32 protein-coding genes are annotated in these 41,564 nt (G+C 47.2%); 11 read left to right on the plus strand and 21 right to left on the minus strand.

All coding sequences use genetic code 11. From position 1 onward, the window contains the following. Window positions 1-123 precede the first annotated feature (123 nt). Complete coding sequence (locus tag A4R26_RS29130) at window positions 124-1,476, minus strand: alpha-L-fucosidase (RefSeq protein WP_081170060.1); 1,353 nt, start codon at window positions 1,474-1,476, stop codon at window positions 124-126. 467 nt (window positions 1,477-1,943) lie between these two features. Between A4R26_RS29130 and A4R26_RS29135 the strand changes: the two genes are divergently transcribed. Further along, entirely contained in the window at window positions 1,944-2,990 is a 1,047-nt protein-coding gene (locus A4R26_RS29135) for an LLM class flavin-dependent oxidoreductase (RefSeq protein WP_081170061.1), read from the plus strand. Window positions 2,991-3,129: 139 nt separating this feature from the next. Here A4R26_RS29135 and A4R26_RS29140 read toward each other — a convergent pair whose 3' ends face one another. Then, complete coding sequence (locus A4R26_RS29140) at window positions 3,130-3,600, minus strand: inorganic diphosphatase (RefSeq protein WP_081170062.1); 471 nt, start codon at window positions 3,598-3,600, stop codon at window positions 3,130-3,132. Window positions 3,601-3,770: 170 nt separating this feature from the next. Between A4R26_RS29140 and A4R26_RS29145 the strand changes: the two genes are divergently transcribed. Further along, entirely contained in the window at window positions 3,771-4,925 is a 1,155-nt protein-coding gene (locus A4R26_RS29145; protein ID WP_081170063.1) for a PAS domain-containing sensor histidine kinase, read from the plus strand. Window positions 4,926-5,074: 149 nt separating this feature from the next. Here the strand turns inward: A4R26_RS29145 and A4R26_RS29150 are convergent, their stop codons facing one another. Both A4R26_RS29150 and A4R26_RS29155 read right to left on the minus strand, forming a co-directional pair. Further along, window positions 5,075-5,701, minus strand: coding sequence for a YciE/YciF ferroxidase family protein (locus A4R26_RS29150; protein WP_081170064.1), 627 nt, complete (start codon window positions 5,699-5,701; stop codon window positions 5,075-5,077). A gap of 97 nt (window positions 5,702-5,798) precedes the next feature. Then, window positions 5,799-6,944, minus strand: a complete 1,146-nt coding sequence (locus A4R26_RS29155) for a KGG domain-containing protein (RefSeq protein ID WP_081170065.1) — start codon at window positions 6,942-6,944, stop codon at window positions 5,799-5,801. A gap of 1,244 nt (window positions 6,945-8,188) precedes the next feature. On the opposite strand from A4R26_RS29155, the gene A4R26_RS29165 reads away from it, so the two are divergent. Beyond that, on the plus strand, window positions 8,189-8,578 hold the full coding sequence (locus A4R26_RS29165; protein WP_081170067.1) for a response regulator: 390 nt from the start codon (window positions 8,189-8,191) through the stop codon (window positions 8,576-8,578). Here A4R26_RS29165 and A4R26_RS29170 read toward each other — a convergent pair. The 3 genes from A4R26_RS29170 to A4R26_RS29180 all read right to left on the minus strand — a co-directional run bounded on the left by A4R26_RS29170 (window position 8,549) and on the right by A4R26_RS29180 (window position 12,491). Continuing rightward, entirely contained in the window at window positions 8,549-9,604 is a 1,056-nt protein-coding gene (locus tag A4R26_RS29170; protein WP_081170068.1) for a glycosyltransferase family 9 protein, read from the minus strand. The two genes, A4R26_RS29165 and A4R26_RS29170, sit on opposite strands and share 30 nt — an antisense overlap. After that, window positions 9,601-10,581 (minus strand): glycosyltransferase family 2 protein, encoded by a 981-nt coding sequence (locus A4R26_RS29175; RefSeq protein WP_081170069.1) that lies wholly within the window; start codon window positions 10,579-10,581, stop codon window positions 9,601-9,603. The genes A4R26_RS29170 and A4R26_RS29175 overlap by 4 nt, the downstream gene beginning before the upstream one ends. Window positions 10,582-10,790: 209 nt before the next feature. Further along, window positions 10,791-12,491, minus strand: coding sequence for a carbamoyltransferase family protein (locus tag A4R26_RS29180; RefSeq protein WP_081170070.1), 1,701 nt, complete (start codon window positions 12,489-12,491; stop codon window positions 10,791-10,793). 356 nt (window positions 12,492-12,847) lie between these two features. Here A4R26_RS29180 and A4R26_RS29185 point away from each other — a divergent pair, with 356 nt between their 5' ends. From A4R26_RS29185 to A4R26_RS29205, 5 genes are all read left to right on the plus strand, one after another. Continuing rightward, entirely contained in the window at window positions 12,848-13,798 is a 951-nt protein-coding gene (locus A4R26_RS29185; protein WP_081170071.1) for a glycosyltransferase, read from the plus strand. Continuing rightward, window positions 13,795-15,132: a glycosyltransferase family 4 protein gene (locus A4R26_RS29190; protein ID WP_081170072.1), complete on the plus strand. Its 1,338-nt coding sequence runs from the start codon at window positions 13,795-13,797 to the stop codon at window positions 15,130-15,132. The genes A4R26_RS29185 and A4R26_RS29190 overlap by 4 nt, the downstream gene beginning before the upstream one ends. Next, window positions 15,129-15,683, plus strand: a complete 555-nt coding sequence (locus A4R26_RS29195; RefSeq protein ID WP_081170073.1) for a D-glycero-alpha-D-manno-heptose-1,7-bisphosphate 7-phosphatase — start codon at window positions 15,129-15,131, stop codon at window positions 15,681-15,683. The genes A4R26_RS29190 and A4R26_RS29195 overlap by 4 nt, the downstream gene beginning before the upstream one ends. Before the next feature lie 101 nt (window positions 15,684-15,784). Continuing rightward, on the plus strand, window positions 15,785-16,894 hold the full coding sequence (locus A4R26_RS29200; RefSeq protein WP_242675049.1) for a glycosyltransferase family 9 protein: 1,110 nt from the start codon (window positions 15,785-15,787) through the stop codon (window positions 16,892-16,894). Between the two features lie 116 nt (window positions 16,895-17,010). Further along, entirely contained in the window at window positions 17,011-18,513 is a 1,503-nt protein-coding gene (locus A4R26_RS29205) for an MFS transporter (protein WP_081170075.1), read from the plus strand. A gap of 134 nt (window positions 18,514-18,647) precedes the next feature. Here the strand turns inward: A4R26_RS29205 and A4R26_RS29210 are convergent, their stop codons facing one another. The 9 genes from A4R26_RS29210 to A4R26_RS29250 all read right to left on the minus strand — a co-directional run bounded on the left by A4R26_RS29210 (window position 18,648) and on the right by A4R26_RS29250 (window position 27,814). Further along, window positions 18,648-19,514: an STM4011 family radical SAM protein gene (locus tag A4R26_RS29210; RefSeq protein WP_081170076.1), complete on the minus strand. Its 867-nt coding sequence runs from the start codon at window positions 19,512-19,514 to the stop codon at window positions 18,648-18,650. After that, window positions 19,511-20,812, minus strand: a complete 1,302-nt coding sequence (locus A4R26_RS29215) for an STM4012 family radical SAM protein (RefSeq protein WP_081170077.1) — start codon at window positions 20,810-20,812, stop codon at window positions 19,511-19,513. The genes A4R26_RS29210 and A4R26_RS29215 overlap by 4 nt, the downstream gene beginning before the upstream one ends. Beyond that, window positions 20,805-21,623 (minus strand): STM4013/SEN3800 family hydrolase, encoded by an 819-nt coding sequence (locus A4R26_RS29220; protein WP_207625848.1) that lies wholly within the window; start codon window positions 21,621-21,623, stop codon window positions 20,805-20,807. The genes A4R26_RS29215 and A4R26_RS29220 overlap by 8 nt, the downstream gene beginning before the upstream one ends. Continuing rightward, complete coding sequence (locus A4R26_RS29225) at window positions 21,602-22,282, minus strand: HAD family hydrolase (protein ID WP_081170079.1); 681 nt, start codon at window positions 22,280-22,282, stop codon at window positions 21,602-21,604. The genes A4R26_RS29220 and A4R26_RS29225 overlap by 22 nt, the downstream gene beginning before the upstream one ends. After that, a complete protein-coding gene (locus A4R26_RS29230) occupies window positions 22,272-23,381 on the minus strand; it encodes an STM4014 family protein (protein ID WP_081170080.1) in 1,110 nt (369 codons plus the stop codon). Before A4R26_RS29230 ends, A4R26_RS29225 begins: the two co-directional genes overlap by 11 nt. A 6-nt stretch (window positions 23,382-23,387) precedes the next feature. Then, the gene (locus A4R26_RS29235; RefSeq protein WP_081170081.1) at window positions 23,388-24,299 is read right to left on the minus strand and encodes an STM4015 family protein; all 912 of its coding nucleotides are present in this window, start codon (window positions 24,297-24,299) and stop codon (window positions 23,388-23,390) included. A 138-nt stretch (window positions 24,300-24,437) separates the two neighbouring features. Then, window positions 24,438-24,653 (minus strand): heavy-metal-associated domain-containing protein, encoded by a 216-nt coding sequence (locus tag A4R26_RS29240; protein ID WP_081170082.1) that lies wholly within the window; start codon window positions 24,651-24,653, stop codon window positions 24,438-24,440. Between the two features lie 10 nt (window positions 24,654-24,663). Beyond that, on the minus strand, window positions 24,664-26,958 hold the full coding sequence (locus A4R26_RS29245) for a heavy metal translocating P-type ATPase (RefSeq protein ID WP_081170083.1): 2,295 nt from the start codon (window positions 26,956-26,958) through the stop codon (window positions 24,664-24,666). A 295-nt stretch (window positions 26,959-27,253) separates the two neighbouring features. Then, complete coding sequence (locus A4R26_RS29250; RefSeq protein ID WP_081170084.1) at window positions 27,254-27,814, minus strand: helix-turn-helix domain-containing protein; 561 nt, start codon at window positions 27,812-27,814, stop codon at window positions 27,254-27,256. A 226-nt stretch (window positions 27,815-28,040) separates the two neighbouring features. Here A4R26_RS29250 and A4R26_RS29255 point away from each other — a divergent pair, with 226 nt between their 5' ends. Together A4R26_RS29255 and A4R26_RS29260 are read left to right on the plus strand one after the other, a co-directional pair. Then, on the plus strand, window positions 28,041-29,354 hold the full coding sequence (locus tag A4R26_RS29255; protein WP_081170085.1) for an ankyrin repeat domain-containing protein: 1,314 nt from the start codon (window positions 28,041-28,043) through the stop codon (window positions 29,352-29,354). 123 nt (window positions 29,355-29,477) lie between these two features. Beyond that, window positions 29,478-31,091, plus strand: a complete 1,614-nt coding sequence (locus A4R26_RS29260) for an ABC-F family ATP-binding cassette domain-containing protein (RefSeq protein WP_242675050.1) — start codon at window positions 29,478-29,480, stop codon at window positions 31,089-31,091. A 438-nt stretch (window positions 31,092-31,529) separates the two neighbouring features. Here the strand turns inward: A4R26_RS29260 and A4R26_RS29265 are convergent, their stop codons facing one another. Further along, complete coding sequence (locus A4R26_RS29265) at window positions 31,530-32,510, minus strand: FecR family protein (protein ID WP_165760462.1); 981 nt, start codon at window positions 32,508-32,510, stop codon at window positions 31,530-31,532. Window positions 32,511-32,671: 161 nt separating this feature from the next. Next, entirely contained in the window at window positions 32,672-33,292 is a 621-nt protein-coding gene (locus tag A4R26_RS29270; protein WP_081170088.1) for an RNA polymerase sigma factor, read from the minus strand. Window positions 33,293-33,522: 230 nt separating this feature from the next. Here A4R26_RS29270 and A4R26_RS29275 point away from each other — a divergent pair, with 230 nt between their 5' ends. Next, complete coding sequence (locus A4R26_RS29275) at window positions 33,523-34,917, plus strand: TlpA family protein disulfide reductase (protein ID WP_081170089.1); 1,395 nt, start codon at window positions 33,523-33,525, stop codon at window positions 34,915-34,917. A gap of 102 nt (window positions 34,918-35,019) precedes the next feature. On the opposite strand, the gene A4R26_RS29280 is transcribed toward A4R26_RS29275, so the two are convergent. The 3 genes from A4R26_RS29280 to A4R26_RS29290 all read right to left on the minus strand — a co-directional run. Next, on the minus strand, window positions 35,020-38,262 hold the full coding sequence (locus A4R26_RS29280) for an AsmA family protein (protein WP_081170090.1): 3,243 nt from the start codon (window positions 38,260-38,262) through the stop codon (window positions 35,020-35,022). 318 nt (window positions 38,263-38,580) lie between these two features. Continuing rightward, window positions 38,581-39,591 carry a PorP/SprF family type IX secretion system membrane protein gene (locus tag A4R26_RS29285; protein WP_081170091.1) on the minus strand — a complete coding sequence of 337 codons (1,011 nt, stop codon included), beginning with the start codon at window positions 39,589-39,591 and terminating at the stop codon, window positions 38,581-38,583. A 12-nt stretch (window positions 39,592-39,603) separates the two neighbouring features. After that, a partial coding sequence (locus A4R26_RS29290) for a T9SS type B sorting domain-containing protein (RefSeq protein WP_133054819.1) occupies window positions 39,604-41,564 on the minus strand: 1,961 nt, incomplete at its 5' end.

Here is a 41,564-nt window from a genome sequence, read left to right on the forward strand (position 1 = left end):
ATTCGCTTACAGCTTACAGCTTGAAGCTTGCCGCTGTAATTGCCTTTCAGCTTTAGCCTGTATTTGTATTCGCTTACAGCTTACAGCTTGCAGCTTGAAGCTTGAAGCTTGCAGCTGTATTCCCTATCCCTGCTCCACTACAATAATAGTATCCGGTCCATCGAAGGTGAGGCCTTCGGTTGAAAGAGTTATTCCTGTTTTTTGTTTGGTGAATTTTACCGGGGTGCTGCTGCCAAGGAGTTTTACCGATTTTATTTTCAGTTTTGCATCGGGCAGTACGATGGCATTGCCTTCGGGCGCTTTGAATACATGCAAATATATCAGTTTACCTTTTTGTGTGGTAACGCCCCAGGGCTGTGGCGCAAGCGGTCCGCCCCGGGTACCATAAACGCTTTCTCCATACTGTTGTAACCACTTCCCTGCCCTGGCGAGGGTATCGGCAAATTCCGATTGTATTAAACCGGTAGGCATGGGCCCTACATTCAGCAGCAGGTTGGCATCGCGGCCGGCTGCGCCTACCAGTAACTGCACCACCTGAGTTACCGTTTTATAATTGCGGTCGGTGATATTATACCCCCATGCGCCGTTGATGGTTTCGCAGGTCTCCAGCGGCATGGCGTCTGATGGTTTTTGAAAACTCAGTCCCGATTTGTTTTCACCGGGCAGGTCTCTTTCGAACATCTGAAAATCTTCGCCTGCAAACGGCGTCATGTGATGGTTGTTGCCGATCATACATTGCGGCTGCAGCTTATGAATAAGCGAATAGATCTCGTCATACTTCCAGTCGATCCGTGAACCGCGGTCGGCATGGCCTTCAGGATTGGTTTGGTCCCAATGCCCATCGAACCAGATACACATGATATCGCCATAATTGGTGAGCAGTTCGGTGAGCTGGTCTTTCATGAACTGCAGGTAAGATGCGTAGTTAGATTTCTCCGTTCTGCCCGTACCCTTTCCGGTGCGGCCGGTTTCCCAGGGATAATCGTTGCGGAACCAGTCGAGCAGTGAGTAATACAGTCCCAACTTCATGCCCTGTTTACGGCATTCTGCCGACAGCATTTTCAGCACATCTTTGCCATAGGGCGTATTGGTGATCTTCCAGTCGGAGTATTGGGTATCCCAGTTTGAAAAGCCATCGTGGTGGCGGGTGATGAAAACCATGTATTTCATGCCGGCGTTCTTTGCCGTGGCCACCCATTGGGCGGCATTGAAATCGGCCGGGTTGAATGCATGCAGCAGGCGGCTGTAATCAACCACTTTGATATTCCGGTTGTTCATTACCCATTCGCCGTCGGCCAGCATGCTCGACAGCCCCCAGTGGATGAACATGCCATATTTATCGGCCTGGAACTGCTGGCGGGCCTGCAAATTTTCTGAGGCGGGTTTGTAACTGCCCGTTTCGGGCGCAGCGGTTTGCGCGGTTATTGCATTAATGGTCAAAAAAAGGCAGGTGACAATCAGTGTGATGGTTTTCATTGGGTGAAAGTAAGGAAAATACAGCTGTAAGCCATAAGCTGTAAGCTATAAGCAATACAAAATACAGGTGAAAGCTGAAAGCCGAAAGCTGAAAGGCGAAAGCAAATACAAAATACAGCTGTAAGCCATAAGCTGTAAGCTATAAGCAATACAAAATACAGGTGAAAGCTTAAAGCTGAAAGGCGAAAGGGAATACAAAATACAGGTGAAAGCCGAAAGCTATAAGCCGAAAGTCGAACGCAAATACAAATACAGGCCTCGCTATACTGCAGGGAAGTGCCTGGCGTTGAACATATTTATTATACTTTTGGTTTTTAGAGGGTGCATTTACTTTAGGCTTTGGGCTTTGGCCTTTCGGCTTAAAACTGTATTTGCTTACAGCTTACAGCTTATAGCTTGTAGCTGTTTTTCGTACGAGATGAAACTCTTCTAAAACAATCACCGTTAAAAACGAGGAACATAACTATATGGAAATAGGAATAAGCACATTCGTTGAACTTACGCCCGATCAGGAATCGGGAAAATGTATTTCACAGCATCAGCGCATGAAAGACCTCATGGAAGAGGTGGCGTTGATGGAACAGGTTGGCCTGGATGTTTTCGCGGTTGGCGAACACCACCGGCCCGATTTTATCGCTTCTTCCCCGGCCGTAATCCTGGCCGCGGCGGCCGCTATTACAAAGAACATAAAACTCTCGAGCGCGGTTACGGTGCTTAGCTCCGATGATCCGGTGCGCGTATTCCAGGATTTTGCTACCGTTGACCTGCTTAGTGATGGCCGGGCCGAAATTATGGCCGGCCGCGGATCGTTTATTGAATCGTTCCCGCTTTTCGGGTACGATCTGAAAGATTACGATTCGCTTTTTGCCGAAAAGCTCGACATGCTGTACCAGTTGAATAAAACTGAAAAAATAAGCTGGAAAGGAAAACACCGCGCCGCAATAGATAACCTTGGCGTTTACCCACGGCCTTTTCAGCCCGAACTGCCCATATGGGTAGCCGTGGGTGGAACACCCAACTCGGTTATCAGGGCCGCCTATTATGGCCTGCCGCTGGCCATGGCCATCATCGGCGGCAGCCCGGAACATTTTGTGCAACTGGCGCAATTGTACAGGGAGAACTATAAAAAATACAACCAGGACGAAAGCAAACTGCAAATGGCCGTGCACTCACACGGTTATATAGCCGAGACCTCGCAGCAGGCCGCGGATGAGTTCTTTCCCTCCTATCAATATGTAATGACGCAATTGGGCCGCGAACGCGGCTGGCAACCCATGAGCCGCCAGCAGTTCGATGCCATGCGTACCAAAAAAGGCGCACTGCTTGTGGGCAGTCCGCAGGAAGTGACCGAAAAGATCCTGTATGAACAGGAACTGCTGGGCTTAACACGTTTCTTACTGCACATCAGCGTTGGCACCATGCCCCATGCTAAAGTGATGAAGGCGATCGAGTTGCTGGGGACTAAAGTGGCACCTGAAGTTAGGAAATATTCGAAGACGAATGTTGGTTCTTAAATCGTGAAACGGCAAACGTGAAACGTGAAAGTCCTATATCCGGGATTCATAATTATTTATCAGCGTTCGACTTAAATTTCAAGCTGCGCAGGGTCGTATATTAATTTCAAAGTGCGCGAGCTATTTCACGTTTGCCGTTTCACGTTTCACCATTCAGTTTCTCCATCGCCAACCTCGCATTCAGGTTCTCTTCCCATTGAATGCTTTTACCCTCCGCCTGAAGATACGTTGTAAAGAATAATTTAATACTGTCAATTAACGTATCGGGCAGTTCTTCCAGCGACATTATTCGGTCGTATTCGCTGCTTTGTTCAAGGATGCCTATATACCGGTCGTTGCGATAGGATCTTTTTCCACCCGTGGTTTGCGTGGCCTGTAAACAGCCAACGATACGCACATCCATTATACAACCGGGAAAACCCTGGTACTCTGAAAGTACCAGTATATCGAGCGGGTCGCCATCTTCTCCTTTTGTGCCCGGGATAAAACCAAAATCGAACGGAAATACCAGTCCAGGCGCCAGTACTTTCTTCAACCTGAACAGTTTGGTTGCCTTATCGAATGCGTATTTCTGGCGGCTTAATTTGGGTGTTTCAATAACGACGTCCATGGCACAAGGTTTGATATAATTCCATCAAATGCTATGCCCTTATAATTAGGTAATAGTGATCATTATATATTCTTTTGTTGATATTAAAATTTATATTTGACGTGCACTAATGAAAGCTGGGGGTGGTATGATTGGTGAATACCTATTAATAACTGTTAAAATACTTCCCTATGCGTAGAGAGACCTTCGAAAACACTACGCTGTCTAATTTGTACGAGATGCTCAACGATTGCAGCATCGACCGGGTAATGGCCATCGATAATAATATGTACGTTATTGCCTGGAATAAGACAGCAGCGAAGGTTACCGGTATCGAAAAAGCAGATATTATCGGCAAACCTTTATTGGAGACATTCCCGCAATTAAACGACGACCCTGAAATGATGGAAGCTATACAATTTGCCTTTCAGGGTAAAAAATCATTTCTTCCCGCCCATGCGGGGTTATTGAACCGGCAGTCATACGAGAATCATTTTATCCCGCTTATCAATGAGAATGGTACTGTGAAAGGGGTTATGAATATCATGCATGATGTGGCTCAACGCGAAAAAGCGGAAAAAAAATTACAGCAGTTAAATGAAGCGCTGGAACAGCAATACCGCCAGCTGGAAACGGCTTCCACTGAAATGGCTACGTTTACTTATATAACCAGTAATGAAATAAAGGAGCCGTTACGGCATGTGTATACGGCCTTTGAACTGCTGGTGAATTCGGAAGGAAAGAACCTGTCGAACGGCGGCAAGGCAAATATCAGGCGGATCCAGGCTTCCCTCAATCGCATCAACCTGTTGCTGGATGACATCTGGGCCCTGAGCCATATCAACAGTTTCAAACAGGTGCGTAATTCAGTTGACCTGAATGATGTCTACCGCGAAGCGCGTAATAAACTGCAAAAGAAGATCAGTGAATCGGATGCCATCATCAATGCCGCCAACCTGCCGGTAATTGCCGGTTACAAAGAAATGCTGGAAACTTTGTTCATAAACATCATTGGCAATGGGCTGAAGTTTCAGCCAGCCGGAAACCAGCCTCGTATCAACATAGAAAGCCACCTCGTGAACAAGGATAATCTGCCGGCAGGTATCCGCAGTAATAAACCCATGTTGCGATTAACGTTTTCCGACAATGGTATTGGCTTCGATCAGGCGCAGGCCCACAGGATCTTTATTATGTTCGAGAAACTGCATCCAAAAGGAGAGTATCCTGGCTCGGGTACAGGCCTCGCCATCGTAAAAAAGATCATGGAGGCGCACGATGGTTTTGTACAGGCCACAGCGCAACCCGGCGAAGGTGCAACAATACAATGTTATTTTCCGGTTGAATAAATCAGGGTCGCCGATTTTGGGGATTGCTGATTTCGGGATTTCTGATTTCGGGATTTAAAGATTTGGGGATTTTGAGATATCATTGGGTTTAAGCCCGCAGCCAAAATCTCAAAATCCCCAAATTCCAAAATCTGAAATTGCATTCCGGGCTATACCACCCAGATCTTTTTGTCCCAATTGTACGCGCCTTCGTGTTCGGCTTCTACATTGATGTAATTTTCTGCGATATCTGTCAACACCTGGTCGGTCATTTCTTCTTCGGCGAGCGTTTTATCGAGGAGATCCGCTGCGCGCTCCATACCCATGGTTAGGGCCAGCGCCACCAGTCCGCCATAAGATGCAATCTCATAGTGTTCTATCTTTTGCGCGGCAATGATCAGCGCTGCATCCCTTGTCATGGTATTTTCTTCTGTTTCGCGAAGGATGGTCTTCAGTTCTTTTACCAGTCCGTCCATGGCTTCGCATCGTTTCCCCTCCGGTTTTTGTCCGATCATTTGAAACACTTTTTCCAAACGTTTAACATGGCGTTGCGTTTGTTTCATATGTTCATCGATGGCGTCTTCCAACTCCTCGGTAGTTGCCGCGTTTTTCATTTCAGGCATTGCTTTCAGCAATTCCTGTTCGGCATAGTACATATCTTTTACCTGGTCAATAAAGAATTTTTGCAGGTAAGAAGGTGTTTCTTCCGGGCCTTGTTGGGTGCCCCCTTTTTTCCTGGTTTCAGTTTCGGGTGTGTTATGCCCGTTTTTTTTTCCTGTTTCTGTTGCGGTGCCCATATGCTGCATTTTTATCGAAATTTATAATTGGTGAAAGAAAGGATAGAGTGTATCCACCCTACCCTTTTAATTAAAGCCCTCTTATGCACACCAGGTGTTACCTGGAACTACTTCTGCTTCGGCTTGAACCTGAACGGCTTTTACGGCCGCTGTTTTCTGAACGGTTGCGTGATGAAGAACCTCTGTTTGAAGAACGTCCCTGGCCGGAGCTGCTGCCGCCCTCATGCGATGCGCGTCCGCCCATACTGGCTATCCGCCGTACCTGGTCTTTCGGCATGCTGGCGAAACCGCGGCGTGAAGTACCGGAACTGCTTCTTCCCGAACGGCCGCTCATGCCGCCCCTGTAATCGTGTTCAAATTCATTGCGGTTCGAACGGCCGCCCTGTTGTTGCCGGCCATACTGATAATCTTCTTCGCCCGACTGCATATTGCCCATGTGGCCCATGCGGCCCTGCTGGCTGCCGCCCATTCCAAAACCGCGGCGCGAACGGCCCTGCATCTGGCTGCCATATCCTTCGTATTCATCTTCATCATAATCTTCGTCTTCTTCTTCTCCGTATTGTCCCTGCATATTATAATCATCATCATCCTGGTCTTCTTCTATATACCATTCATCGTCCTGGTCTTCCTGACTGCCATACCGGCCCTGCATGCCATATTGGTTATAGTCATCGTCGTCTTCATCTTCGTTATACCGCTGGCCATAACTTCTGTTCCTGTTATAGTTGCCGTATTCGTCTTCCTGGCGATTGCCCGACTGGCCATAACCGCCAAAACCGCCTTGTTGACCATAGCCGCCCTGACCGCCTTGTCCCCGGTTACTGCCCTGTTGTCCATAGCCGCCCTGGCTGCCCCAGCCGCCGCCTTGATTTCCGTAACCGCCGCCATAACCGCCATAACCGCTTTGTCCGCCGCGGTGCTGGCCATAATCCTGATTATAATTTTCCTGTTCTCTGTATCCGCCCTGTCCATATCCGCTGTATCCGCCGAAACCACCTTGCTGTCCACGATTTCCGCCGTATTGTCCATATCCGCCATAACCACTCTGTTGCTGACCATATCCGCCTCTGTTTTGTTGACCGTAGTCCTCATTCTGACGTCCTCCCTGCTGCCCCCAGTTACCACTCTGTTGTCCCCGGTATCCTCCCTGTTCATATCCCCCCTGTGAGCCATACTGCCCACGGTTTTCTTCATTGCTGCGGCGGCCGTAATCCTGCCTGCCCTGGCGATCTCTTCTGTTCATAATTAAATGGTTTAATCGTTAGAAAATTAATGATGCATATACTGCAATTTTAATGCTCACTGTATTGATTGTTTTATTGTTGTAAACAATGATGTTGTTTTGAACACGGAGACGTACTGAATAACATATGGTGGTTCGCGTTATACTGTCAATGTTGTTTTAAAAGGCTTAAGCTTTTTGAATGAAATCGAAGTTTACTGTTGTTGTGTATGTACCGAACGGTTCGCTGTAATACGAGCCGTTAGTGAGTTGAAGCTATTTACATTTGGATGAAATATAAAAATAAACCACACAATTAATTTTTGTTGATGATGATGCGTATATAATTCCTCAATATGACCTGCTGTTTGTGGGCCTGCCGTTTAATTTCAATGGCATACAATTTTCAGATATACAGCAAATGTTCTTTACGGGGGTGGTTAAGTAAACAAGCGTTGTTCTGTTTTCGGAACAATGGCATGTAAACTAAACCTGAGATCATACTCCTACAACCTGATCTGGATAATGCCAGCGAAGGGAACGAAGAACAAATGAGGACTCCGGTACAGCCGGAGTCTTTTTATGCTGCCTTTCCCTAACTCCCTCCTGTCCGCTGTTAGTGTTTTTACATCCAGTACCTTACAAACTTATTTTAACGCCATTTCTATGCGTGCAGGGAAAAAGAAACCGGCGAAAGCCAAAAAGCCCCGCCAAAAAAACGGATAATTCTCCAGAATATGAGAGCTACAATTCATCGTCCCATGAAAAAGGTAATGATCATTTGTTTTATCGGCCACGCCGTATTTGCAAAGCCGGCTATCGAAGCCGGCCAATGCGTTCCCTGAAAAACCATTTTCGAACACCGGCCTGTGCAGGTGGCTACTTTGCTTATCGAACGCGGCAAACTGCAGGGACAAAGGAAGGCAGGAGAGCATATATTTTATAAGAATAAATAATAATCGATTAAAAAATTGTACTATTGGCGCCGGTAAATAATTTTTTTTCTCCTTTTGAAGTATCTATCTTTATAGAACCTACGGGTGCTCCTTCCTCCGTTTGATCATACATTTTTTCCTTTAGTGTTATTATATTGACTCCCATTTTAAACGTAAGAGGGAGTGTTCTGTACATCCTTTAACTTACAGTATATTTTTTCGCTTGCCTTTCATTGATTGAAACATTACCCAATACCCAACCGGCCAGGGCTGCAATGATTTGCAGTCATAACCTATTTGCTACATAGAAGATGTAAAAGACCGTCGATTATGCAGAAAACTATCTTACTTATTGATGATGATGAGGAGGAGTTTTATATTTTTAAACTGGCTTTGGAACTTGCTGAAATAAATTACAATTGTGTTTGGGCCAATGGATTTGAGCAGGCTGCCCATGTGGTAAAGGAGCTTCGGCCTGATTTCGTTTTTATCGATATAAACATGCCTCGTTATAATGGCATCAACGTTTTACAAAGGTTGAAGCCAATAGAATCGTTACAACAGTCGACGTTTGTAATGTACTCAACCTATATCAGCGAGGATGACCATGAAAAAGCGATGGAACTAGGGGCTGAGCATTGTATACTCAAACCTGAGAATATTAAGGTGCTGTTGAAACAACTGAACAGTTTATTCAATGATAAAACCCATTCTGCCTGATTGAAAGATGGCATATTTCGCTACCGCGTTCGCTTTTTTCATATCCGTTGCCAGCAGGTTAACAAGACAGTTATACACTTCGGTAAAAGATCGGTTTTTAGTCCAGTCGAATACATGATGCAGCGAACGGTTCATTGGTCCCCACCGGTGCGGCTCGCCGTCCATGCTAATGATCAAGCCGGGCGTTTCAGTAGCCGCTGCAATATGAGATACGCCTGTGCAGTTAGCTATCAGTAAATGGGCGTGTTTTATTAATGCGGCCACAACACCAAGGCTGGTTTTTCCGGCCAGGTTCACAGGGGTATGCTTCATAAGACCGGCGAGGTAACCGGTAATATACATTTCGTCGGGGGTTCCTGTAAGCACAACGTGATAACCGTGTTCGGCGCAATAATCGGCCAGGGCCGCAAAATAAGCGGGCTGCCACTGCCTTGCCTCGCTTCGTGATCCGGGGTGAACCACTACATAGGGTTCATGATGCACAAACGGCGCCACCTGTTGCAGGTCGGTTTCTTCCTGTTCGCTTACGGGAAATTCCATTTGAGCGTCGCCGGCGTCGATGCCCAAATGTTCCATCAGTGCCAGGTGCCGCATTACTTCGTGTGGCGATTCGGGATAGTTTATAAACCATTGCGGGTCCATCATACAATCGTGGCGGTGAAAACCCGCCAGTTGTTTGGCCTGCAGCTGTTGCAGCATGTCGTTCACGATGGTGCCGTTGCCCTGCATTTGCAGTATGCAATCGAACTGCTCCTCCTGCATTTGGGCAACAAACCGGCGCCATGCCTGTTCGTTGCAGGGTTGTTCAGGCAGGCCGGGATAACCGGGAAATACAATATGGCGGTTGAGGTATTTATGGTACCGTTGCACAAAGGAGGCCGCCCAGGGCAAACCTATCAATGCGATATCTGCTTGCGGGTATGCCCGCCGCAAAGCGCGCAGGGCGGGAACGGCGCATAACATATCGCCCAGTTGCAGGGCCCTGAATACGGCGATCTTCGGTTGCTGTGTTTTGAATGACATCATATAAAAAAGGTCTTGAATTTTATAGCGCCATAAATGGTCCAGTATACCGATAACACCGGGATTATGGCTGAAGTAAAGATCATTTCGGTTATATGTGCGGGATCGTGCGAGGTATTGCGCAGCCGTTTCCAGGCAAACCAGGCGGTGAACGAGAGCCAAACGGCGAGGCAGGCTGCTGTCAATACCGGGTTGTTGAAGGCGAAGAACAGGGCCAGCAACAACATCAGTGTAATAATATAATAATATGCCGGCGTTCGTTCCATCCTGCTTTTCCTGTACAGCCATCCGTGTTTTTTATATAACAGGGCATTGAACATGCCTTTCTTTTGTTCTTTGATGCTTACACCCCAGCTGGCTGCGCGTACAGGGTGCACAATAACAGCCGTCGGTACTTTTATAATAGGAATATTTTTTTCGCTCAGGTCGAATTCGAGGGCGGTATCTTCCCGCCAGGCCATGGTAAACTCCTCATCGAGCCCGCCGGTTTGTTCCAGCGCGATGCGGCTGCAGGCGCAATTGGCGGTTACAAAACGCGCCTGTTCCAGCCGCCTGGTATTCATTTCATAATCGGTTGGAATGCCGGGTAAGGGAACTTTTATTTGTCCGCTAAAAGCGATGGCCGTATAACGGTACGGTATATATGCCTGCCAGTATTGTTGCAGGCAGCCGGCTTGCGGTACACAATCATCGTCGGTAAAAACGATGAGTTCGCCCAGCGCTTTGCGCCAGCCGGCATTGCGGGCGGCGGCGGGGCCCTTCTTCACCGGTAACGACATACAGGTTACGGCTAACCGGCCTGGATATGTGTTTAACCAGTACTTCATGTATTTTACCGTTTGGGGGTCGGGCCCGTCGGTAACGATGATGACCTCGAAACGGTTAGCGGTTATATGCTGGTTCATCAATGCCTTCAGGCAGCGGGCCAACAGTTCGGTACGTTGCCAGGTGGCTATTACGATTGAGATGTCGGGTTTCATAGAATGGCTGGTTTTTATTGATTAATTGTACACCTGGGGTTCAGAAGTAAGAAGTATGAAGTAGGAAGTATGAAGTAGGAAGTATGAAGCAGGAAGTATGAAGAACCCGAATTTTGAAGATAAAAAATTATTAGCGAGTTATAAATAATAGCGCTCTTCTTACTTCCTGCTTCTTACTTCGTATTCTTATTTGTAAATAGAATAATTATTCAATCAGGTGCTTTTTCCAACAAGAATGAGTTAATAACCAGCGCATCGAACGGGGATGTATAGAAACAGGCAATGGCATCTTTGGGTGTGCAAACAATAGGTTCGCCCCGGGTATTGAATGAAGTGTTGATCAGTACGGGCACGCCGGTGAGTTTATTGAACTCATGCAGCAGGTCGTAATACAACACATGCTGGTTCCTGTTTATGGTTTGAATACGGGCCGTACCGTCTACATGGCGTACAGCCGGAATTTTGTCTGCTTTATCGGGCTTTACATTATATACGAATAACATAAAGGGCGAAACCGTTGCATTCTCGAACCACTCCCCTGCCACGTCTTCCATTACCACGGGCGCTACCGGACGAAAATCTTCACGGTCTTTTATTTCGTTCAGCTTTTGTTGCATTGCTGCATCGGCCGGTGAAGCCAGGATAGAGCGGCTGCCCAATGCCCGCGGGCCAAACTCCATTCTTCCCTGGAACCACCCGATCACTTTGTTCTGCGCCAGCAGGGAGGCGGTTTCTGCAGCTATGTTATTCAACCGGCGGTAAGGGATCTTCATCCATTGTAATAATGATTCCACATCCGCATCGGAATAAGAGGGTCCCCAGTAGGCATGTTCCATTGTTTGGGCAGGAACACCGGCGTTGAATTTCCTGTCGACCCACATGGCTGCGCCGAGGGCGGTACCTGCATCGCCCGCTGCGGGTTGTACCCAGATATTTTTAAACGGTCCATTGTCGCGGATGACGGCATTCAATACGCAGTTCAATGCAACGCCGCCGGCCAGGCAGAGGTTGCCGGTCTTTGTTTCTTCGTATAACCAGTTAACCAGTTTCAATACGGTTTCTTCCAGCACTTTTTGTAATGAATGGGCAATGTCGAAAAAGCGTTGATCATAGTCGCCGCCTTTTGGGCGTGCCGGCCCAAAAACCGCTGCCGGGTCAAAATCGCCGATCGTATAACAGCCGTTATCATTTACATTGATCAATGACCTGAATTGCTGAAGGTAAACGGGTTTGCCATAAGAAGCGAGCGCCATTACCTTGTATTCATCCGATGAATGCAGGAACCCGAGGTAGGTGGTTATTTTTTCATATAACATGCCGAGGGAGTGCGGCATACAAACTTCGCCGATCTTCCCGAGCGAATTGCCCTCTCCCCTGAAATAACTGGTACTTGCCATTTCACCGCGGCCATCGAGCGTCAAAACCGCCGCTTCTTTAAAAGGCGATGGATAGAAAGCGCTTGCCGCATGCGCAATATGGTGTTCTACAAAATGCCATTTGCCAGAATTGAGCTTCCAGCCGGCAAGGCGTTTTTGCAGGTGGTGTGGATAACCATCGCGCAAATGCTGCGGCGCCTGCCGCATATACGAAAGAAAGAGATCGTTCAACTGGTCTGAAAATACAGCGTGCGGCGCATCGATGTTGTCTGCTGATTGTTTACCGTTACTTTTAAGCAATGAAGGATCAAATGAATATGCGATATGATCCACATCGTTCATTGTTATACCTGCTTCCTGTAAACAATAATCAATTGCATGGAATGGTAATTCGTAAGCGGAAAATGGAACCGGCCGTTTGCCATGTTTTATATGTGTGAACCTTTCGTCTTCGACCGCTGCAATCAATACGCCGTCCTTTATAAGCGCTGCTGCCGAGTCATGGAATGCTGCGTTTATTCCCAATGTATACATTTTGCCTTATTTAGTGATTATTTGAGGTAGTTGTTTTGAACGCTTCAAATATCTTACCTCATCGTAAGATGTGAATTGTCGCGTCATATTGTGGACATAACGCTATATAAAAAATTGAAAAACAGGGAAGCGTTTCTCTATTTCCCCAGAAGCGAACGGCATTCTTTATGCTTAACGCTAAATGCGGAACGCAGGCAGAAAGGCAACGAGGCAGCGAGAGATCAGCCATTACAGCTAAGTACAGAAGTTCAACTTGGGTGTTTCTGATTTAGTTGAGAGACCCGGGATTCGGACGCAGGCGTTCAGCGTTGCGCGTTAAGCAAAAATTAGCGTTTGGCTATTAATCAACAATCAATATGAAGATTTTTACCTGGCATATTCATGGAAGCTATTTGTACTATCTCTCTCAATGTGATCTTGACATTTATATTCCGGTCAATGAAAAAAAGAATGAAGGGTATTATGGCCGCGGGAAAACTTTTCCGTTTGGGGATAATGTTATAGAGGTGCCGGCCGAAGAAGTGAGGGAGCTGAATTTCGACTGCATTCTGTTCCAGTCGGAAAAGAATTTTCGCATCGATCAATATGAGGTATTGTCAGCGGAACAACGATTGTTGCCTGCTGTTTACCTCGAACATAACGCACCGGGGCCGCATCCGGTCGATTCATCGCACCCGCTCTACGATGCTGCGGTGGTGCTGGTACATGTTACTCACTACAATAAGCTGATGTGGAACAACAATGTTCCCATGGTTAAAGTGATACAACATGGTATTCCCGAACCTGAGCATTTATATACGGGGGAAATAAACAAGGGCATCGTTGTTATCAATCATATTAAGGAACGGGGCCGTATTACGGGTTGGGATATTTTCGAACGGGTACGCGCCGAACTGCCCATCGACCTGGCCGGTATGGGCACAGAACATTATGGCGGTTTGGGCGAAGTGTTGTTTCCCCGCCTGAACGCATTCACTTCACGCTATCGTTTTTTATTCAATCCGATCCGGCATACCAGCTTCGGGTTATCGGTATGTGAGGCCATGATGGCCGGTATGCCTGTTGTTTCGCTGGCCACCACTGAATATGCCAATCTTCTGGTCAATGGCGAATGTGCATTTATCAACACCAACGTTGATATTTTAGTAGAGGGAATGAAGAAATTATTAAATGATCTGCCATATGCCACATCGATGGGGCAATGCGCCCGTGCGGTTGCGCTCGAACAATTTAATATGGAACGGTTCAACAGGGAATGGGAAGAGGTTTTTCAATTTGCTATTAACAAAAAAAATGTGAGTGTATGATAAAGAAAAGGATCGCTTTTATTAGTGAGCACGCCTCGCCGCTGGCTATATTGGGCGGTATCGATAATGGCGGACAAAACGTATATGTTGCTGAACTGGCCATGCAACTGGCGCGAAAGGGATATCATATAGATATATATACAAGAAGGGATAGTTCAACGGCGCCGGAGGTGGTTGAATGGAAACCCGGCATCAGGGTGGTATATATTACCGCAGGCCCGCCTGAATACATACCCAAGGAACAGCTGTTGCAGTATATGCAGGAATTCACTTTTCATATGTTATATTTTATGAGCCGGAATGAATTGTGGTATGAGCTCGTTCATGCACATTTCTTCATGTCGGCCCTTGTGGCATCGAACATAAAACAGGCAGCAGGCATTCCGTATGTGGTAACCTTTCATGCATTGGGACTGGTGCGTAAACTGCATCAGCAATCGCAGGACGGGTTTCCGCCTGAAAGAACGGCCATCGAAAAACATATTGTGGAAGATGCTAACCTGCTGATAGCCGAATGTCCGCAGGATAGGGATGACCTCATGGAACATTACGATGCCGATGCCGATCGCATTGCTATTGTGCCCTGCGGCTTCAACCCAAAAGAGTTTCATCCGATTGAAAAAGAGGCAGCACGTGATTTTCTGCGCATTTCACAACGCGATAAAGTGATATTGCAGCTGGGCCGGATGGTGCCGCGCAAAGGTGTCGACAATGTAATAAGGGCTATGGAGTATGCCAACAGCTCCATCGACCGGTTGAAACTGCTGGTGGTGGGTGGTGAATCCGATTCGCCCGATCCCGCGCTAACACCCGAGATTGGCCGCCTGCAGCAGATATCGAGGGATTGTAATATAAGCGACCGCGTTATCTTCACCGGCCGTAAAGCCCGGTCGTTATTGAAATATTATTACGCGGCTGCCGATGTGTTTATTTCTACGCCCTGGTACGAACCGTTTGGAATTACGCCGCTGGAAGCCATGGCCTGCGGTACGCCGGTGATAGGCAGCAACGTAGGTGGTATAAAATACAGTGTCGTTGACCGGCGCACCGGTTTCCTGGTACCGCCGCATGAGCCTGATCTGCTGGCCAACAGGATCATAGAGTTGTTGAACGATACGGCATTGCAACAGAGCATGAGCAAAAACGCCATCAAACATGTTCGCAGTAATTTTACATGGAGTAAAGTGGCCACATCTGTAAGCCAGGTATACAATAAGGTGTTGGCCGGCGTAAAAAAACCGGCAAAGCAACCGGTTAAACAACTGATAACAGATCATGCAGCCCTGCTGAATGTTATCAATCTGCTGCCCGGGTTTAAAAGTTCCGTTGTATGAAGAAGGCGGTTTTTATTGATAAAGACGGCACTCTTATAAAAAACCTTCCCTGGAACGTCAATACACAACTGATACAGTTTGAAGAGAACGCAATCGCTTCCCTGCAGTTATTGCAGGAGAGCGGTTACCAGTTGGTGCTTATAAGCAATCAACCCGGTATTGCATTGGGTTATTTTACAGAAGAAGCGGTGATACAGGTTTTCAAATACCTCGAACATGCGTTGACCGGGCACGGCGTACAACTGAATGCGTATTATTATTGTCCGCACGATGCCCGGGGAATTCAGGCGCCATATATAAAAACCTGTTATTGCCGCAAGCCTTTACCGGGCCTGTTGTTAAAAGCGGCCATGGAACTTGATATAGACCTTGAACGATCGTGGATGATAGGCGATATCCTGCATGATACCGAAGCAGGCAACCGGGCGGGTTGTAAAACCATTTTACTGAATAATGGAAATGAAACGGAATGGGAACTGACCCCCTGCCGGCAGCCATCGTACATCTGTAAGAACTGGAAAGATGCTGCCGGGATCATCAATAGGCAATAGACAATAGACAATAGGCAAGAGTTTGCGCTTAAGGCAGGCTAATACCAGTTAGGCAGATTTGTCAGTTGTCAATTGGTTTCAATATTCAAAAGCAACTACCTGTGTGGAACACGTGTAAAAAGATATTGTGTATACGGGCCGATAATATGGGCGACCTCATTATGACCACGCCGGCACTGAAGGCATTGAAAGAAACCTTTCATTGCCATCTTACCGTGCTTACCTCAACGATGGCGCAACATATTGCCGGTTTTATTCCCGTGATAGATGATGTGATCGTCAGCGACCTTCCCTGGGTAAAATCCAATGGCGCCCGGGAGGGGGCCGGGTTAATTGAACTGGCGAACAGGCTGCGCGGTTATGCATTTGACGCCGCCATTATTTTTACCGTATACAGTCAAAGCGCTTTGCCGGCCGCCATGCTCACCATGATGGCCGGCATACCTAAACGGCTGGCGTATTGCCGCGAGAACCCGTACGACCTGCTTACACACTGGCTGCCCGAAAAAGAGCCTTACAGTTTTATACGCCACCAGGTGCAGCGCGACCTGAACCTGGTGGCCGTTACGGGCGCCACCACAAACGACGACAGCCTGCTGGTTACGGTAAAAGATGGCGACCGGCACAGCACTGCCTATAAACTGCAACAGGCCGGCATAGACACTTCAAAAGAATATGTCATTTTTCATCCCGGGGTAAGCGAGGAAAAAAGAAAATATTCCATGGATGGCTGGGTTGAATTGGGGAAACTGGTGGCCGGTACCGGGTTGCCCATATTGCTCACCGGTACAGCCAGGGAGGGCGAATTGACCGGCCCCATTGCCACCGGTATCGGGGATAATGCGCTCGATATGGCGGGGCGGCTGACCACTGGCGAGTTTATTGCATTGACAGACGGGGCGGCGGGCATTGTATCGGTAAATACCGTCACCATTCATATTGCCGCCGCCCGAAAAACGCCGGTGATCGTTTTATATGCCCTTACCAACCCACAGCATACGCCGTGGAAAGTGAACGGCAAAATCTTCCCGTTCAATGTAGATGAAGGCCTGCAGAGTAAGAACGAAGTGATCGCCTATGTGCGCAATCACCGGATGGTGCAACAACCGGTTCTTCCCCGGCCTGCCGAAATTGCGCAGGCGCTGGAAAACCTGTTGCGTGAAAGTTCATATCATGAACCTATTCCACCCGATACCCTGATACTGAGTTGACGGGTTAACAAGTTAACTAGTTAACTAGTCAACTTACATCCAGCTTCAGAAACTTAAATAACGTCGAGTGTAAATCAAAGTACTCTGTAATTTAATCAGTTCGAAAATGAATCATCATGTCATGGAGGCCTGAACCAATACTTACCGAAAAACAGGTGAACCGGGCTATGAAGCTCGTGATCGCCGATGGGCTGGCTTCAGAAGCTATGATCGCACTTACCAGTGGCACCTTCCTGGTAGCCATGCTCGTATTGCTGGATGCGAATAACTTCCAGATCGGGCTGCTGGCCGGTTTACCTACGTTCACCAATATATTCCAGCTGCTGTCTGTGTGGCTGGTGCGCCGTTTCAACAACCGGCGGGCCATTGTGGTCATCAGTTCATTTTTGGCGCGAACGCCATTGCTGATCATTGGGGTGCTAATCCTTTTTTTAAAAAGCATACCGGTAGAGACCATCGTGTTCATTCTTTTCTTTCATTATTTTTTTGGCTCAGTGGCCGGCCCCTGCTGGAATGCGTGGATGAAAGACCTGATACCCGAAAAAGCTTTGGGCGCCTATTTCAGTAAACGTACCAGTTATACGCAGTTGTTCAATATCGTATTGGGACTGCTGGCCGCTTTTGTGGTTGATTATACAAAGAACCACCGCATTACGGCGGAGGTGAATGTGTATGCCTGTTTGTTTATCGTTGGCGGTATAGCCGGTATTATGAGCGCCCTGTTCCTGTCGAACACCGCAGAACCGATGGGCAGGGTTACAACGGGTAATATACTGACCGTTCTGCAAAGGCCGCTGCGCGACCGCAATTTCAGAAAGCTGCTGGTGTTCAACTCGGCCTGGGTATTTGCCCTGAATATCGCCACGCCTTTCTTTGTGGTGTTTATGATGAAAAAGATGGGATTGTCGATCTCGTGGATCATCGGGCTTGGCATTGCCAGCCAGATCTGCAGTATTTTGACCGTACGCATGTGGGGCCGCTTTGCCGACAACTACAGCAACAAAACGGTTATAGGCATTTGTGCCCCATTGTATATGTTATGCCTCATCGGCTGGTGTTATGTTGGCATCTATACCCGCGAATATCTTAACATTCTTTTGTTGTTCGTAATTCATGCGGGCATGGGTGTTTCCAATGCAGGCATCAATCTTTCATTAACCAATATCAGTTTGAAGTTGTCGCCGGCCGACGAATCGGTTGTGTACCTCTCTACCAAAAATATCATTACCGCCCTGTTCTCTTTTATAGCGCCGTTGATCGGCGGTTATATGGCCGATTATTTCAGTTCGCGCTCTTTGTCGATCGATGCGCAATGGAAGAGCCCGGACTGGCAAAAGGTGATCCATTTGCTCGACCTGCATGAGTTCAAATTCCTGTTCCTGATAGCGGCCGGCCTCGCCTTTATTGCCGCCGAGTTACTGATTACAGTAAAGGAAACCGGTGAAGTGGCAAAGAATGTAGTGCGGCGCATGATGCGTACCAGTATTAAAAGCAATCTGAAAGAATACTTTCTTATAGGCCAGCTGATCGATCTGCATGATGCGTTCAGGAATTTGCTGAGAAGGCGAACTGAAAAAGTGGCTGAGGTGGAGAATGATCAACCGGTTAATAGTTCATAGTTCACAGTTCATAGTTCACAGTTCACAGTTCATAGTTCATAGTGCATAGTTAGCTTTAAAACCTGCGATTAATTGCGAACTCACGAACTTATAAACTGAATAACTGAACAACTGAACAACTGAATAACTTTCATCTATTCCTCCACCCGTTCCAGTTCCCGGCCTTTAAACACGTTGTACAGGTTCAATTCATTCATATGCACATAGCCTATATGGCAGCCGCAGGTATCGTTGGTGCAGGTGCGGGGTTGTAAAATGCCATCGAGCGCATCTTCGTACAGGTTACCCAGTTTCTCCTTAATAAAGTGACACCGGAAAATATTGCCATCGCCGTCTACGCTTATAACGGTATGACCCGTACGGCAGGCTTTCCCCCTGCTTTCGTGGTACACCATGTTGTAGGGTACGTATGGGTCAACGGCTATCAAACGTTTACGCTCGGTTTCGTTATAGTAATCGGCCTGCTTTTTCAACGCATTCACCCACAGGTATCTTTCTTTTGGCAGCAGTGTGCGCATCGTCTCTATTTCTTCAATCGTTTCTTTGAAACCAACGATGCCCACGCTGTACATAACGCCCAGCGCATCGAGCTGGCGGCATTTGTTCAGGAAGGTTTCGCGGTCAACCTGTCCGGGATGCCAGGTGGCCCACAGGGCAATTTTATCTTTGTTGGCTTTTTGCAACCAGGTGAGTGTACAGGAAAGATTGGTTTGAATGGCCACTTTTTGAACATTGGGCATATTGCTGAGCTCAACCATGGCCTGCTGGTAATGTTTGCGGATAAGCCCTTCGCCCCAGGGGGTGAAGAAGATCTTAAAGTGTTCCACACCGTTAATGTGTGGCACACTTTGATGCTGTTGTATAAACGCTACGAAGCGTTCTACCTGTTGTTTATCGGTAGCCATGGTTGCCCGGGTATCTTTCCGTTTTGCGAACGGGCAATAGGTACAGTCGTAATTACAACTGGAAAGCACACCCCGGTATAGGATCGATAGTGTCATTGTAATTCAAATTCGGTGATCAGTTGTTTTATGGGGGTAGAATACAGGGCCGGACCAATGGCGTCGGAATGATCGATCCCATGTTCCGTCAGGCGCAGGATGCCGTTTTGCACCAGGGCCATGCCGGCGGTTACCAGTTCCTGTAACAAGGGATATTGCTGCATGGCATCATTGCCATACAGGGTGCTGTACCTGTTGAGGTTGAGACCGGTGCCATGCAGCACCGATTTAATCACAAAACGCCGTTGCTGTTCTTCTTTATTCAGTTCGATGCCATAATCCACTTCGTTGAAATGCGGTTTGGCAATATATTTTTCAATGATGGAACGGATGTTATGCCTGGCAACGGCATATTCGGAAGAATAATGCACCGAGCGGGTATATGACCTTGCCCCCGCTCCCAGCCCGATCATGCCATCTTCCTGGCAACTGTAACTGCGTGCGGTTTGTTTATGAATAAGCCCTTCTTTCCGGAACATGCGCATGGAAACCTGCCGGTAACCCGATGACAGCAACAACTGTTTTGCTTCGCGATAAAAAATAAAGCGGTTGTCTTCCTGCTGTTGTTCGAGTTTTGTTATGCCCGTAAGCGGCCGTACATACAGCGGGTACATAAACACTTCTTCCACGTCATACCTGATTACTTCCTGTACCGAATGCAGCCAGGAGTTCAGGGTTTGTGCGTAAGCGCCATAAATAAGATCGATATTGACCGTTTGAAAGGGATATTGTTTCAACAGGTCGAGCGCGGCATATACTTCGTTGTTCTTTTGCGGCCGGCCCAGCGCTTTTACTTCGGTTTCCACGAAACTCTGTACGCCCATGCTGATGCGGTCGATACCCTGTTCGTTCAGCAGCCGCAGTTTTTCGCGGGTGACAGTGGCCGGTGATACTTCAAAAGAAGAAGGCATGTCTTCGGGCCGGGCGCCCAGTTTGCGAATGATGGTAAAGAGTTTTTCCAGCTGATGCGGTTGTAGAAAAGCCGGGGTGCCGCCGCCAACGGCCATCTGGCCGAACGCCTGCGGCGCAATATGCGCTTTTATCGCCATTGTTTCCCGTTCCAGCGTTTGCAGATAGGCATCGACCATATCGCTTTGCGGATTGGCAATGGTGAACAGGTTACAGAAGCCGCAACGCATTTCGCAAAAAGGCAAATGCACATACAGGAAAAGCGCGTCTTTTCTTTCTTCTTTCCACAGCAGGGGCAGTTGCAGGTTGTTCAACCGGCGATAGCTGTGTTTGTGCGGGTACGAATAAGCATACCCTTCGTAGATATTATTAAAAATGGTTTTAACCATTGCCTGTTTTATTTAATACAAAGGTGGCCATCGGCACTTCCCATACCGTGGCGTGGCCAACGCGGTGGCCGTAATAGTTATCTTCGCCATAAGCCGTTCCATGATCGGAACAGATAATGCAGAAGGTATCGCGGTCTTTTTTACGGAACGCTTCAAGCAGCAGGGGCAACTGGCTGTCTACATACTGCAGGGCCGCGCCATGCGATTGCAGGGTGTCGGTTTGTGCGCCCGGCTGATAAAAATAATTCGGCTGGTGAATGGCCGATACATTGATGAACATAAACAATTGTTCTTTTTGCGCTGTAGTTACCAGCGCTGCGGCCTTTTCAAACTGGTTGCGGGTAGAATTTGGGTCTGTAACGCCATAGGAAGGCCGCCAGTAGCTCTCCCGGAAAAGGGATGGCAACACCCGGCCCAGCGCCGTTTGTTTGTTAAAAAAGCCCACACCGCCTATACAGATAGTTCTGAAACCCATAGCGGCAAAACCGCTGACGATATCGGGTGTTTCAAACACCTGCGTTTGCGAACCGGTTGTTTCGCTGCCGGCAAAACGGGCGGCGAACAAACGGGGCGCTTTGGCATTCGCGGCAGGCGTTGGTAAAAAACCGGCAAAGAATGCATGATGCGCCGCATAGGTAAAATTGCCGGGTGAATGGCAGCGCTGCCAGCCCGCCTTACAGTACCGTTGAAAATGTGGCGTCGCTTTTTCGTTGAACAGTTTTACGGCTACATCGTAGCGCAAACTGTCGAGCGTAATGAAAAGCACATGCATATGCTTCACCACTTCATTCATATCAATTGTTTGCTCCATGCACTTATTTCTGTAATGTTCCCAATGGTGATGGTTGGTTCGGTGCCGGTGTTCTTTACCCGCCCGTGCGATACCCAGCAGGTATACAAACCGCATTCACCGGCCGCCTTTATATCGTTGAGCAGGTTATCGCCAACAACCACCGTACTTGCAACATCCAGGCGCAGTTCGTTTACGATCCTGTGAAAGTACCGGGGATCGGGTTTTTCATATTCCATTTCACCCGAAACGAAAATGGCCTCGGGTTGAAAGAACTGTTCCAGTTGCGTATGTTGCAGTTTTGCCCGCTGGGTGCGGCTGCCGCCATTGGTGGCCAGCACCAGCAGGAAACGGTTGCGGAGTGCCTGCAACAGCGTTTGCACCTGGGGGTCGGGTTGAACGTTCCGGCTGTTATTGATGTGCAGCAGCTGTTGTACCTGTTTGGCCGTGGTGTCTTTGCTTTTGCCGTATTTGCCCAGCATCCAGGCCGAAAACTCCAGCCGGTCGGCATAACCCCAGTTGTCGTGCTGCATACAATCTTCCAGCGCAGTTTGCAGGCGTTTTCCTTTACACCCCTGTTCGGTTAACCAGGTTTGAATTGTCAGCCGCATGGCGGCGTTCCTGTCAATAAGGGTATTGTCAAGATCAAAAATGAGGGTGTCGATCGATTCAATCAGCATAATGCATACGCTTTTGTTTTTTTACCATGGCATTGATCTGTGCTTCGTAACAGGTTTCGCCTTCATCGGCCAGGTTTGGCAGCAGATCGCCAAATGCATTTATTTCAAGCACTACTGTTTTGCGCAAACCGGCGGTTAGCAAAAGATCGATGCCCATGTATAATGATTTTGGAAAACAGGCGGCTGCCTGTTCGGCCAGTTGTTTTATTTCGTATAGTTTTCCGGCGCCGATAACAGCGATAAATTCATGCATATCGCCCCGTTTGTTGCCCAGGTGTAAATTGGTAATAACGTTATCGCTTGTTCTGATAACAGTATGGCGGGCTTTGCCATCAATTACCAGTACCCGCAGATCGAAGAACCGGCCATGCAGAGTGGCCTTGGGCAGCCATTCTTCGGCAAATACCTGTTCGGGCACGAGGTGGTTTACCAGTTGTGCAATTTCCGTTTCGCTGGTATACGTGCGAAGCTTCAGTGAATTGTACAGTTGCCGGCCGTTGGGCGTTGATCCCATTTCCACCGGGGTAACCGCCTGCACCCGGTGGCCTGCCCGGCGAAAGGCAATTACACCCGAGGCTGAGGAGGCATGTGCGGGTTTTATAAATACTTTATGCAGGCCGTGGCTGTTCATCGATGCAATGAGCTCATCATAATGGCTGAAACCGGATAGCCGGTGCGGTACGGGTACCTGGTGTTCCTGCAACCGGGATTGACAGGCCGGTTTATCGAATTGTAAGCGGATATCGGCCGGGTGGTTCATTACATGCAACAGGCCCTGTTCATCGATGACCGTTTGCATTTCCTGTAACCATTTACTATAGCCGGCGTACCAGTGCCGCATATTTTTTATGATGCCATGTTCGCCGGGTGGCGATGAAGGGCCGCCTCCCCTTTCTACCAGCATTTGCCGTACGGCATCGTTCTCGCCGGGTGAATCGATCTTTACGATGTTTGCTGCAGGGATCACGGGGCGTTCACTGCCACTTAACCAACCGGTATAGGAAATAACCCGGGGCATTGCATACCCCAGTTGCTGCACGGTTTCGCAAAAAGCGGTCACGCGCCGGTTCTCCCGATTGCCGATGATGGTAAACTGCATGAAAATTTATTCAGCTACTTCTACATAGCGGTAATCGCCGTCCTCTTCTTCCCTGTCATCGAGATTGATGGAAATGCCGAGGTCTTTCAATTGTTCCATCATGGCCCCGGAAAGAAAATGGTGCCGCAGGTTGAGGTGTTGCAGTTTGCGGATGCCTTCGCTATTCAACAGGGCTTGGCCGCCTTTGTCGGTTAGAATACCCTTCGACAGATCGAGCTCTTTCAATTGATTCAAAACGGGCGCCTGTGCAACAGCAATGGCAATATCGTCCTGGATGATGCTGTTCATAAGACCCAGCCAGGTAAGTTTGGGGAAAAGCGTACCTGATAAAATGGGTGTAAACTCCTCTATGGTTGAATCGAAACCATAATCGTCGGACCCCAGCCACAATTCGAGTTTTTGCAAATTGGGCAGGCGGGCGGTATTTACCTGTTCAACCACACTGGGCGCCATACCGCCGGTTTCAATAATGAGGGTTTGTAAATTATCGTGGGCCAGTTCGCTGAATTCCAAACCTTCGCCGCCCCTGATCTGCAGGTGCTCCAGTTGCGGGAATGCCTGTAAGATAGGCGTTATATCTGTTTGGTTGATCCAGGAGATCTCGCACTCTTCATATGTAATATCGCCGATAAACAATGCCTTTAGCGCAGGGAAACTGTCTTTCAGGGCAACCAGTTTATCAACTACTTCAAAACTGCTTTCAGAAACATCTGTATTGAACTGGCCTATGATCAGTTCCTTTACTTTGCCCGCCCGGGGATCGCGTACCAGCGCTTCCAGCAGGTCGGTAATGGTAACGCTTTCATCGTCGTAATCAACGCGCAGCCGGTAAACGTAATTGTCGGGATCGATAGTGGTTGGCGGGGAGTAATTTTGTACGGGCTTATTTAGGAACGTTTGTAGATGTTCTGAAACCATAGGAATTTGTTTTTTGTAAAAGTAAGGGTTTTACCCATTGAACCATAGCCCGTTACAAAGTGACTAAATTAATTTTTGGTAAAGAAGGTGAGCCGCCCGGAAAGGGCAGCTCACCTGGTTAACAAGTTAACTTGTCAACTAATCAACTTTCACCGCCTTATACCCCACTTCCTGTAACTTTTGTATCACTTCCTTTTCTTTTTCTTTGTCTGTTGTATTTACACTTAAGATCTTTTCGGGCGATTGCAGATCAACCTGCCAGTTATTGGCGCCTACTGCTTCATCGAGGCCCGGGGTTACGGTGGCCACACAGCCACTGCATTTGATCGTTGTTTTAAATTTTACTGTTTCCATACTGATGAATTTATAATTGAGTTGTTTTTAAACGTAAACTGTTGGTTACAACCGAAACGGAACTCAGGGCCATGGCGGCGCCGGCGATCATGGGGTTTAACAGGAAACCATTGAATGCGTAAAGAACGCCTGCTGCCAGTGGAATTCCGATGAGGTTATAAATAAAGGCCCAGAACAAATTTTGTTTTATAGTGCGTACCGTTTTACGTGAAAGCACCAGCGCTTTGGGTATCGATTGCAGATCGGATGTGATGAGCGTCATTTTTGCAACGTCCATGGCAATATCGGAACCTTTACCCATGGCGATACTTACATCGGCCTGCGCCAGCGCATGTGAGTCGTTGATGCCATCGCCTACCATCGCTACCACTTTATTTTGTTGTTGCAGTTTTTTTACGAAGCCGGCTTTATCGGCCGGCAACATACCTGCCACGTAATGTGCAACGCCGGTTTCTTTGGCAATGGCCGCCGCGGTTTGTTCATTGTCGCCGGTAAGCATATACACTTCTATGCCCATGTTTTGCAATTGCCTGATGGCATTGGGCGAACTGTTTTTTATTTTATCGGCAATGGCTATGATGGCCAGCACTTCCTGCTCATTGGCGAAGTAGATCACGGTATTGGCCTGCCGCTGTAACTCCTCTGCAGGTTGTACCAGGTAGCTATCGATCTTAATCGCCTTCTCGTTTATGAGCTGTTTGTTGCCAACATAATAGCGGGCGCCGCCAGCCACACCGGTAACTCCCCTGGCGGTAAGGCTTTCAAATTGTTTTAGTTCGCCGCCGCCGGTTACCTGTTCTTTTTTCAGTTCATTGATCACCGCTTCGGCCAGCGGGTGTTCCGACTGAATTTCGAGGCTGTACAACACCTGCTTCAACGCCCGGTTGTTGGCCTTTGCGGGCAACCAGATCATTTGCGACACAACGGGTTTGCCTTCGGTAATGGTGCCGGTTTTATCAAGGATAACAGCATCCACTTTATAGGCCAGCTCGAGGCTTTCTGCGTCTTTGATAAGGATATTGTTTTCCGCCCCTTTACCAATACCCACCATAATGGCGGTTGGTGTGGCAAGGCCCAACGCACAGGGACAGGCAATAACCAGTACCGTTACTGAAGTCATGAGGGCATTGGTGAAAGCATTGTCGCCACCGGCCACCATCCATACAATAAAAGTGAGTATCGAAATACCTATCACTACCGGCACAAAGATGCCGGCTATTTTATCGACCAGTTTTTGCACCGGCGCCTTGCTGCCCTGCGCTTCCTGTACCATTTTTATAATATGGGCCAGCATGGTATCATTGCCTACTTTTTGCGCCATAAACTGAAAGCTGCCTTTCTGGTTGATGGTGCCGGCAAAAACCTTGCTGTCTTTTTCTTTTTGAACGGGTACGGGTTCGCCGGTGATCATGCTTTCATCAACAAATGAGGAACCGGAGGAAACAATACCATCGACCGGGATCTTTTCGCCGGGGCGCACAAGAATGGTATGACCGGGCTGCACATTCGCAACCGGTAGTTCCTGTTCATTGCCATCGATAACAACGCGGACGGTTTTGGGCTGCAGGCCCATCAATTTTTTGATGGCCGAAGACGTATTTGATTTTGCTTTTTCTTCGAGCAGTTTTCCCAATGAAATAAAGGCAATGATCACTGCAGCCGCTTCGAAATAAACATGCGGATGAATGCCCCGCGCATGCCAGAAGGCGGGGTTAACGGTATTGAATGCGCTGAACAAAAATGCGATACCGGTACTGAGCGCTACCAGCGTATCCATATTGGCCTTTCCATGCCGTGCCTGCTTCCATGCGTTGATGAAGAAAGAACGGCCAAACCAGGCGATCACCGGCAGGGTGAGGATCATAGAGATATAATTGCCGTAAGGCAGATCCATAAAGAACATGCCAATGACAACCACCGGCACCGATAAAACCGATGCCCAAATGGTGCGTTGTTGTAATGATTTGTAGTGGTCGTGCTGCGCCGCTTCTTTTATTTCATTGCTGTTGGCTTCATCGATAACGAGGTCGTAGCCAATGGAGCGAACGGTTTTCTGCAGCTCTTCTACAGTGGCAATATCGGGGTTATATTCAACCCAGGCGCTTTGATTGGCAAAATTTACGCCGGCGGCCTTCACGCCTTCCACCGATTGTAACATCGATTCAACACTTACGGCGCAGGCTGCGCAGGTCATTTCCAATACAGGAAAGGTTTTCTTTACAAACGTGGTGTGCCACCCTTCCTGGCCAGGGCGTTGTAGGTGTGGCACACCTTCATTCCGTTTTTTTTCAATTGAAGTTGACATATGCGATCCTTTGTACAAAGGTCAGTCTATGTCGATGATCCATTGTTATACAATAGGGAGATAGTTGTATATAATTTTAATGAGGTGATTCCCTTTGGTAATCGTGAATCGTGAAAGGAAGTTGAAACGTTAGCAGGTTGACAAGTTGATAAAGGACATGAACTTATGCATCCTGACTAATTTATTAACACATCAGTTTTTTTGCTACTCCTGGGTTTCCAGCGCTATTTTCCCTGTGAATCTGTTAACTGTATTAACCTTTATTACCTTTATCAACTCTATCATCTTTTCAATTTCATACTTTATCCAACGGCTTGCGGGTATTTTCCTTCAGCTCGCGGAACTGGGTGGGTGTTAAACCGGTCTCTTTTTTAAACTGTTGTGAAAGATGCTGTACGCTGCTGTACTCCATCTGGCCGGCAATTTCGCTCAGGCTTAATTCATTATATGTTAACAATTCTTTTACACGTTCTATACGCTGCCGGATGGTGTATTTTTCGATGGTAAGGCCTTCTGTGGAGGAAAACAGGTTCGAGAGGTAATGATAATCCATTTGCAGTTTTTCTTCCAGAATGGCCGACAGTTTTTTGTTATTACCGTCCTCGTTCCTGTGTATAAGAGAGATGATGATATTCTTTATTTTTTCGATCAGTTTTTCCTTTTTGTCATCGAGCAGTTCAAAACCGATTGCCGTAAGGTTCCGGTTAAGGTTATCGAGTTGTTCGGGGGCCGGTTCATGATCGAGCGTAATTTCACCAAGGCTGATATTGTTATATGCAATGCCCGCTTTTTCCAGTTGTTCCTTTATGACGAGGATACAACGGTCGCACACCATATTTTTTATATACAATTGCATGGTACAAAGATACGGGTTAAGAAGTTAACGAGTTGACTAGTTAACGAGTTGACAAGAAGTTGAAATAATGAAAAAGTTGATAGAGGTTTCTGTGCAGCGGATCGACTTATAGCTGTTTTCGCGTTAATACTTTACCCGGGATTTCAGGTTATACAATTTCATGTTGCTAACTTGTTACATTCCGGCTCTCTTTTTTTCTCTAAATTAGTATTAAAAGAAATTAGCCATGAATGAAGAACGACGCACCGCATTTATAAAAGCGGCCACCTGGCATGGTTCGCTGGAGGAAGCGGAGCAAATGCTTGCTGCGCATCCTGAAATAGCTGCATGTGATATTTTTACCGCGGGTATTACCGGCGATGCGGAAGCTGTACGCCAGTTCCTGGCCGAAGACCCGGAAAATGCCACCGCCGTTTCGGATCCATTTGGCGGTAATGCACTGGTGTATCTTTGCCTGTCGAAATACCTGCGTCATAATAAAGAAAAAAGCAATGATTTTATAGCGGCAGCCACTGCCCTGCTCGATGCCGGCGCCGACCCGAATTCAGGGTTCCTGGTAAAAGGCGATTATCCTGAATTTGAAACCGCGCTATATGGTGCGGCCGGTGTGGCGCATGATGCAGCGCTCACCAGGTTGTTGCTATCGCGCGGCGCCGACCCGAACGATGAAGAGGCCGTTTATCATTCGCCCGAAACCTATGATAACGACGCCATGAAAGCGCTTGTTAATACAGGTAAGCTCATGAAAGAGAACCTGTCGGTGATGTTGATACGAAAAATAGACTGGCATGATTACGACGGATTGAAATACATGCTCGACCATGGCGCCGATCCGAACGGGGAAAGAAAAAGGGGCTGGTACGCGCTGCATCATTCCCTGATGCGCGCCAATGCATTGCCGTTCATTGAACTGCTGCTCGATCATGGGGCCGACCCCCTTTTGCTTAAGAACGGTTTCAATGCCATTACACTGGCCGCCTGTGAAGGCCGGGCAGATGTGTTGCGGCTTCTGGCACAAAAGGGAGTGAACATTCACCTCGAAGGTATTTATGAATTGATAGCCGCCTGTGCACAGAGCAATGAGCATGCGGTAAAAACCATTGTAGCCCAAACTCCTTCCCTGGTTCAGCAATTATTATACATGGGCGGAGAACTGCTTTCGCGCTTTAGCGTGGGCGGTAATACGGTGGGTGTACAACAATTACTGAAAATAGGTGTGCCGGTAGATGCGCCCTACCGCATGGGCGATGGCTATTACGGCATTCCGCCCGGAAGCCTGGCCATTCATGTTGCCGCCTGGCGCGGATTCCCCGCTATTGTACAGGTGCTGATCGATGGAGGCTCACCTGTTGATGTGCCGGATAAACACGGGCATACGCCGCTTGCACTGGCTGTGAAGGCATGTACAGATTCCTATTGGAAAGAAAGGCGTTCACCCGATTCGGTGAGGGCATTGCTGGCGGCGGGCGCTTCTGCAAAACAAATTGCATTACCAACAGGTTATAATGAAATCGATGTACTGCTACAGGCTGCCGGCTGATTAAAAAACAATTTGTATCTTTGCCGCCTCCTAATTAAAGTTCGTTCAATGTAACAGATAATTTCTTTCAGACGATAACATACGGCAGACCGCAGCGCGGACTGTTTTTTATTTGTTAACTATTTGAAGAAAGAAATTATGCTTTTTCTGCAGCATTTGTCATACCTGCATCCCAACAGGGAACTGTTGTTCGGGAATGTAGATCTTACTGTACATAATCGCGATAAAATAGCTTTAACCGGTAATAATGGCACGGGTAAATCAACGCTGTTGAAGCTCATTGCCGGCGAACTGGAACCGCATGAAGGAAAGGTTATCTGCGAAACCATCCCTTATTATATCCCGCAACTGTTCGGGCAATACAATGCGCTCACCATTGCACAGGCTTTGCGCATCGATAGCAAACTCACCGCGCTGGAAGAGATCCTGGCCGGTAATGTAACCGAACACTACCTGAACGGGCTTAATGACGACTGGACGATCGAAGAGCGAAGCGAGGAAGCGCTTCGATACTGGCAGCTGCAGGAGTTTGACCTTTCGCAACCAATGGCAGCATTGAGCGGCGGACAGAAAGTAAAGGTGTTTCTCGCCGGCATTCATATTCACCAGCCACAACTGGTTTTACTCGATGAGCCCAGTAACCACCTCGATGCGGCAGGCCGGGAACTGCTTTACCGGTATATTGAAACAACAACGAACACGCTGGTGGTAGTGAGCCACGACAGAAAATTATTGAACCTGCTAAACACCGTTTGCGAATTAAGTAAACGCGGCCTTACCGTATATGGCGGTAACTATGATTTTTATTGCGAGCAGAAACAGATAGCCGGGCAGGCGCTGAACCAGGATATTCATAGTAAGGAAAAAGCGTTACGCAAGGCTAAAGTGAAAGAACGGGAAACCCTTGAGCGGCAGCAAAAACTGGATGCACGTGGCAAACGCAAACAGGAAAAAGCAGGTGTTGCCCGCATAATGATGAATACGCTTCGGAACAGTGCGGAGAACAGCACATCAAAGATCAAAGGGGCTCATGCCGAAAAGATCGATGGCATATCGGGAGAACTGCAGGCCCTGCGCAATGAACTGCCCGATGCAGACAGGATGAGGTTCGGGTTCGACAATACTGCTTTGCATAAAGGAAAGGTCCTGTTCAGAGCAACCGGCGTCAATCATGCATATGATAATGGAAAACGCTTATGGCCCGGTAACATGGATATTCAAATAACCAGTGGTGAACGTATTGTAATCAAAGGATTGAATGGATCGGGTAAATCAACCCTTATAAAGATCATTCTGGGTGAACTGGAACCATCGATGGGAGATGTTTACCGGGCAGACAATAACCATGTTTATATTGACCAGGATTATTCATTGATCAATAATAGGTACAGTGTTTATGAACAGGCGTTTCAATATAATAAAACCGGTTTACAGGAACATGAGATAAAGACCAGGCTGAACCGTTTCCTGTTCTCAAAAGGAGATTGGGAGAAACCCTGCAGCGCCCTCAGCGGCGGTGAGCGCATGCGACTGATACTTTGCTGCCTTACCATTGGCAACCGGGCGCCCGATATCATTGTGCTGGATGAACCAACCAATAACCTCGATATTCAGAACATAGAAATATTGACGGCGGCCATCGATGAATACGAGGGCACGTTGATCGTTGTATCGCATGATGAGCAATTTTTAGCCGGGGTAAATGTTGTTCGAACAGTTAATGTGTTAGCAGTGTGAGCAGGGCGAATGCCTGCCATTATTATAGCAAATACAGGGTTAAACGTATTTGTAAATTTCTTGATTCAAATCACTTTTTTTCAAAAATCGACTTAATCAATTGTAACAAAAACACTTAAAGTGAATATACTTATATAAATCTGTTAGGAACTTCAAAAACAAACTTTATAAAACACTTTACTTTATTTTAATTAGTTATTATATTTGAATAGCTCTGGAGCATCCCAGAACTTCCTTCGAGATGGCCCCGTTTTGTCCGATATCTTATGTGTTGATCCATTATTCTATGAATATGTCCAATGTCTTATGATTTGATCCAATACCAATGAAAAGGCTGGTTACACTCTATTAGTGCAAATAATTAAACCCAAAAACCCCAGTACTGGGGTTTTTTTGTTGCCGCTATGTTTGTGACGATCACTTATTCAATGAACCGGTTTATTGCCTGCTTATGGTTAACGTTTTGCCAGTGATGGTGATTTTAACCTCCAGCATATTCTCCAACGCTTTGAACAGGATCTGTTCATTTTCCGAAGAAAGGGTTCCGCCAATAGTGCGGGTCAATAATGAGCTGTCGGTGACTTCCACTTTGTAACCGTAATTATCTTCTACCAGTTTTATGATCTCGTTTAAAGGGGTATTATCGAACTTTAACTGGTTTTCTTTCCATAAGGCCGCATCGGTGGCGTTGGCAGTTGTTTTCGAAAGTTGCTTTTTATCGCTATTATAACTGATCGATTCGCCGGGTTTCAGGTATACGGTTTCGTGTTTCGGTGTTACCTGTACTTTCACGCTGCCGGTTTGCAATACCACCTGTTCCTGTTCCCGCCGGGTATTGATGGTAAAGGTAGTTCCCAATACTTCCACGTTCATGTTTGGCAAATGCACAATAAAGCGTTCGGCTTCCTGCACCGGGGTACCCGTTCTATTTTTATGCACCACTTCGAAAAATGCTTCCCCGTGCATCCATACTTCGCGGGGGGCGTTTTTTTGGGGATGCGGGTCGAAAGCTATTTGCGAATTGGCATTGAGTACTACCAGGCTGCCATCGGGTAAGGTAACCGATCGTTTTTCACCCCAGGCGGTTTTTATCGATTCCAGATCGGTTTGCAGGAAACGGTACGCGACAAAACCGCCAATAATGAGGATAATAGCTGCGGCGGCCATCCACCAAACGGAACGTCTCATTGCAACCACATTACCGGCCGGGAGTGCAGCTTTGGCCAGCACCGACTGCCAGATCCTTGTTTTTTCAGATTCCGCAACTACATCTTTTTGCATGTTCAGGGCGGCGGCCAGTTTGCTGGCATCGGAAATATTACCGGTCTGATGGGGATGGGCCAGGGCCAGTCCATTCCAGAATGCATCGCCCGATGCATCCGGTTGTTTTATCCAGAGAAGAAAGTCTTCGTCCAACATAAAGTCGGCAACCGAGTATTGATGATATTTTGCGTACTGATCCGGCATAAAAATCGTAGCCCTTCCTGCAAGCTGTAACACTTCAAAAAGGGAATTTAGGAGGTTTGGCGATTAGTGTAAATGATAAAACGACTATACCTCACATTTTTACCCCATCATTTTTAAAAAATATCTGAGAAATGGTATAATAGCCCTGCCGGCACCAAAATATGCCAGGCCGTGCCCTTCATTTGTTCCTTTAAGGCATCGATGGCGCGGGCCATCAGCTTATAAGTGCCTTTGGCTGTGAGGTCCATCATTTCAGCTACCTGCTCATAGGAGAACCCTTCCATATAGCGCAAAAATATCGCTTCCCGTTGGCGGGGCGTCAGCGCATCCATCGCATTTGACAACCGTTTCTGTAATGTGCGAACTTCTTCCTGCATGATCATTTTCTTTTCGGGCGACAGCTCAAGCACAAAAAGCGATCTGCCCGCTTCATCGAGGAAGGCGGTCTTGTTCTTTGATTTCAGTTTGTCGAGTACGATTGACCTGAATGCCCTGAAAAGATAGTATTTGATAGAGGTAGTGCCGGAAAGGTTGTGCCGGGTGCGAAGCAGTTTTACGAACAGGTCCTGGATGGAATCTTCAGTGAGAGAAATGTCGTTAAGCCATTTATTTCCGTAATTATACAACTCGTCAAAATAGCGCCTGTAAATGATCTCAAGGCTTTTGTCGTTCCCTTTCAGAAAGGTATCCCATAACTTTTGTTCTTCTGTATGTTCATTTTGGCTGGTGTCCATGAAACCTTAAAAGTGGCCCAATATTAAAATAAAATTTTTAAAACTCTTATTTCTTCCCTGGGGTAAAAAAATGCAACTGCCCGTTTATCTTATTGCGGAACGATGCATTGGTCATCAGATCTTTATCCCTTAAGCTGGTGATCGTGCGGCTTTTTTTAACGATCGTAAACCAAACAGGCTGCAAATTATAGGATCTGCACGCAAACAACTATTATTAAAATAACTATTAAATGAAAATCAGGGTTTTCTTTATTCTTAGTTTTTTCCTGGCTGCTTTGTTCGCATCGGCACAAGGGAAGCTGACCATTGTTCAGGGAACAATGACAAAAGAAAAAGCGCAATCGATTGTTATTTTCGATGTGATGTATGGCGAAAGGATAGAACTGGCCTCCGCACGCCTCAATAAAAATCAGGAATTTGCTTTTGCGTTACCCGGTATAAAGAGCGGTTTCTATTACCTGAGCGATCAGAACAGGAGATCGCTTGCGCGCATATACATGAAGCAGGGCGATAAAATAAACATCGCTATTGCAGATGATGCGTATCAACTGATGCAACCTACGCCCGAGAACAGGATCCTGAAAGAGTGGGTCGATCTTTCTTATCCCGTTACGCAAATGAGTGTTTTTCCACGGAAGGACACAGCTACTTATACCAGCTTCTTCCCTACCCTTACTGCATTTCTGCCCAAAGCCGAAGCATTTAAAAAGAAGATCATTACTTCAAACGCTTCATTCAATGCCCTGATGAAAAAAAGTATCGATGCGGAGATAGAACATGCCGCATTGAAATTCCTGTATACTCCCAATTCAAAACATCCGGCAAAGGAAGATTTCGTGCCTTACTATGCCGGCGTTTACCAGCCACACAAATATGCAGATGGCGCCATCCTGAATTTCGCTTTTGGCACCGACCTGGTAAGATTGTATACGAACTATGTTTTTACAAGGGTTAAATTGCCCGACCCAATGGTGAAATTGAAACTCGAAGACATACTACCCTATTTTGGCAATGATACTATCAGGGGTATTTATGTAGAAGGTTTCATGGGCAGCTACAAAACGCTTGAAACGTTTACAGCTGAAATAGGTCCTTTTAAAAAATACCTGGTAAGCGATTCCATGCAGGCACGGTATTTCCGCATGTTGAAGAAAGTCAGCTCTTTCAAAAAAGGCGACATGGCTTACAATTTTTCTTATCCCGATATAAACGGCAACACGGTGACGCTTGCCAGCCTGAAAGGTAAAGTAGTGCTGGTTGATGTATGGGCCACCTGGTGCGGCCCCTGCAGGGCGCAGATCCCCCATCTTAAAAAAATGGAAGAAGAATTAAGGGACAAAGACATTGCCTTTGTTTCCATTTCGGTAGATGAAGAAAAAGATTTTGAAAAGTGGAAGGCCTTTGTTGCAAAAGAGGAACTAAAAGGCATTCAGTTGTACGCAAAAGGCTGGAGCGATTTTTCGAAGTATTACGATATCAGGGGCATTCCCCGTTTCCTGGTATTTGATCAGAACGGAAAGATCGTAACGGTTGATTCGCCGCGTCCTTCCCAGCCTGAATTAAAAGAATTGCTGTTGAGCACGCTGAACAGCAAGGCTGCTGCCGGCATTGCCGAAAGTAAGTAAGCCCTTCCATCATACGCAGTGGTACAGGTGAGCTGTTCTTATGGAACGGCTCACCTTTTTTGTCGGCGGCCAGGCTTACCTATATGGGTAACCTTTAATTATTTAAGCTTTTTTCGGTTTGCCAAGTGACACTTTATAGTCTTCGGGGGTGCCCGAAATAGTGAGGTTCATAAAGCGGACCCGTTTGTCTTTATCGCGGTATTCGATGGCATCAACCTGATCGGGATCAACTTCTTCTTTCTTTTTATTGAACAGCATACGCCAGCCGACCTGGGTCACCATCTTTAAGGGGATGCGCACATAATAGGCCATTTTCAGGTCGAGCGACTGGGTACCTGAAAGCTCCATGAAACCCAGAGAGGTATTGATGTTCATAGCCGGAATGTTCAGGGTATTCTCTTTAAACGTAAGTACGTTGTGCAGGGTGTCGAAGCGCACCCGCATCATGTTTTTGTCTTTGAAATAAGCCGACATGGCCGTCATTGGCGTAAAATTGATCAGCTCGCCATTGAAGATATTTACATCGAGCTCGGCCCTCGACTGATCGAGCATGGGGGTAAGATCGGGATGTATGCGCATATACGCTTTTACCTGTCCGGTCAAACGCCCCCTGATGTTTTTGTTGATCACATAGTCCTGACCGTAATAGTCGAGCTTCAGCATCATTTTTTCAAGGTCTACGTTGTTCACTTTGATGCGGCTTCGCAGGTATATTTTTTCGGGGTTATTACCATTGAAGTGCGCGCGGGCGTCGATGGCCCCACGGGCCACTTCCACATGTAATGTATCGAGGTACAGGTGATGCGTTTCCAACATGCGAACATTGGTATTGAGGTTCTTTAACCAAAGCCTGTGATACTTTACTTTTCCAATGCTTACCGAAGCATTGAAATTCAGGAAAGGCACCTGGAAAATATTAAAAGCTTTTGCGTGCGCTGACGTGGAAACTGGATGCGCCGGCGCGGCAGGCGTTGCTGAAGGGGCGCCCGCTATGTCGGTTGCCGGTTCTTCACTGCCGGTAAATTTGTAATTGGTCAACTGGTCAACATCGAGGAAACGCGAAGAAAACCTCAGGTAGTTCTCTCGCATTTTCCTGGCGCTGTCGGCTCCGGTATATAACCGCATATTGAGGTCAAAATCGCTACGGCCGATTTTACCGGTCAGTGTATCGATCTTGATAAAGTTACCGGTATTGAATTTCACATTGCCTTTGATACTGTCGAGCTCAAGGCCATGTTTCGCCAGCTTTCCGGAGATATTGGCAATTTTTACATTGGCAAATTTGAAGACGCTGTCGTACCGTAGCTGAGTTTTGGAACGCAGCCATAAGTGCGAGGCTACTTCGTCGTGCCAGGCTTTCGGCACCAGTTTTCTGCTCTTCCGGCCCAGCAGGTCGCGCAGGGCCAGCCGGGTTGATTTCAGGTCGAAAGCGATCTCGGTTCTGCCCTTTTTCACTTTATCGAACCACAAAGCGTAATTGTTCACCCGGCCGCTGAACAGGATGTCGGTACTGTCGATGTGGCCGCCGAAGTTTTTCAACCGCAGCATCGTATCGGCGATCGTAAGTTCCGCCCCAAATTCTTTAAATGCGTGCGGATATCTTTTAAAGGCAGCATTGAGGTGTTCGATCTTCAAAAGTCCTTTAGGCAAAGGTTTTGGATTTAACAACTCTTTCACCGAGGTTGTGAGCGAGGCGCCAATGGTGAACCCATAAATTTCTTCCCTGCCTCTGCGGCTTTTAGTGGTATCGATATTCAGCAGTTCGCGCAGGATCATTTTACGGCTACGCGCATTCACTGTTGCTATTACCGGTTTGCTTTGATGGTGGAAGATAGCAGGCAGATCGCTCAGTGAGCCATTTATATAAAAATCGGATTGCCCGATATTACATGCCAGCGAGTCGAGCTTTACATAACCATTTTTCATGTTGGCATGCAGGTTCAGCCGCTCTATATTATAAGGATAATTGGGGATACGGAAAGTGAGGTTGCGTACGGTAAGTTCGCTTTGAATACCCTCGGTAAGCCGCCCCATCGATTGTTCGGGCATACTGATATCGACCAGTTCTTTAAAATTCATTTTAAGACTGATCTGCCCGGTAAGCCGTTGCAGGTCTTTTATCCCAAGGAAGGCGCCAATGAATTCGAGCTCCAGTTGAGAATTTACCTGCATGAGCATTTTGGGATTTTCGAAATTCCGCATCACGAAGTTGGCATCGAAAATGCCGGAGCCCGGGCGGGCATGCATGCCCAGCAGGTGCAGTTCGGAAGTCGTAAGGTCTTTTCCATCGCCATTGGTATAATAACCCCTGAACGCAAGGGAATCGAGTCGTTTATCCGATTCAGAATTGTGCAACCAGGCCTCAGCGCAGCCGAAGTGAACGTCTATTCGTGGCATTTGTCCACCGGCCAGACTACCTTTTACCGAACCTTCAAAATTTACGTGCCCGTCATAGCGAAAATGCTTCAGTTCTTTGGTTACCGATTGCGGAACGAAAGCAAACAGTTGCTGCAGATCGGGTTTGTCGCCGGCGAATTTTATGTCGATAGCATTGTTATCCTTTTTCAGGCTGTAATTTCCGGTAATGTTGAAGACGGCATCTTCAATCTTCAGTTTTCCTTTATTTACGGTGAGCAGTTCGGTGTTTTTTTCGTAAGTAAGTGCAAAATCCGTTTCCAGGTGTTTTTGGCGGAGCAATGCTGTATTGCCGGGGCTGGTATAATCAACCATCAGTTTACCTGTAAGGCCGGCGCTTATTTTCAGGCTGTCGTTTTGAACTGATGACTGAATACGCCCGATTTGCGTGGTTACGTGACTTCCGCTTTGTTTATCAAGAAAGGAAACCGCCATATTCTTCAGCACGATCTTTTTAATATCGAGCTTCAGCACTGCTTCGGTGGTGTCGGTTTTGGCGGTTGTATCGGGCGCTATGCGGCTGGCCTCTACAATATTCAGTTGTCCGTTTTTATCCTGCACCATATCGAGGTGGCCGTTCTTAACGCCGATCACCTTTACATTGTAATGCTGTTTCAGGATATCGGGTAAGCTAAAACCGGCAAATAGTTTTTCGGCTTTGAACAGGGGCTTCTCTTTGATACTTTTGGTAGCATAGAATTGCACATTGTTCAGCCGGATGGAGATATACGGAAAATTATCAAATGAGATGTTGCTGCCGTCGATTAAGATAGTGCCGGGAAGTTTTTTGTTGAACTCTTTAACAGCCAGTTTTACCAGTCGTTGTTGCTGGGTAAGCAAGATTGTAAATGCCACACCTATCAAAACAACCAGTACAATTACCGGTATTAACAGAAAACGAACAAGCCTTTTACGCTTCTTGCTTTTCATTGGACAAATTGGTTTGGGGTTTCAGTCGTTTTGGACAATGCCGGTGCAAAAATAAATGTTGATTCTCAAAAATCTACGGCATACCATTGAATTAACATTTCAAACGGCAGTGTTATTAACGAAATAACGAGGACATAAAGTATACGAAAAGACGTTAAACAGCGTTGGGTGACAAAAATTATACATGTGTACCCGCTTTTATGCTAATATTTCATAAACTGTAATGTTTGTTCCGCCGCCGGCTCGGCCTGTTTGGAACAAGCATTGGGCTGGTGATGTTTTGTGCGGGAAGCAGTAAAATGAACGATGAAGCAGGGACTATTTCCATGGGCACCAGATGACGCCGTCTTTATGATCGTCGCCCCTGATGATGAATGAGAGTTCAAATGTTTTTGGTTTTTGTTCGGCCTCACTGAGTTTTGAAACTGTTATGTCGTACGTAACTCCAAACTGCATGTTTTTATATTTAAGGCCTACGTAGGGAATTATGGCATTTTTCGACCAGTACCAGACACCGGTGTAAAGTATCTGGTCTTCCCCGGTTTCATTTATAAAGAATCCCAGTGCGCCACCTACGGAAAAATAGCTGGCTTTTGATTGTTCCTGGTAAATACCGTTGGTATTTATCAGTACAGCGTCATTGAGGTAGGTTTCAAAATTTGCATGAACCACTTTGCGCATGGCGAGGTATTTATTGGGATCGTCGAGCACGGTTTGCTTGGGCTGGTTCAAATGAAAAACGGCAACGCCCATATCGAAATTGGATCTGTCGTTTGTATAACTATAAGTTGCGCCTGCGCTGGAAGAAATATACGGTTTCATGTTCGAGAGGGCAGCTTCACCTGTTGGCAAACTGGTGTTAAAACCATTTCCAACAAATTGTTCGGGATATATGAGCCGGTGAAATTCTATACGTTTGCTGGCAGCAATGCCCCCCACTCCTATTCCGAGGCGGTGATCGCCTGAATAATCAGACAAAGTGATATTGTACGACACGTTTAATGAGCCATAGATACTTCTGTGAATGCCTGCCTGGGCGTAGTCATACATAAGCATGCCGCCTAAGCCAAGCACGCTGGTTTCGGGCAGTTTGTCTTTCATGATCTTACTATCGAATGAAACGGTGCCGGTAGCATATGGACTGGCGGGACCGATCCACTGATCGCGGAAATTGGTGACCAGCCGCCATTTGCTATTGATGTTTGCGGTGAGGCCCGGGTTTATGTTTAATGGAGATGAAAAGAATTGCGAGAAACTTGGGTCCTGGGCACATGCGAAGCCCGGGATCAATATCCACAACACGACTGCTTTACAAATTAGATGTTTCATAACGCAAATTTTTTATCGTAATAACATTGCATTACCTGCTTTTTTGAATACGGTTCCATCGTTACCAACGGCTTCTACCGTCCAGGTATAAGTATCCATAACCTGTTGTACGCCTTTATAGATGCCATCCCAGCCATGATCCAGTGTCTTTGTTTCAAATACCAGCTCGCCCCAACGGTTAAATACCCTGAAGTACCGCAGTTCGACAATATTTACATGGAACGGATAGAGGAAGTCGTTATGTCCGTCTTTGTTATGCGGCGACCAGGCGGTGGGCACCCATAAGTTTGGCGGTTCATTTACCTGGGTTCTGGCGATCACTTTTACAGTTTGGGTATCAACGATTATACAGCCGCTGCCATCGTCTATAAAGATGAGGTAATCCATTCGTTGTCCATAGTTGAATACAGGGTTCATAATATCGCTCTTGCTGAGGCCGGTTGCCGGAGTCCACTTATAAGCGTAATTACCTGTAAGCGGGCGGGCCCTCAATGTTGTTGGTGTGTTAACCCCGGTTACTACTTCTCTGTACCGGATCGAAGGCGGTGGCTGGAGGATGTTTACGCTGGCTGCAGCATTTATAGCGCTGTTTGTACACAGGGCGTCAGAAACGCTGGTAATGGTGTATGTCGTGGCGGCTGTTGGTGTTACTTCAAACTGGTAGGTTGAAGAGGTAATACCAACAATGGTTTGACTGGTTGATCCATTGTTATAGGTAATAGCAAACGGTGCTTTACCGGAAAGGTTAACGGTTAGTTTGGCTTTTTGGCCCGGACAAACGTTGGTACCGGTAATAGAGGCCGTTGGCGGTTGGGTAAATTGAATGGATACCGGTTTGATAGTAGCGCATCCGGCGGCGTTTGTTGCTTTGATATAATACGTGCCGCTGGTAGCAATTGCTTTTGGAGCTGCGACTGGCTGGGTAGCTGCAGCATCGGTGAAATAAGTATAGGTAAGACCTGCATCGCTGCCGGCGGTAATTGCCGGGGCGGTAAGATCTATTGTTGTCTGGTTACAACCCGGGGCCGGGTCATTGATAACCAGATTAGGAGACGACAGCAAGGTGAGGTTGGTGACAATGATGCTGTCGCAACCTGCCCGGTTGGTAAAGGTTGAGGTGTAAGCGCCGCTGGCGGTGGCTATAACGCCGTTTGGTAATTTATAGGTTGTTTGGCAGGTTGAGATATTTTCAGTTGTGGATGTTGATGGTTGTATATTCAGGATAAGTGTGATAATAGAATCGCAGCCAGCGGTGCTGGTGAGGGTGTCGCTGTAGGTGCCTGCGGTGTTGATGGTGGTACCATTCCAGGTGTATGGTAATTGGTTGGGACAGATGGTTACGGTTTGGCTGGAATTGAGGGTTGGACTAACGGTAAGGATGAGGTTGATGATGGAATCACAACCGCCTGCGCTGGTGAGCGTGTCACTGTAGGTGCCGGCGGCAGTAATGTTCAAGCCATTCCAACTATATGGCAATTGGTTGGTACAAATGGAGGTGCTTGTAGTGTCTCTTAATATGTTGTTTACGGTTAGTATTAAGTTGGTGATAGAGTCACAGCCACCGATGCTGGTGAGCGTGTCGCTGTAGGTGCCGGCGGCGGTAATGGTAGTGCCATTCCATGTGTATGGAAGCTGGTTAGCGCAAATGGTGGTTGGTGTAGTGTCTCTTAATATGTTGTTTACTGTTAAGATTAAGTTGGTGATAGAGTCACAACCGCCTGCGCTGGTGAGCGTGTCACTGTAGGTGCCGGCGGCAGTAATGTTCAAGCCATTCCAACTATATGGTAACTGGTTGGTGCAAATGGTGGCAGTGGTTGTATCGCTGAGAACATCATTTACAGTCAGAATGAGGGTGCTGATAGAGTCACAGCCATTGCTGCTGGCGAGGGTATCGCTGTACGTACCAGCGGCGGTAATATTGATGCCATTCCAACTGTACGGTAATTGGTTGATACAGATAGTGGCGGTGGTCG

This window comes from Niastella populi (assembly GCF_002078015.1).
In the GTDB taxonomy this organism is placed as follows: Bacteria; Bacteroidota; Bacteroidia; order Chitinophagales; family Chitinophagaceae; genus Niastella; species Niastella populi.

Coding starts and splice junctions, on each gene's coding strand:
- A4R26_RS29145 (WP_081170063.1), top strand. CDS start 3,771: ATGCGTAGAGAGACCTTCGAAAACACTACGCTGTCTAATTTGTACGAG.
- A4R26_RS29185 (WP_081170071.1), top strand. CDS start 12,848: ATGAAGATTTTTACCTGGCATATTCATGGAAGCTATTTGTACTATCTC.
- A4R26_RS29180 (WP_081170070.1), bottom strand. CDS start 12,491: ATGTATACATTGGGAATAAACGCAGCATTCCATGACTCGGCAGCAGCG.
- A4R26_RS29220 (WP_207625848.1), bottom strand. CDS start 21,623: ATGGAGCAAACAATTGATATGAATGAAGTGGTGAAGCATATGCATGTG.
- A4R26_RS29245 (WP_081170083.1), bottom strand. CDS start 26,958: ATGTCAACTTCAATTGAAAAAAAACGGAATGAAGGTGTGCCACACCTA.
- A4R26_RS29280 (WP_081170090.1), bottom strand. CDS start 38,262: ATGAAAAGCAAGAAGCGTAAAAGGCTTGTTCGTTTTCTGTTAATACCG.
- A4R26_RS29205 (WP_081170075.1), top strand. CDS start 17,011: ATGTCATGGAGGCCTGAACCAATACTTACCGAAAAACAGGTGAACCGG.
- A4R26_RS29265 (WP_165760462.1), bottom strand. CDS start 32,510: ATGTTGGACGAAGACTTTCTTCTCTGGATAAAACAACCGGATGCATCG.
- A4R26_RS29235 (WP_081170081.1), bottom strand. CDS start 24,299: ATGGTTTCAGAACATCTACAAACGTTCCTAAATAAGCCCGTACAAAAT.
- A4R26_RS29250 (WP_081170084.1), bottom strand. CDS start 27,814: ATGCAATTGTATATAAAAAATATGGTGTGCGACCGTTGTATCCTCGTC.
- A4R26_RS29140 (WP_081170062.1), bottom strand. CDS start 3,600: ATGGACGTCGTTATTGAAACACCCAAATTAAGCCGCCAGAAATACGCA.
- A4R26_RS29130 (WP_081170060.1), bottom strand. CDS start 1,476: ATGAAAACCATCACACTGATTGTCACCTGCCTTTTTTTGACCATTAAT.
- A4R26_RS29210 (WP_081170076.1), bottom strand. CDS start 19,514: ATGACACTATCGATCCTATACCGGGGTGTGCTTTCCAGTTGTAATTAC.
- A4R26_RS29240 (WP_081170082.1), bottom strand. CDS start 24,653: ATGGAAACAGTAAAATTTAAAACAACGATCAAATGCAGTGGCTGTGTG.
- A4R26_RS29285 (WP_081170091.1), bottom strand. CDS start 39,591: ATGAAACATCTAATTTGTAAAGCAGTCGTGTTGTGGATATTGATCCCG.
- A4R26_RS29270 (WP_081170088.1), bottom strand. CDS start 33,292: ATGGACACCAGCCAAAATGAACATACAGAAGAACAAAAGTTATGGGAT.
- A4R26_RS29165 (WP_081170067.1), top strand. CDS start 8,189: ATGCAGAAAACTATCTTACTTATTGATGATGATGAGGAGGAGTTTTAT.
- A4R26_RS29255 (WP_081170085.1), top strand. CDS start 28,041: ATGAATGAAGAACGACGCACCGCATTTATAAAAGCGGCCACCTGGCAT.
- A4R26_RS29230 (WP_081170080.1), bottom strand. CDS start 23,381: ATGCAGTTTACCATCATCGGCAATCGGGAGAACCGGCGCGTGACCGCT.
- A4R26_RS29135 (WP_081170061.1), top strand. CDS start 1,944: ATGGAAATAGGAATAAGCACATTCGTTGAACTTACGCCCGATCAGGAA.
- A4R26_RS29275 (WP_081170089.1), top strand. CDS start 33,523: ATGAAAATCAGGGTTTTCTTTATTCTTAGTTTTTTCCTGGCTGCTTTG.
- A4R26_RS29195 (WP_081170073.1), top strand. CDS start 15,129: ATGAAGAAGGCGGTTTTTATTGATAAAGACGGCACTCTTATAAAAAAC.
- A4R26_RS29175 (WP_081170069.1), bottom strand. CDS start 10,581: ATGAAACCCGACATCTCAATCGTAATAGCCACCTGGCAACGTACCGAA.
- A4R26_RS29190 (WP_081170072.1), top strand. CDS start 13,795: ATGATAAAGAAAAGGATCGCTTTTATTAGTGAGCACGCCTCGCCGCTG.
- A4R26_RS29225 (WP_081170079.1), bottom strand. CDS start 22,282: ATGCTGATTGAATCGATCGACACCCTCATTTTTGATCTTGACAATACC.
- A4R26_RS29150 (WP_081170064.1), bottom strand. CDS start 5,701: ATGGGCACCGCAACAGAAACAGGAAAAAAAAACGGGCATAACACACCC.
- A4R26_RS29155 (WP_081170065.1), bottom strand. CDS start 6,944: ATGAACAGAAGAGATCGCCAGGGCAGGCAGGATTACGGCCGCCGCAGC.
- A4R26_RS29170 (WP_081170068.1), bottom strand. CDS start 9,604: ATGATGTCATTCAAAACACAGCAACCGAAGATCGCCGTATTCAGGGCC.
- A4R26_RS29215 (WP_081170077.1), bottom strand. CDS start 20,812: ATGGTTAAAACCATTTTTAATAATATCTACGAAGGGTATGCTTATTCG.